The organism is Cohnella suwonensis (genome assembly GCF_042655365.1).
GTDB lineage: Bacteria > Bacillota > Bacilli > Paenibacillales > Paenibacillaceae > Cohnella > Cohnella suwonensis.
Genome location: NZ_JBHSMH010000066.1, coordinates 1 through 57,671 on the forward strand (window position 1 = coordinate 1; position 57,671 = coordinate 57,671).

At 55.6% G+C, this 57,671-nt stretch carries 51 protein-coding genes and 3 pseudogenes (1 of these 54 running past the window's edge); 40 read left to right on the forward strand and 14 right to left on the reverse strand.

Annotated features, from left to right (window positions below; all coding sequences use genetic code 11):
* Positions 1–378: 378 nt before the first annotated feature.
* The 6 genes from ACFPPD_RS17385 to ACFPPD_RS17410 form a co-directional block, all read right to left on the reverse strand.
* On the reverse strand, positions 379–2,595 hold the full coding sequence (locus ACFPPD_RS17385) for an MMPL family transporter (RefSeq protein ID WP_209749749.1): 2,217 nt from the start codon (positions 2,593–2,595) through the stop codon (positions 379–381).
* 156 nt (positions 2,596–2,751) lie between these two features.
* Complete coding sequence (locus tag ACFPPD_RS17390) at positions 2,752–3,399, reverse strand: response regulator transcription factor (protein WP_209749748.1); 648 nt, start codon at positions 3,397–3,399, stop codon at positions 2,752–2,754.
* Positions 3,389–4,603: a sensor histidine kinase gene (locus ACFPPD_RS17395; RefSeq protein WP_209749747.1), complete on the reverse strand. Its 1,215-nt coding sequence runs from the start codon at positions 4,601–4,603 to the stop codon at positions 3,389–3,391. Before ACFPPD_RS17395 ends, ACFPPD_RS17390 begins: the two co-directional genes overlap by 11 nt.
* Before the next feature lie 205 nt (positions 4,604–4,808).
* On the reverse strand, positions 4,809–6,092 hold the full coding sequence (locus ACFPPD_RS17400; protein WP_378082711.1) for a glycoside hydrolase family 27 protein: 1,284 nt from the start codon (positions 6,090–6,092) through the stop codon (positions 4,809–4,811).
* 117 nt (positions 6,093–6,209) lie between these two features.
* Complete coding sequence (locus tag ACFPPD_RS17405) at positions 6,210–6,944, reverse strand: helix-turn-helix transcriptional regulator (RefSeq protein WP_378082713.1); 735 nt, start codon at positions 6,942–6,944, stop codon at positions 6,210–6,212.
* Positions 6,945–7,083: 139 nt separating this feature from the next.
* Positions 7,084–7,665 (reverse strand): TetR/AcrR family transcriptional regulator, encoded by a 582-nt coding sequence (locus ACFPPD_RS17410; protein WP_209749745.1) that lies wholly within the window; start codon positions 7,663–7,665, stop codon positions 7,084–7,086.
* 129 nt (positions 7,666–7,794) lie between these two features.
* On the opposite strand from ACFPPD_RS17410, the gene ACFPPD_RS17415 reads away from it, so the two are divergent.
* Both ACFPPD_RS17415 and ACFPPD_RS17420 read left to right on the forward strand, forming a co-directional pair.
* Positions 7,795–8,613 carry an SDR family oxidoreductase gene (locus tag ACFPPD_RS17415; protein ID WP_209749744.1) on the forward strand — a complete coding sequence of 273 codons (819 nt, stop codon included), beginning with the start codon at positions 7,795–7,797 and terminating at the stop codon, positions 8,611–8,613.
* 147 nt (positions 8,614–8,760) lie between these two features.
* Positions 8,761–9,094 (forward strand): annotated as a pseudogene (locus ACFPPD_RS17420) (ATP-binding cassette domain-containing protein); the annotation flags it as partial.
* 89 nt (positions 9,095–9,183) lie between these two features.
* Here ACFPPD_RS17420 and ACFPPD_RS17425 read toward each other — a convergent pair.
* Positions 9,184–9,504: a winged helix-turn-helix transcriptional regulator gene (locus ACFPPD_RS17425; protein ID WP_209749743.1), complete on the reverse strand. Its 321-nt coding sequence runs from the start codon at positions 9,502–9,504 to the stop codon at positions 9,184–9,186.
* Positions 9,505–9,712: 208 nt separating this feature from the next.
* Here ACFPPD_RS17425 and ACFPPD_RS17430 point away from each other — a divergent pair, with 208 nt between their 5' ends.
* The 5 genes from ACFPPD_RS17430 to ACFPPD_RS17450 are packed head-to-tail and all read left to right on the forward strand — an operon-like array spanning position 9,713 to position 13,478.
* A complete protein-coding gene (locus ACFPPD_RS17430; RefSeq protein WP_209749742.1) occupies positions 9,713–10,078 on the forward strand; it encodes a DoxX family protein in 366 nt (121 codons plus the stop codon).
* A 23-nt stretch (positions 10,079–10,101) separates the two neighbouring features.
* Positions 10,102–10,869 (forward strand): DODA-type extradiol aromatic ring-opening family dioxygenase, encoded by a 768-nt coding sequence (locus ACFPPD_RS17435; RefSeq protein ID WP_209749741.1) that lies wholly within the window; start codon positions 10,102–10,104, stop codon positions 10,867–10,869.
* A 17-nt stretch (positions 10,870–10,886) separates the two neighbouring features.
* Complete coding sequence (locus ACFPPD_RS17440) at positions 10,887–11,639, forward strand: GTP cyclohydrolase II (RefSeq protein ID WP_209749740.1); 753 nt, start codon at positions 10,887–10,889, stop codon at positions 11,637–11,639.
* A 40-nt stretch (positions 11,640–11,679) separates the two neighbouring features.
* Positions 11,680–12,816: an NADH-dependent flavin oxidoreductase gene (locus ACFPPD_RS17445; protein WP_209749739.1), complete on the forward strand. Its 1,137-nt coding sequence runs from the start codon at positions 11,680–11,682 to the stop codon at positions 12,814–12,816.
* Between the two features lie 23 nt (positions 12,817–12,839).
* Positions 12,840–13,478 carry a nitroreductase family protein gene (locus tag ACFPPD_RS17450; protein ID WP_378082715.1) on the forward strand — a complete coding sequence of 213 codons (639 nt, stop codon included), beginning with the start codon at positions 12,840–12,842 and terminating at the stop codon, positions 13,476–13,478.
* Between the two features lie 98 nt (positions 13,479–13,576).
* Here the strand turns inward: ACFPPD_RS17450 and ACFPPD_RS17455 are convergent, their stop codons facing one another.
* Positions 13,577–15,043 (reverse strand): alpha-L-fucosidase, encoded by a 1,467-nt coding sequence (locus ACFPPD_RS17455; protein ID WP_378082716.1) that lies wholly within the window; start codon positions 15,041–15,043, stop codon positions 13,577–13,579.
* 101 nt (positions 15,044–15,144) lie between these two features.
* Complete coding sequence (locus tag ACFPPD_RS17460; RefSeq protein WP_209749738.1) at positions 15,145–15,993, reverse strand: AraC family transcriptional regulator; 849 nt, start codon at positions 15,991–15,993, stop codon at positions 15,145–15,147.
* A gap of 387 nt (positions 15,994–16,380) precedes the next feature.
* Between ACFPPD_RS17460 and ACFPPD_RS17465 the strand changes: the two genes are divergently transcribed.
* The 9 genes from ACFPPD_RS17465 (at position 16,381) to ACFPPD_RS17505 (ending at position 29,420) form a co-directional block, all read left to right on the forward strand.
* Positions 16,381–18,030 carry a cellulase family glycosylhydrolase gene (locus ACFPPD_RS17465; protein ID WP_209749754.1) on the forward strand — a complete coding sequence of 550 codons (1,650 nt, stop codon included), beginning with the start codon at positions 16,381–16,383 and terminating at the stop codon, positions 18,028–18,030.
* A 281-nt stretch (positions 18,031–18,311) separates the two neighbouring features.
* The gene (locus ACFPPD_RS17470) at positions 18,312–21,497 is read left to right on the forward strand and encodes an S-layer homology domain-containing protein (RefSeq protein WP_209749737.1); all 3,186 of its coding nucleotides are present in this window, start codon (positions 18,312–18,314) and stop codon (positions 21,495–21,497) included.
* A 529-nt stretch (positions 21,498–22,026) separates the two neighbouring features.
* The gene (locus ACFPPD_RS17475; protein WP_209749736.1) at positions 22,027–22,227 is read left to right on the forward strand and encodes a hypothetical protein; all 201 of its coding nucleotides are present in this window, start codon (positions 22,027–22,029) and stop codon (positions 22,225–22,227) included.
* Between the two features lie 596 nt (positions 22,228–22,823).
* The gene (locus ACFPPD_RS17480) at positions 22,824–23,423 is read left to right on the forward strand and encodes a TetR/AcrR family transcriptional regulator (protein WP_209749735.1); all 600 of its coding nucleotides are present in this window, start codon (positions 22,824–22,826) and stop codon (positions 23,421–23,423) included.
* Positions 23,424–23,636: 213 nt separating this feature from the next.
* The gene (locus tag ACFPPD_RS17485; protein WP_378082728.1) at positions 23,637–24,476 is read left to right on the forward strand and encodes an amidohydrolase family protein; all 840 of its coding nucleotides are present in this window, start codon (positions 23,637–23,639) and stop codon (positions 24,474–24,476) included.
* Complete coding sequence (locus ACFPPD_RS17490) at positions 24,473–25,966, forward strand: tagaturonate reductase (protein WP_209749734.1); 1,494 nt, start codon at positions 24,473–24,475, stop codon at positions 25,964–25,966. Before ACFPPD_RS17485 ends, ACFPPD_RS17490 begins: the two co-directional genes overlap by 4 nt.
* A complete protein-coding gene (locus ACFPPD_RS17495) occupies positions 25,959–27,452 on the forward strand; it encodes a UxaA family hydrolase (protein WP_209749733.1) in 1,494 nt (497 codons plus the stop codon). Before ACFPPD_RS17490 ends, ACFPPD_RS17495 begins: the two co-directional genes overlap by 8 nt.
* Before the next feature lies 1 nt (position 27,453).
* Complete coding sequence (locus ACFPPD_RS17500; protein ID WP_209749732.1) at positions 27,454–28,407, forward strand: aldo/keto reductase; 954 nt, start codon at positions 27,454–27,456, stop codon at positions 28,405–28,407.
* Positions 28,404–29,420 (forward strand): zinc-binding alcohol dehydrogenase family protein, encoded by a 1,017-nt coding sequence (locus tag ACFPPD_RS17505; protein WP_209749731.1) that lies wholly within the window; start codon positions 28,404–28,406, stop codon positions 29,418–29,420. Before ACFPPD_RS17500 ends, ACFPPD_RS17505 begins: the two co-directional genes overlap by 4 nt.
* A 52-nt stretch (positions 29,421–29,472) precedes the next feature.
* Here the strand turns inward: ACFPPD_RS17505 and ACFPPD_RS17510 are convergent, their stop codons facing one another.
* The gene (locus ACFPPD_RS17510) at positions 29,473–30,336 is read right to left on the reverse strand and encodes an AraC family transcriptional regulator (RefSeq protein WP_209749730.1); all 864 of its coding nucleotides are present in this window, start codon (positions 30,334–30,336) and stop codon (positions 29,473–29,475) included.
* Between the two features lie 142 nt (positions 30,337–30,478).
* Between ACFPPD_RS17510 and ACFPPD_RS17515 the strand changes: the two genes are divergently transcribed.
* The 10 genes and pseudogenes from ACFPPD_RS17515 to kduD all read left to right on the forward strand — a co-directional run bounded on the left by ACFPPD_RS17515 (position 30,479) and on the right by kduD (position 39,722).
* Positions 30,479–31,135, forward strand: coding sequence for an SGNH/GDSL hydrolase family protein (locus tag ACFPPD_RS17515; protein ID WP_209749729.1), 657 nt, complete (start codon positions 30,479–30,481; stop codon positions 31,133–31,135).
* Positions 31,136–31,248: 113 nt separating this feature from the next.
* Positions 31,249–32,964: a methyl-accepting chemotaxis protein gene (locus ACFPPD_RS17520; RefSeq protein WP_209749728.1), complete on the forward strand. Its 1,716-nt coding sequence runs from the start codon at positions 31,249–31,251 to the stop codon at positions 32,962–32,964.
* Positions 32,965–33,126: 162 nt separating this feature from the next.
* Complete coding sequence (locus ACFPPD_RS17525; RefSeq protein WP_209749727.1) at positions 33,127–35,016, forward strand: 3-oxoacyl-[acyl-carrier-protein] synthase III C-terminal domain-containing protein; 1,890 nt, start codon at positions 33,127–33,129, stop codon at positions 35,014–35,016.
* Positions 35,017–35,052: 36 nt separating this feature from the next.
* Positions 35,053–35,943 (forward strand): DUF6999 family protein, encoded by an 891-nt coding sequence (locus ACFPPD_RS17530; RefSeq protein ID WP_209749726.1) that lies wholly within the window; start codon positions 35,053–35,055, stop codon positions 35,941–35,943.
* A 192-nt stretch (positions 35,944–36,135) separates the two neighbouring features.
* Positions 36,136–36,360 (forward strand): annotated as a pseudogene (locus ACFPPD_RS17535) (YiaA/YiaB family inner membrane protein); the annotation flags it as partial.
* Between the two features lie 63 nt (positions 36,361–36,423).
* Positions 36,424–36,603, forward strand: a pseudogene (locus tag ACFPPD_RS17540) (YiaA/YiaB family inner membrane protein); the annotation flags it as partial.
* Positions 36,596–37,039, forward strand: coding sequence for a hypothetical protein (locus tag ACFPPD_RS17545; RefSeq protein ID WP_209749725.1), 444 nt, complete (start codon positions 36,596–36,598; stop codon positions 37,037–37,039). The pseudogene ACFPPD_RS17540 and the gene ACFPPD_RS17545, both read left to right, overlap by 8 nt.
* 292 nt (positions 37,040–37,331) lie before the next feature.
* Positions 37,332–38,165 (forward strand): 5-dehydro-4-deoxy-D-glucuronate isomerase, encoded by an 834-nt coding sequence (kduI, locus tag ACFPPD_RS17550; protein ID WP_209749724.1) that lies wholly within the window; start codon positions 37,332–37,334, stop codon positions 38,163–38,165.
* Positions 38,166–38,203: 38 nt separating this feature from the next.
* Positions 38,204–38,971, forward strand: coding sequence for a DeoR/GlpR family DNA-binding transcription regulator (locus tag ACFPPD_RS17555; protein WP_209749723.1), 768 nt, complete (start codon positions 38,204–38,206; stop codon positions 38,969–38,971).
* A gap of 1 nt (position 38,972) precedes the next feature.
* On the forward strand, positions 38,973–39,722 hold the full coding sequence (kduD, locus tag ACFPPD_RS17560; RefSeq protein WP_209749722.1) for a 2-dehydro-3-deoxy-D-gluconate 5-dehydrogenase KduD: 750 nt from the start codon (positions 38,973–38,975) through the stop codon (positions 39,720–39,722).
* Positions 39,723–39,795: 73 nt separating this feature from the next.
* Here the strand turns inward: kduD and ACFPPD_RS17565 are convergent, their stop codons facing one another.
* From ACFPPD_RS17565 to ACFPPD_RS17580, 4 genes are all read right to left on the reverse strand, one after another.
* Complete coding sequence (locus tag ACFPPD_RS17565) at positions 39,796–41,190, reverse strand: ADP-ribosylglycohydrolase family protein (protein ID WP_209749721.1); 1,395 nt, start codon at positions 41,188–41,190, stop codon at positions 39,796–39,798.
* Between the two features lie 69 nt (positions 41,191–41,259).
* Entirely contained in the window at positions 41,260–42,129 is an 870-nt protein-coding gene (locus ACFPPD_RS17570; protein ID WP_209749720.1) for a helix-turn-helix domain-containing protein, read from the reverse strand.
* A complete protein-coding gene (locus ACFPPD_RS17575) occupies positions 42,126–42,908 on the reverse strand; it encodes a response regulator transcription factor (RefSeq protein WP_209749719.1) in 783 nt (260 codons plus the stop codon). The genes ACFPPD_RS17570 and ACFPPD_RS17575 overlap by 4 nt, the downstream gene beginning before the upstream one ends.
* On the reverse strand, positions 42,905–44,722 hold the full coding sequence (locus ACFPPD_RS17580) for a sensor histidine kinase (RefSeq protein ID WP_209749718.1): 1,818 nt from the start codon (positions 44,720–44,722) through the stop codon (positions 42,905–42,907). Before ACFPPD_RS17580 ends, ACFPPD_RS17575 begins: the two co-directional genes overlap by 4 nt.
* A 195-nt stretch (positions 44,723–44,917) precedes the next feature.
* On the opposite strand from ACFPPD_RS17580, the gene ACFPPD_RS17585 reads away from it, so the two are divergent.
* The 14 genes from ACFPPD_RS17585 to ACFPPD_RS17650 form a co-directional block, all read left to right on the forward strand.
* A complete protein-coding gene (locus ACFPPD_RS17585; RefSeq protein WP_209749717.1) occupies positions 44,918–45,793 on the forward strand; it encodes a carbohydrate ABC transporter permease in 876 nt (291 codons plus the stop codon).
* Positions 45,790–46,611, forward strand: coding sequence for a carbohydrate ABC transporter permease (locus tag ACFPPD_RS17590; protein ID WP_209749716.1), 822 nt, complete (start codon positions 45,790–45,792; stop codon positions 46,609–46,611). Before ACFPPD_RS17585 ends, ACFPPD_RS17590 begins: the two co-directional genes overlap by 4 nt.
* A 62-nt stretch (positions 46,612–46,673) precedes the next feature.
* The gene (locus tag ACFPPD_RS17595; protein WP_209749715.1) at positions 46,674–47,447 is read left to right on the forward strand and encodes an SDR family NAD(P)-dependent oxidoreductase; all 774 of its coding nucleotides are present in this window, start codon (positions 46,674–46,676) and stop codon (positions 47,445–47,447) included.
* Positions 47,448–48,116: 669 nt separating this feature from the next.
* Positions 48,117–48,980, forward strand: a complete 864-nt coding sequence (locus tag ACFPPD_RS17600; protein ID WP_209749714.1) for a fumarylacetoacetate hydrolase family protein — start codon at positions 48,117–48,119, stop codon at positions 48,978–48,980.
* Between the two features lie 105 nt (positions 48,981–49,085).
* On the forward strand, positions 49,086–50,444 hold the full coding sequence (locus tag ACFPPD_RS17605) for an ABC transporter substrate-binding protein (protein ID WP_209749713.1): 1,359 nt from the start codon (positions 49,086–49,088) through the stop codon (positions 50,442–50,444).
* A gap of 101 nt (positions 50,445–50,545) precedes the next feature.
* Positions 50,546–50,899: an L-rhamnose mutarotase gene (locus tag ACFPPD_RS17610; protein ID WP_209749712.1), complete on the forward strand. Its 354-nt coding sequence runs from the start codon at positions 50,546–50,548 to the stop codon at positions 50,897–50,899.
* Complete coding sequence (locus tag ACFPPD_RS17615) at positions 50,889–51,653, forward strand: SDR family NAD(P)-dependent oxidoreductase (RefSeq protein WP_209749711.1); 765 nt, start codon at positions 50,889–50,891, stop codon at positions 51,651–51,653. Before ACFPPD_RS17610 ends, ACFPPD_RS17615 begins: the two co-directional genes overlap by 11 nt.
* Before the next feature lie 19 nt (positions 51,654–51,672).
* A complete protein-coding gene (locus ACFPPD_RS17620; RefSeq protein WP_209749710.1) occupies positions 51,673–52,749 on the forward strand; it encodes an enolase C-terminal domain-like protein in 1,077 nt (358 codons plus the stop codon).
* A 45-nt stretch (positions 52,750–52,794) separates the two neighbouring features.
* Positions 52,795–53,814: a zinc-dependent alcohol dehydrogenase gene (locus ACFPPD_RS17625; RefSeq protein WP_209749709.1), complete on the forward strand. Its 1,020-nt coding sequence runs from the start codon at positions 52,795–52,797 to the stop codon at positions 53,812–53,814.
* Between the two features lie 21 nt (positions 53,815–53,835).
* A complete protein-coding gene (locus tag ACFPPD_RS17630) occupies positions 53,836–54,699 on the forward strand; it encodes an amidohydrolase family protein (RefSeq protein WP_209749708.1) in 864 nt (287 codons plus the stop codon).
* Positions 54,700–54,718: 19 nt separating this feature from the next.
* Positions 54,719–55,702 (forward strand): aldose 1-epimerase, encoded by a 984-nt coding sequence (locus ACFPPD_RS17635; protein WP_209749707.1) that lies wholly within the window; start codon positions 54,719–54,721, stop codon positions 55,700–55,702.
* Positions 55,703–55,743: 41 nt separating this feature from the next.
* A complete protein-coding gene (locus tag ACFPPD_RS17640; protein WP_209749706.1) occupies positions 55,744–56,856 on the forward strand; it encodes a fatty acid desaturase family protein in 1,113 nt (370 codons plus the stop codon).
* Between the two features lie 13 nt (positions 56,857–56,869).
* Positions 56,870–57,187 (forward strand): MocE family 2Fe-2S type ferredoxin, encoded by a 318-nt coding sequence (locus ACFPPD_RS17645; RefSeq protein ID WP_209749705.1) that lies wholly within the window; start codon positions 56,870–56,872, stop codon positions 57,185–57,187.
* A gap of 25 nt (positions 57,188–57,212) precedes the next feature.
* Positions 57,213–57,671, forward strand: the 5' end (the start) of a protein-coding gene (locus tag ACFPPD_RS17650; RefSeq protein ID WP_209749704.1) for an NAD(P)/FAD-dependent oxidoreductase. The gene runs 780 nt beyond the window's last position; only the first 459 of its 1,239 coding nucleotides appear in the window; its start codon is at positions 57,213–57,215; its stop codon lies beyond the right edge, outside the window.

A 57,671-nucleotide genomic window follows, 5' to 3' on the forward strand; every position in this document is an offset into this window, starting at 1 on the left:
GTTTTGCTGTTTTCGTGCAAAAAAAAGAGCGGGCTATCTTTTCGATAACCTGCTCTTGTTCTTGATTTTGGCCCTGCTCCTTAACTTAATGACATTGGAGGTAAAGCCTCCGGTTTTTCTTAATGTCTTTATTGTTTAATACGACACAGCGTTATCTATTAAGGCGAGAAGACTCCCTCTTTCTTTTCCTTTTTTTCAAGAAAATCATAACGCCGAGAACATGTACTGCCAACCAGAGCAGTACAGCGGGCCACCATGTGTATAATGTTTCTGCATTCATTTTTCATTTCCCCTTATCGTTAAATGGATTAAAAAGAGCCGCCTTAATCGTCTAAACGGTGCGCGACTTAAACCGGAGCATTCTTTAGATTGCGACTTTCATTCTACATGCACTCCTTTTGGTTTCTTCAGAATATATTCCTCTTTCAGAACGCTCGTCTTCTGGAACGATTCCCCTTCCACATCGATCTTAGGCAGCATCCGATCCAACCACTTTGGGAAGTACCAGGCCGACTTGCCGAGAAGGGACATGGCGGCAGGCACAAGAGTTAGCCGCACGACGAAGGCGTCGAAAACAATGCCGAAGGTAAGGGCGAGCCCCATGGATTTTACGATCGTATCGTCGGCGAAGATGAAGCTGGCGAATACGGCGATCATAATGAAGCCTGCCGCCAATACGATTTTTCCGCTGCTTTTCAACCCGTACAGGATGGCTTTCTTCGGATGCCCGTCATGGACGAACTTCTCGCGCATCCCGCTGACCAGAAACACCTCATAGTCCATAGCGAGCCCGAACAGTATGCCTGCCACCAAGACCGGCAGGAAGTTCAAGACCGGAGCGGGTTCCGGGATTCCGAATAGGCTAGCCATATGCCCGTCTTGGACGACGAACACGATAAACCCGAGCGTTGCCGTAAGCGTTAGAAGATAACCGAGAACCGCTTTGATCGGGATCAGAATGGAGCGCAACACGATGGCCAGAAGACTAAATGCCAGCAGTAAGATCAATCCCGCGAACTTGGGCAAGGCTTGATTAAGCGTGTCCGAAATATCGATATTGATGGCCGTAGCGCCCGTAACCATAAGTTCCACATGATATTGATCTTTTAGGCTCTCCGCTTGCTCGCGAATGAGCTTGACCAGATCGCTCGTCTTCGCGTCTTGCGGTCCCGTCTTCGGCAACAAGGTCAAGATAGCCGTATCGCCGTACTTATTCATATACGGCGGAGTGACGCTAGAGACGTTCGGCAAGCCGCTTATCCCTTTCGTCGCTTCGGCAATGGCCGTTGCGGGATCGCTCGCTGCAGAGTCTGCTTGGGCCACGACAATGAGAGGTCCGTTAAATCCGGGGCCGAAGCCTTCGGCCAGCAAGTCATAGGCCCTACGCTCCGTCATGTCCGCGGATTTGGAACCGTTGTCGGGCAGCCCGGTATGCATATGCAAGACAGGCAGACTGATCAATCCTAATAACAGGACGGATACGACGAGAACGGGCAGAGGATATTTGGTCACGAATCGTCCCCAAAGGTTGGATTCCGGAACCAGCTTCACGGGCTGCTTGGTTGGATGGACGTTCTTCGTTGTTTTTGGCTTGAACAAGTTTTTCGAGCAACCTAGAAGAGCCGGGATGCAGAACAGAGATACCAGCACGGCTACGAACACGGTAACGGCGGCGGCAAGCCCCATCGCGCCCAGGAAGGGGATTCCGGTGACGGTTAATCCAACCAACGCAATGATTACCGTAAGGCCCGCGAACACGACCGCGCTTCCCGCCGTCGCATTGGCCAACGCCGCAGCTTCCTCGCGTTCTTTGCCGTCTTTCAAATTTTGCTTGTAACGCGAAATGATGAACAACCCGTAGTCGATGCCGACGGCCAGACCCAGCATAGCCGCAAGAGACAAGGAGAATGAGGGGATTTCCGTATAATGCGACCCGACGAAGATCAACATTATTCCGATTCCGAGCGCGATTACCGCAGTCAGAATGGGAAGCCCTGCCGCCAGGAAAGAGCCCAACGTGAGAACCAATATCAGAAAAGCGACCGCAATCCCGACGATCTCGGAGCTTCCGCCGGCTTCGACCTCGGACAAGGCGACCGTTCCGCCGAGCTCGGTCTGCAAGCCCTGGCTATTGGCTCCTTCAATGGACTTTAACGCATGATCGATCGATTCCTTCGAAACATCGTCCGCCGCGGCTTTATAGGTAACGGTGGAAAAACCGATCCGTTTGTCCGGACTGAGAGTGTTGGCGTCGTATAGCGTGGTTATCGATGCAATCCCGGTATCCGTCGCGATTTCCTTTTCCGTCGATTGAATGAGTTGCTTGACGGAGTCGGTCTCCAACGTCTCGTTCTCGGGGGCCTTATAAATCAACCGGATCGTTCCTCCCCCTCCCGACGTTGTGCCGAAAGCCTGGGACAATACTTGCTGCGCTTTCTCCGACTTGGTACCGGGAATGGTCATTCCCCCGCTAAAGGCGGATCCCATGCCTACTCCTAGCGCAATGGCCAGGATAAGCAGGGCAACCGTTCCGAATAGTACCGTCTTTCGTTTGCGAAATGCCCATTTTCCAATTCCGTACAAGTAGTTAGCCATCCGAATGTGTTCCCTCCACTATGAATCTGTTTGTATGACTCTCATCATACCTGCGATTCGCGGAGCGGATATCGAACGAAAGGGCATGCCCTTTCGGGCAATTATGGGCAAAAAAAAGACGTACCTTAGAGCCGTGGCTCCTCCGTACGTCTTCGTTCAGATTTTGACGATGCCGCGCTCCAACGCTACGGCAACCGCTTGGGAACGCGTATCCACTCCCAATTTATTGTAGAGACTCGTGAGATGCGCTTTGACCGTCCGCTCCGATATTCCCATCTCCGCGGCGATTTCTTTGTTCCGATACCCTTGCGCGATGGCTTGCAGGACATAACGTTCCTTCTCGGAGAGCTGCGTTGATTCCTTGGCTTTGCTTGTTGTCTCCTGCTTTTGTTTGGCTTGGAACACTCTTGTTATAATTTCGGGTTGGAGAAGAGTCTCCCCTCTTAAAGCGGACTCGAGCGTGCGGAATAAGGTCTCTCTCCCCGTATCCTTCAGGAGATACCCTTTGGCGCCCAGTTCAAGACCGCGGAGCATCAACTCGTCCTCATTGTAAGTGGTGAGAATGATGACGGGAATCTCCCAATGCCTCGCCTTCATTTCTTGCATCGCCTCAAGCCCGCTCATTCGGGGCATATTCAAGTCGATCAGAATGACATCGGGCTTCTCCGATTCCAGCAGCGTCAATGCCGCGGCGCCGTCTTCCGCTTCGGCCACGACTTCATACGAATGACTGGTCTCCAGGATGAGCTTCAAGCCTTCACGGATGTAGAAGTGGTCGTCCACGATCATCACTTTATGCTTCATTTGCTTCTCCTTTCCCAAGCGGGACTTGAATCCGAATCATCGTTCCCTTCGAATCGCTCTGAACCTCGAAGGAGCCACCGATGATACGGACTCGCTCCTGGATGCCGAGAAGGCCGTAATGGCCTGGTTGTTTGCCGATTTGCGCGGGGTCAAAACCTTGCCCGTCGTCCCGAATCTCGAGGCGGATCGCAGAACCGGCTCGCTTCATCAGAATCCATACCTGATCCGCCTGCGTATGCTTGGATACGTTGGCGAGACATTCCCTGACGATGTGAAGACAATGCTCCGTTAAGAGCTTGGACAGAGGGTTTGGCGGATCCAATTCGATATGGACCCGGATGCCCGACTCTTGTCGGTAGCGTTCGATCTCCTCGTTCAAGATCTGGACGAAGTCGGCATGCGAGGCCGAGATGGCGCGCAGGTTGTCTATAACCTGCCTGGCCTCCGCCATCGTTCTTCGGGCTCGTTCCATCGATTGATGGACGATCTCTTGGGCTCTTCGGGGATTGTCGGCGGACAGGTGGGCATCTACGGCTTCGAGCTGCATGATGAGTCCGGCTAAGCCCTGGGCCAACGTATCGTGCAGGTCCCGGGCCATCCGCTGGCGCTCGTTCGAGATCGTCAGCTCTTCCACTCTCAGGTGCGCGATCTCGAGCTCAGCCAAGAAGGACTGGGTGCGGCGCTGGGCTTGAAGCTGGCGAATGGCGAGCTGAGTAGTCGCCATCACGACCAACGTCATGAGCAGATACAAAGGGAGAAGCAAAGCTAATAAATGGGCGTCGCCGATATAAGCGGCCGTACAGCTGAACATAAGGTAATAAACGACAAAGGTGACGATGATATATCGCTTCTTCCGATAAACGGCCACGCTTTGCCCGATCATCACCGGATTCAACGCCACCAGGAAGACTGGGGAACCGTCCGGCACAAGGTATGCGGCCCCGTTGATCAGAAGGGCCTGGACAAGGAAATACAACCACGGCCGCTTATTCGTCAATGTCTCGGAGTGCCAGAGCAGAGAGGCGTGCAGGAGCATCAAACCTCCGAAGAACAGGAGCGGTATGAACTGCAGGTCTTTTACCGACAGTAAGATGAGCGTTCCGATGCAAACCAGAGCAATCCAACCCATAAGAGGCCAACGGGTCATCCGTACTGCGGCGGGCATTCGTAATGGCGACCCCTGTAGATCCTTCATTCCGGTCATTCCCATCGCTCCTTCCCCGTAAGGCTTGTACGCCTTTATTGAAATCTTAATAACTATACAATAGCATCCGTTGAGAATAAAGAATCCTTAACCACTCCGGACTTCGGCATTCCGACATGATCGAGTTGGTTCCTATCAAAAAAGAAAAGGAATCCGGTCAATCGACCGGGTTCCTTTTCTTCCAGTACCAGAAAGTATATCGATGTTATCTTGATAATCGATAAAGCGCCGCGCCATGCGGAGGGATGGAGACAACCAATCGATCCGTAAGCGTACCGATTTCCGTTCCCGTCCATAATTCCTTTGCCGTAACCGGTTCCGCGAGCTCAAGATCGGCAAGGTTTAACGTCAGTTCCAAATCTTTGTCCCCTGTATTGAACAAGGCGACGTAACGAACTTCGTTAGGACCGTCCGCCGTCCAGGCGACGCGGTCATCTTCACGGTAGACAAGTTTCGCTCCGGAGCTGCGTTGATGCATTTCGAGAACATCCGAATTCGTAAGCAATCGGTTCGTCCAATCGTCGTTATCCCTTAGCTCGCCTCCAAAGAACAAAGGAGAACGGAAAATCGTCCATAAGGTCATCATCGTTACCTGTTCATGCCGGGTAAATCGCGTCCATCGATCGGCGCCGCCCCCGTCTACGGAACGGATGCCGATATGGCCGAGCGGAAGCATATCGCAATCGGGCCATACGCCGTCGCCGGTTTTTCCCTGCCATTGCTCGCAACGATCGAACATATCCAAGAGCAAGTCCCACAAGTCCCAGAAGTCGTCCGTCATCCGCCACATATTCGCATTGCTCGCCAATTCGTCATTGTAGCGCACGGGAGCAGGACCGGGGGAAAGACTGAGTACCATAGGCCGTCCGCAACGATCGATCGCTTTTCGAATCATCTCGATTTCGGGCAGATGGGAGTCATATAACCTGGAAGCCGCGATATCGTCCACTTTCACGAAGTCGACTCCCCACTCCGCATACAATTCGAAGAGAGAATCGTAATAAGCTTGAGCCCCGTCTTGGGAGGCATCGACACCGTACATATCCGTATTCCAAGGACAAATCGAGTTGGCGTGGGCGATGTCGCGAGCCGTCGCCGTTCCATGTTTAATCGGCGTATTCGCATGAGCGGCTTGCCGCGGAATTCCTCGCATGATATGGATGCCGAATTTCAACCCGAGACTATGGACATAATCCGAAAGAGGACGAAATCCTTTTCCCCCCGCAGCCGAAGGGAAGCGGTTCACGGCCGGTACGAGACGGGAATATTCGTCCATTTCAAGCGGAGCGAACTTCCGGTATATCGATGAGGTTGCCCCCGGTTCGTACCATTGGATATCGACGACGACATATTCCCATCCGTATGCTTTCAGATGTTCGGCCATATACTCCGCGTTCCCGCGAATTTCCGCTTCCGTAACCGCCGCTCCGTAGCAATCCCAGCTATTCCAGCCCATCGGCGGCGTAGGCGCATGTTTGCGATGAATCAAGCTCGTCACTCCTCTATGAGACAATATTGCTTACACAACATCATGATAGTCGGAGATTATTCCTTAATCTACAATAATTTATTACTTCGATAGCACAAAATTGCTCTTGTAATTTCATTAGTCGAAGAAAAGCCGGTTATAATGCAAGCTTTTATTGCCGGAACGGAACGAACCGGGGGTTTGTCCGGTTAATTTGCGAAAAACTTTAATGAAATAACTGCCGGTGGAATAACCGACTTCGGTGCCGATTCGGTCGATGCTCCAATCCGTCGTTCGGAGCAGCTCGATTGCCCGTTCAATCCGCACGCGGTTTAAATAATCGTTCGGAGTGATGCCGACGAAGCGGGAAAACGATCTCAATAAATGAAATTTGGAAAGAAGAAGGCTCTCCGCAAGCTGCTCCAACCCAACCGTTCGGCTGTAATTTCGGTCCAAGTAGCGAACGGCCTCTTTAATCGAATCCGGCCATCCTTCCTTGTTTTTTGCGTGGGTAGCCGACAATCTTTTGAGCTCTATGATGAACTGGTACACGTAAGACGATGCAAGATAAGGATCCGTTATTCTCCCGGCTTGCGCCTCGGCGAATATATCCCGAAGCATGCGAATCGGGATGCTCCCGGGTTCCAAGACGGGAGTCGAGCCGATTGTCGCTTTAATCTGTTCCCAAATCGGAAAAATCAGCTGCGGGCGAAATAAGATGAAAAAAAACTCCCAAGGGTCCGAGCCCTCCGGATAATAGTATCGGTGGTCGTCCGGAATTTCCGCGAGAAACGCCCTTCCTTGAGGGATCCGATAGCTTTCCTTGCCTTTTTCGAAGATTCCTTCGCCGCTGACCGTATATTGAAAAAGCAAAAGAGGCCCATCCGTTCGGATTAATCCGTCCCAATGGTAAGAGGGCGAATGGACGCGATCATGCCCTACCGCGAAAAGATTGCATAACAGCAAATCCGCGATATCGTTAAAACGAAAACCAAACGTACCAAATCCAAGGTCAGCTGTCATTCGGCACCTCGTCTTCGTTCCGATACGCGGGCAGCGTCGACATGGCCACGCCCGTCAACCGCAGCGCGACTTCCGCGCAAGTGCCTTTGAGCCCTTCGTCCAACCAGCGATCGAAGAAGCCGACCGTACCGTAAGCCGCGAACGTCGCGTGCGTCTCGTCGCGATAAATCGGTTGCAAGCGGGAGCGAAGAATAGCGGCTAATTTGGTCGCGAATGCGTTGTCTTTCAGTCTGCTCTTGTAAAAGTGGCGATATGCCCGAATATGCTCACATATGGCAATCGCGGCGGGATATGTGTGTTGCTGCGAATCGAGCGACATTCGAATTAAGCGCTCTTCGTCCAGTTCGCCGCCATAGAGCCCTTCCAGCTCGCCGGTGATTCGATCGGTCAGACGGTCCATCAAGTCGTATTTATCAAGGAAATGCAAATAAAAGGTCGAGCGGCTGACGCCCGCCTTGCGGACGATGGCGTGCACGGTTATTTTCTCGAAGGGGCCGATCGCAAGCAGCTCCAAGAAAGCCTGAATGATGTATCCTCGCGCGTTCATGCCGTTGTTGTCATAATCGTTCATGGTTGCCGGCCTCCCGTAAAAATGGACATTTGCAAGCCGATTGTCGTTTGAACGAATACCGGGACAAGCCTATGCTTAAGATGAGGTATACGACTATGTTACCTAATCATCGCGCAGGAGGCAAAGCGTATGAAAAAAGTGTATGTCATCACGGGCGGATCCGGCGGTATGGGGAAAGCGATCGCGCGCCGTCTCGGCAAGTCGGGGACGGTATTGCTGGCCGACGTAAACGAAGAACGATTGAAGCTAGCCGCGGCCGAACTGGCGGAAGGCGGATTGACGGACGTGGCGTACCGGACCGTGGACATCACGAACGAGAACCAGGTGAGCAAGCTAGCGGAAGCCGCCGCGAAACTGGGCGAGCTCGGCGCCATCGTACACACCGCGGGCCTGTCGCCGACGATGGCGGACGGCCGCAGAATCATGGAAGTGAATTCGGTCGGCACCGGCCTTATCCTGAAAGCGTTCTTGCCTCTCGCGGGGCCGGGCACCGTCGCCGTATGCATCTCGTCGATGTCGGCGTATATGCTCCCGCGCAACGATGCCTATAACGGTATGCTGGCGAATCCGCTCGCACCGGAATTTCTGGATCGGATCGCGGCTTTCACGAATAACGCTTCCGAAGCGGCATACGTTTTCTCCAAACTCGGCGTCATCCTGATGGTCGAGGATCAAGCATGGGAATGGGGACGGAAGGGCGCGCGCATCGTATCCGTCTCGCCGGGCACGATCAATACGCCGATGGCCAGACAGGAAGCATCCCAGTCGGAGCAAATGAAGACGCTTCTGGACAATACGCCGCTAGGCAGGGAAGGGGAAGCCGACGAGATCGCTTCGGCGGTCGCCTTCTTATGCGGCGACGACGCCTCCTACATTACCGGCACGGACATTCGCGTCGACGGCGGCACGATCGCCAACGTGCAGCGACTTGCTCGGTTGAAGCTATAACAGTTCAAAACGCCGACTAATTTCAATCGCAGTAATATTCGTAATATCGGGACGACGCGCGTACCTCATCGAGGTCCGCGCTTTTTTATTGTTCGTCAAAAAGTCGTCAAAGTGCTAATGAATGGGTCGGAAAAACGTTAGTCGGCCGAGGCGGAGAAGGAGGCACAGGTGGATCATTTCGTTCGCACGTTCCCTGAAGGTTATCGGACGGAATTGAACGAGGAGACGAGTAACGTATCGCAAGGGCAGAAGCAATTGCTGACGATTGCGAGGGCGATTCTAGCAAATCCGAGGGTGCTCATTCTTGACGAGGCGACCAGCTCCGTAGAAACCCGGACGGGACGCGGATCTGATTCTCTGTATGAACGAAGGCGATATCGTCGAGCAAGGCACGCATGAGGAGTTGATGCGTAAGGGCGGGTTCTACGCGAGCTTATATCAAAGCCAGTTCGAGCATGCGGAATTGGTCGCGGGTTATTAGTCGTCAATTCGGGCGCAAGAAGGCGATCCCTCTCCGATAGAAGCTCGGAAGGGGATCGCCTTGTTTTGTGCACGGATCTTATCGCTTCGTCATTGTTTCAATCCGTCATTCATCCATTTTGACGCCCAAGCGTAGATATCCGAAATAATCGGCCCCACGTCTTTTCCCTTTTCCGTTAATTGGTATTCAACTCTTGGCGGAACTTCGGGATAAATCGTTCGGGTGACCATGCCGGCGGCTTCGAGCTCTTTTAACCGCTCCGAGAGTAGGCGGCCGCTGACTTCCGTATCTCCTTCAAGATGGCAGAAACGTTTCGGTCCGGAAAGCAGCTGAAGCAAAATGGTGATCGCCCATTTTTTTCCCAATATATCCATCGCTTGGGTAACGAGACATGTCCTCGGTTTTTGCATATCGGATCATCCCTCTAATTCTGATTAAGGTATTATTATTATAACACAATAAAATTACTTGCAATAACTAAATTACTGTTGTACAGTTAAGTTACACAAAGTAAGTATTGGGACCGGGAAGATTAATCAAGTTTATTTTTTTAACCCAATACTTACTTTTAGTAATAAAATTACGATTTATTACAATGAATGAGAGGACAGTATGACTATGAACAAAGGTTTAGTTATTGCAGGCAGGGCGGTACTTGTGGTCGTGGGATTGTTCTTTATGATGAACGGTTTTTTCAAGGTATCGGGAGCCGAACAGGCGGTTACCGCGTTTCAGGGATACGGGTATTCCGACGGGTTCCGCGTTTTAATCGGCATCATTGAACTTGCTGGGGGACTCGCTTTGATCTTCCGGAAAACCTTCTTCTATGCCGCTGCTTTGCTCACGGCAGTACTGATCGGCGCGGTAGGAACACATATTACAAACGACGAAATGGCCATGCTTCCGATGCCCATCGCGCTGATCGTAATCCTGGTCGTCGCATTTATAAGAAGAAGGTCGCTGCAACAGGCTTACGCCCGTTAATCGAACAGGAGGTGTTCACTCGCATGGTTCCGGCTTTATTTATCGGTCACGGTTCGCCTATGATGGCCGTGCAAACAAACGACTATTCGCGGTTCCTTGGGGAATTGGGCCAACGCTACAAGCCAAAGGCGATTGTGATTTTCAGCGCCCACTGGGAGAGCGAGACGCTCGAGTTGACGTACACGGATGGGGTTCTCGATACGGTTTATGACTATTACGGGTTTCCGGACGAGATGTACCAGGTGAAATATCCGGCAAAGGGCTCTGTCGATATTGCGGAAATCCTCGAGGATCGCTTCAAGCGCAATGGCGTTCAAACGAAAAGAGAACTAAAGAGAGGCCTGGATCATGGTTCATGGGTTGCCTTGAAGCACATGTATCCGAACGCCGATATCCCTGTCGTTCAATTGTCCGTGCACCCTTATTTATCGCCCAAGGAACAATATCGTATTGGCCGGGCGCTGCAAGGGATCGGAGCGGATAATATTTTGGTCGTTGGCAGCGGGACCACCGTACACAATCTACGCTGGTTCTTTCCGAATGCATCGGAGCCGAAAGCCGAAGCGGTGCAATTCGACGATTGGATCATTGACAAAGTGCAAAAGCGGGATCTCGAGTCGCTGGATCGCTATACGGAGCTCGCCCCTCACGCGCGGCTGGCGGTTCCCAGGCCGGAGCACTTTGTGCCGCTCTTCTTGGCCATGGGCAGCGGAGACGAGAACATCGCTCCGATCGTCCTTCATCGATCGTATGATTTTGGCACCTTGAGCAATTTGTGCTTCGAATTTTGATAGGAGATGGATATATTATGATGACAAAAATGCTCGACCCTAATGTCGTTTCTCTTCTGAAAGAAAAAGTAAAGAAGATCGAGAACGGCGAAGAGGTCATCTATCTTGTCGGACCCATTAAATTGCCGATTAATCTGATGGGGAAAACCGTTCACTTCAACTGGTATTGCTGGCTAAATTCCCGCGAGGCGACGGACGAGATAGAGCAAATGATCGCCAAGCTGTCGGAAGGCAATTTAGCGGAATTCCAACAATCGAGCGTATTGGTTCACGGGGATTTTCAAAATGCCGACCGCGCCTTGATTCGGTTTCACTCCATCTGCCATACCGGCGATATATTCGGCAGCAAGCGCTGCGATTGCGGCTACCAGCTGAAGCAATCGTTGAAGCATATTGCCGAACACGGCCACGGCGCGCTATTTTATTTGGCCAATCATGAAGGCAGAGGCATAGGCTTGTTTAGCAAGGCGCTTGCTTATGTTTTGCAGGAGAACGGGTATGATACCGTAGATGCTAACCTTCAGCTTGGTTTTGCGGATGATGCGCGCGATTACGGCGCAGCAATCGAGGTGCTGAAATCGCTCCGAACCAAGCCGGTCACTCTTATTACGAACAATCCGCGAAAATTGGCGGCTTTGCAAGCGGCAGGCATGGATGTCGAGGGTCGGGTTCCGCTTTGGGGAGATGTCTCCGAATATAACGATAAATATTTGAAGACGAAAATTAAACGTTCCGGACACTTGAATGAAAGACGACGGGCGCTACCATAATGACTGATTACTGTTGATTACGAAAGGGGAATGAACGAATATGAAACCTGATTATGAGCCGTTATTCGAGGATTTGACTTTAAGAAGCGGTGTCAGGCTAAAAAACCGTCTGGCGATGGCGCCGATGACGACGATGTCCGCGAATCCGGACGACAGCGTCTCGGATGCGGAAATCCGTTACTATTCCCGAAGGTCCGGGGGAGTCGGCATGGTCATTACCGCATGCGCGTATGTCTCTTCGAACGGCAAAGGGTTTCCCGGTGAAATATCCGTGCATGACGATACATACATTCCAGGCTTGAAACGTCTTGCGGCGGCCATTAAGGAAAAAGGCGCGAAGGCCGTTCTGCAAATTTTTCACGGCGGCCGGATGAGCCCGGCGGAATTCGTGCCTGACGGCGATGTCGTAAGCGCGAGCGAGGTTCCTCCCGCTCAAGGCGTGGGTCTCGGGACGATGAAATCGCCGCGGCCGCTTGCGAATGAAGAGATCGAGGGGGTCATCCGCGAATTTGGCGAGGCGACGAGAAGAGCCGTCGAGGCCGGCTTCGACGGGGTCGAAATTCACGGTGCCAACGGCTACCTGCTTCAACAATTTTTCTCGCCGTATACGAACCGCCGCGAAGACCGCTGGGGAGGGAGCGTGGAGAATCGACTGCGTTTTCCGCTGGCGATCGTGGACGAGGTCAAGCGGACAGTTCAAGCGCATGCCGGGGCGCCGTTCCTTGTCGGATACCGCTTTTCCCCGGAAGAGCCGGAGACGCCGGGCATTACGATGGCGGAAACGTTCGTGTTAATAGATGCGCTGGCGGATAAAGGCCTGGATTACCTTCATGTTTCCCTGAACGATTTCTGGGCGGCTCCGAGGCGCGGGACGGAGGATACCCGTTCTCGAATGGAAATCATACAGGATCGAGTTGTTGCTAAAGTCCCCGTCATGGGTGTCGGCGCCATTCGAACCCCTGACGAAGCCGCCAAGGCGTTGCGAACGGGTGTATCGCTTATTGCGATTGGCCGCGAGCTTGTCGTCGATCCGGACTGGGCGGAAAAAACGATGGAAGGACGGGAAGCCGAAATCGCAACGACGCTAACGAAAGACGATCAACAGAAGTTGGTCGTACCGGATCCGTTGTGGCAAACGATTCTGCATGTTCCCGGCTGGTTTCCCCTGGCTGAATAAAATTGAATAAGGGAGACATTCATATGGTTCAAGTAATGAATTCAAGTTCGGTTGAAGAAATCGTTAGGACCAGAAGATCCGCCAATAACTTCGACAGCAGCGTGAAGATAACGCGCCGGGAAGCCGAAGAAATGTTTGAATTGGCCAAATTCGCTCCATCCGCTTATAATCTGCAACACGCACATTATGTTGTGGTCGATGATCCTGAACTCAAGCTAAAGATGAAGGAAGCCGCCTATCGTCAACATAAAGTCGAGACCGCTTCTGCCGCTCTTATTATTCTTGGGGACTTAGAAGCCTATAAGGATGCCGAACGCATATATGAAGGCATGCTTCATTTAGGAATACTGGATGAGCTGACTTATAAACAAACCATTGATTCCATTCATGCAGCATATCAACACGAAGAATTTCGAAAAGAAGAAGCCATTCGTAATGCATCGTTATCGGCTATGCAATTTATGCTTATTGCCAAATCAAAAGGATGGGATACTTGTCCGATGATTGGCTTTGATCCTGAGCAAATGAGAAGCCTCTTTAATATTCCCGATCGATATCATATCGTCATGATGATGACGATAGGCAAAGAAAAAACGAATCATCCTAGACCCAGAGGCTACCGTAAGCCGGTCGGTGAATTTGTTCAGTTTGGACCCTATTAAACCGGAAAAGTCTAGTCCTGATAAGAAGGCTTGAACCCTTTACACGGTTCAAGCCTTCTCGTTTTGTGGAATGAAGATCTTTTGGACGGTTCCATTTCCTATTCTAACTCGATTCGGAAGACAACCGGCACAGAGCTCTTAACTGTTGCCGTCCGAATCGTTAAAGCTTCATCGTTTCGGTCCCATGACGGCTTGTCATCGAATCCGAGCACGCGGATATCCCGGATGAATCCATGATAGTGGGGAGAATGCTCTTTCAACGAGCGAATGCGCACGATGCCATCTTCCGGATAAGCCAGAACCGTGGCATACAGATAACTTCCTTTTACCGTGAAACGGATGTCCGCGCTTGTGAAGGCAGTGGCCGCGCCGTCCGTAAATTGGCCTTCTTTGATTACCGTCGGACCTTCGCCGGAAGTTTTCCAATACGTCGTGCCGTAAATCGCTTCTCCGTTGATCCGCAGCCATTCGCCGATGGCAAGCAGGATATCACGGTCCTCGTCCGGGATCGTTCCGTCCGCTTTGGGTCCGACGTTGAGCAACAAACTGCCGTTTTTGCTGACGATATCGACTAGGTTCTGAATGATCTCCACCGGCGATTTATATTCATTATCGGGAGTATAGCACCAGGAGTTTCTCGCAACTGCCGTACAGGTTTGCCAGAAGCGCGGCTTCAGATCCGCGAATTGGCCTCTTTCCACATCGAGTACGGCGGTGCCGAACATGAAAGCGTCGTGTTTGTAATTGATGGCAACGGGGTATCCCCATTCTTCGCCTCTATTATAATAATAAGCCGCGAATTTCTTCAGGTACGGTTTGAAAGCGGCGTTTTGAATCCACCAATCGAAATAAAACACTTTGGGGCGGTAACGGTCCGCGAGCTCGCAGCAGCGAAGCAGCCAGTCCTCCAGAAACTCCCGATTCGGAGGAGAGCCTTCCAGATCCTGATGATCGGGCTCCGGCATCGCCGGCCAGTAGAAGTCGCCGCATGCGAGCGGTTCATGGATATCCGAATCAAATTCCTTGCCGTGGGACATGAAGAACCAGTGTTCCGCGCGGTGGGAAGAGACGCACAGCTCCAAGCCTTTGCGTTCGAACGCGGTTTTCATTTCGGCGAGAAGATCCCGGCCCGGCCCCATCTCGTAAGCGTTGAACCGGGAGAGTCCGCTTTTGTACATTTGAAAACCGTCATGGTGTTCGGCAACCGGCATCACGTATTTGGCCCCGCAGCGGCTGAACAACTCGGCCCACTCTTCCGCGTCGAACCGCTCCGCCTTGAACATCGGAATAAAATCCTTGTAACCGAATTGTTTGTGTTCTCCGTAGGTACGGATGTGATGCTCGTATTCCTTTGAATCTTTCATGTACATATTGCGCGAGTACCATTCGCTTGAGAAAGCGGGTACGGAATAAAGGCCCCAGTGAATAAAGATGCCGAATTTGGCGTCCTTGTACCATTCGGGAACCCGAAACGATGCGAGGGAGTCCCAATCGTCTTTGAATCGGCCTCTTGCAATCGTATCTTCAATCGCTTGCATTTCCTTTTTCTTATCCATTATGCGCATGACAGCCCTTTCCGGTTATATGTCTCTCATGATAGCGACAAGACATGCCGGAAAGAATGGAGATTCCTCATATCATTTTGTAGATTACTAACCTGTTACGGCTACCGATCGTTTTCCGAAATCGGACCGTGGGTTTGCCGGTATGCGGATGGAGAGAAGCCGGTCATCGATCTGAATAATTTGGACAGGTAGGAGATGTCGGGGATGCCGACCGAGCCGCCGATCTCGGAAAGCGGGAGATTCGTTGCGGTCAGCAGCCACTTCGCTTCCTCTATCCTTTTTTTGTTGACGTATTGAATCGGAGAGGCGCCGAAGTGGCGTTTGAATACGCGAATGAAATAATTCGGATGCAGGTGTACCCTTTCGGCCAGTTCCCTGATCGTCAGATTGTCGCGGTAATGGGCGTGAATGTACGCAACGACTGCCTGAAGCGGCTCGGATATCGCTGCCGGCCGAATGCCGTCTTCGCTTTCGCCCGCATGCTCCAAGTAATAAGCGATCAATTTGTACAAGGCGGCTTTAAGCAGCAAAGGTGAAGTTACGGAATCGGATGTCTCGCCGGAGAGCAGATCGCGAAAGAGTCGCGCGGGCTCCCCATCGTCTCCGGTAACGATGAAGAAGGGCGTCTTCAGCAGATCGAACAGGTTGTTTTCCCCGATTCTGGCCGTAAAGTGGCACCAGTATTTCGTAAACCGCGGACCGTCCGTGCAGGAGTAGGATTGCTTCACTCCTTGCGGCATCATGAACCATTGGCCCGGTTTGGGGGCGTATTCCGTATCGCCGATCTTCAGCCAGCCTTCTCCGTCGCAGATCAAATAAAATTTGTTGTAGCCCGGCGTGTAATCCAGGTCCCGCCAATCGGGCCAAACCTGGTTGTATCCCATGGCGGTGACGTTGACTTGAAGGTTAGCGAGATAAAGCCGAATCAGTTGATGCCGGGAAATGTTCATGGCTCTCTCCGATTATGGGAAGATAAGATTCTATATTTCAGAATACCACAATGTTGCGAGGATGAATTTTTAGATGATTTTTAGATGATTTTTTATGGTATTATCAGGAACTTCATGCAGTTAAAATAAAAATAGAACCGCTTACATCAATCGTCCAATGAGGAGGTGCATGAAAACAACATCTAAGAGCAGTCACGAGTGCCGCTGTGAATCGATTTGCTCGAAAGGCAGGAGTGTCGCATTTTAACACGCATAGGAGGATATTCATACGTAAGATCACTGGCATACCCAAGTAACGTCTGGCTAGCAATTCGTATAGCTCTGATCCCATTATAAAACCAAAGGAGAATTTCATTGCGTACAAAAAGATCATATCTATCCGTATTCATGGCCGTTTCCTTGCTGTTGGCGCTTTTTTCTTCCGTGGGCACCGCCGCGGCGTCCAAAAAAGAATCCAAAATCCAGTCCTATGTTAGCGCGATGCAGCCCGGATGGAACCTGGGCAATACGTTCGAGGCGATCGGAGCCGACGAGACGGCATGGGGCAACCCGCGGGTAACCAAAGAATTCATTAAGGAAATTGCCAAACAGGGTTACAAAAGCATCCGGATTCCGGTTGCATGGAAGCAGCATATGGGCGACGCTCCGGACTATACGATCGATCCTGCATTCTTGAACCGGCTTCAGGAAGTGATCGATTGGTCGCTGGACGAGAATCTGTATGTCCTGATCAATATCCACGACGCATGGTTGTGGATGAGATCGATGGGTACGGATCATGATGAGGTTCTGGCCCGCTATCAAGCGATATGGACGCAAGTGTCCGAGCGCTACAAGGATCATTCCGACAAGCTGATGTTCGAAAGCGCCAACGAACCGGCTTTCGATAACGTCGATACGGCGACGCAGCACGCGCTGCTCGATGAGCTCAACACTTCCTTCGTCCATATTGTAAGAGCGTCGGGAAGCGTAAATGCCGTTCGACCGCTCGTGCTACCGTCGTTATTTACCAATGCCGGGCAAGACCATCTGGATTCGCTCGCAAGCACGATGGCCAATCTGAACGACCCGAATTTGATCGCCACCGTTCATTTTTACGGCTTCTGGCCGTTCAGCGTCAACGTTGCGGGCTTCACGAAGTTTGACGCCGTGTCGATTAACGATATCGTTACAACGGTTGACAATGTCTATAATTCGTTTGTATCCAAAGGCATTCCCGTTATCGTAGGCGAATACGGACTGCTCGGCTTCGATGCCAGCGTCGGCGCGATCGAGCATGGCGAGATGCTGAAGTTTTTCGAGTACTTTACCCAATACGCCCAAGCGAAAAACGTGACCCACATGCTATGGGACAACGGCCAGCATTTTAACCGCATAACGTTCCAGTGGAGGGATGCGGAGCTTTACAATATCATTAAGGCAAGCTTGAAAAGCCGTTCTTCCACCGCCGAATCCGATCTGATCTACGTCAGGCAAGACGCTCCGGCCCAGGACGCCGTAATCCCCCTGAATTTGAACGGCAATGTTCTGACCGGCATCCGGGCCGGCGACTATAAATTGATCGAAGGCTCGGACTATGAGTTGAACGGCGAAGTCTTGACCGTCAAAGCAAGTCTTCTCGCCAATCTTACCGCATCGGGCCAACTCGGCGAAAGTGCCGTGTTGAAAGCCCGATTCAACAAGGGCGCCGATTGGAGCTTCCATGTCCTCTATTACGACACGCCGGTGCTGCAAAACGCGGAAGGCACGACCGGAAGCTTTGCGATTCCGACCGCCTTTAACGGTGACCGCCTTGCAACGATGGAGGCCGTGTACGCCGCGGGGGGCAACGCCGGTCCGCATGGCTGGACTTCGTTCAAAGAGTTCTCCCGGACATTCAGTCCTTCTTATGCAACGAATCAAATCGTTCTAACGCAGAACTTCTTCAATGAAGTCAATGACGGAGAGGTCATTCTGAAGTTCCACTTCTGGAGCGGCGAAATCATCAATTATACGATTACGAAGAACGGTACGAGCATCACGGGCACAGCCTCGTAAGGAATCGATTCGGAGAAAAGGGGAGTCCTGCCTTGCGCCCGTGCGCTGCGGCAGGGCTCCTTTTCTTGCGAAAAAAATTTACCACAAACCGCGAAGGCTTATGCTGCGCGGTTTCTTTCTATTTATCCGTAGAATCTTTCATTATTCTTTTATTGGGTTGAACTACACTTATATTTATAGTAACCAAGAAATGAATGTGTTTTGACTTGGAATGACGTACACTAGATTTGAAATGTAAAAGTTCGGTAATAATCTGTCTCGAAATTGAAAGGAGATTCTTTATGTCGCGCCCATCACTCCATACGAAATGGCTTTCCGGGATACTGGCAGCAGTTGTGCTCTTGCTCGCCTTCCATGCTCCGGTAAGTAAAGCAGCAGAATTACAACAAGCTCAGGTAAACGAAGCGGATTCAACTGTGTCGAACCCGGCTCCTGGCACGATTAGCATGCAGCGCTACTCGGATGTGCCGGATCACGCGTGGTACGCAGAGGCGGTAAACGATTGGATAGCGCGGGGCATTCTGGCCCCGAATGAAGGAGATACGTTTCAGCCCCGGTTCGTTACGACGCGCGGCGATTTTGCTTATTTACTCGCGTACTCGCTCGGGTTGGCTCCTTCCGCGACATCCGGAGTGTTTACGGATGTGTCGGGAAACGAGCTGGCCGGATACTTTGCCGCTCTCAAGGAAGCGGGGCTGGCTAATGGTTACCAGGATGGCACGTTCCGTCCGAACCAGCCGGTTACAAGGGCCGAAGCGGCAAGCTGGATCGCTGCAGCCCTTAAGCTGACGCTGAAACCGCAAACCGGCAGCCCCTTTCGCGATGTTCCGACAACAAGCTGGTATTCCGGTGCAGTCGGCGAACTGACGAGCATGGGCATCCTTTCCGGAAAAACAAAGGATCGATTCGCTCCGGGAGACGTCATCGCGCGAGCAGAAACGTTCAACTTGCTTTACCGCTCTTTTTATAAATCATATCTTATTCAGGACATTAAAGAAGACGGCACGATTATCATCGACGGCCATGCCTATCGCGCGGGCGATTCGGTAAAAGGTATTTTTCAACGGTCGAACTTGACGGCATTGCGCAATGCGGCGATTCAGTTTACCCGCCACGGGGATACGATCGTTTCGGTCGAAAACTTGCATATTGGATATAAAGACGCATTGGCCGGGCAGCATGAATCTCTCGTCTTTAATGCGCAAGGAAATACGATTAACGGCGTTCTGATCGTGAACGCGGATCAGCTCTCGTTGGCGAATGTGGAAGTGAAGGGCGATTTGCTTCTGACTTCGGCTATCAAAACGAATTTTTTCGGTTACGATGTACTCGTCTTAGGGCAGGCGGTTTACCTCGAAGATACCGGCACGCCGAAGTCGCAGATCGCGAATCTAGAGTTCCAGCAGAGCGATCTGGGCAAGTTGGTTCTAGCAAATAGCGCCAATGTAAAACAGGTCAATCTCGTTCCTGACACCTTATCCAAATCCAGCCGCAATCCCAAGAATGAAGTTCATATTTCGGCGAATCTTGGAGCATTGTTTTGTATGAATGACTGCAGTGTCGTAAAGACGCCCGGACTTCAAAGCACTCCAAAGGGACCTAGCAGCAATAAAGCACTTATAGCCAAAGCAGCCGCAGATGCCGCAGCCAAAGCAGCCGCAGATGCCGCAGCCAAAGCGGCCGCAGATGCCGCAGCGAAAGCAGCCGCCAATGCCGCAGCCAAAGCAGCGGCCGATGCCGCAGCCAAAGCAGCCGCGGATGCCGCTGCAGCCAAAGCAGCGGCCGATGCCGCAGCCAAAGCAGCCGCAGATGCCGCAGCCAAAGCAGCCGCAGATCCTGCAGCCAAAGCAGCCGCAGATGCTGCAGCCAAAGCTGCGGCCGATGCCGCAGCCAAAGCGGCCGCAGATGCCGCAGCCAAAGCAGCGGCCGATGCCGCAGCCAAAGCAGCCGCAGATGCCGCAGCGAAAGCGGCCGCCGATGCCGCAGCTAAAGCGGCCGCAGATGCTGCAGCCAAAGCAGCCGCAGATGGCGCAGCCAAAGCAGCCGCCGAAGCAGCAATCAAAGCGCCGGGGACAGCAAACAGCCCAAGCCTTTTGCCTGGTCTTTACGTTCAAGTGATTGATGGCTTAATCAATTTATCGAATCCAGGGGGCAGTCAAAATTTCTCGGCAGGCCAATTTGGCTTTACGCCGAGCTTCACACTACCGCCTATCACAGTGCCTAAAAGCCCCGGCTTCCCGTTCGCCCTCCCGGCGCCGTTTAACACGCCAACGCCGCCAGGGTCTAAACCCAAGGCAAACAAAGACATTGATGTTACGAAGCTCAATTGCGGCAACGTGAGGTGTAACGTCGAAACGTTCACGGAATCGCAAGTCGACACCAGCTCGACCGGTTCAATCGGGACGGCTATCGTCCACTCCGGGGCTAACTTGCAATATCTTGGAATTGGCCCGATTGACAAGCTGATCATAGGTGATTCGGATTCGACCACGGACGCGACCTTCACCGGATCTGCCAACATCAATCATGTTACCGTAAAAGGAAAAGACGGCGCTAAAACTGTTCTGAACTTGCAGGGAACGATCGGAACGCTCGAATCAACGGGCTCTCCCCTCGTTAAATTGGCAGATTCTTTAAAAATCAGCAATCTCATCGTTCCGACAGGCGTTAATCCCAATAGTCTGTTCGTGAATGGTAATGACTTGTTCAGAGTTGCGGCGATAAACGGTCAATTGACCGCACCGGTCACGGCACCGCCAGTCATCGTGACACCGCCGTCGGATACGACGCCGCCAAACGGAATGAGCGCGCAAACGACGGTGGTTCAGAAGATAGACAGCACGACCGAAGGGACCGTAACGATTAACGACGAGGATGCGGCAGCGCAAGGCGTTCATCACTACCGCGTGTTCGCCGCGATAGGCAGGAATGCCACGACTTCGGATCCTTATCAGCAAGTGAGCGTAACAGGCGCGGTATACCTCGACTTGGACGCATTAACAAGCGGAACTATCGCTCCATCCGATGGACAGGATGTTTATTTCACGGTCGTCGCCTACGATACTGCGGGTAACGCCTCTGTGCCAACGGATTATGACATGGCAAGCGTGACGTGGAATATGTTCGGGCATCCAAACGGGGTGAACACATTAACTGTTGAACAGAGCGGCTCAACTCAAGCATCCCTGACATTTACGGATCTAGATAGAGTAGCTCAGGGAGTCGCGTACTATAAGGTGTATGTGGCCATTGGCTCTGGCATAGCTTCTAATTTCCAAGAAGTCAGTAGGGCAAGTGAGGGAAATGTAATCACTATCGAATTACATTCTTTAGGTTTGCCAGATATAGCTAACGGGGACGTGGTTCATTTCACCGTCGTAGCTGTAAAAAGCGGCGGTGTTGATTCGATCCCAACGCATACTGACAAAGCCACAGTGATATGGCAAACGCTGGCTTCAGAGGGATAGCCAAGAATGCAGGATAATAAAGAATAACAATAAACAGGTTGCTTTAGCTTAAGAGCTATAGCCAACCTGTTTTTTGTCATGGTATTGACCAAGGCTTTGCCGCTTGCGATCAGGGCCGGCATTATTGAGTATCAAGGCCTCGCTCCATCGGACATGTTGCGTACCTGAATTCTGCCGCTCGCTTAAACGCCTCCTCCCGACAACCTGCTAAAATGCAGTTTGTTCGGGGCAATCTCGCAAAAACGGCTCTACAACCTGCAAAAATACAGTTTGTTGAGTCGAAATGGGGCGTTTCTCGCGAAAAGCAGAAAACAACCTGCATATTTGCAGGTTGTCTACGAACATTGAATAAACGAGCCAAACAACCTGCATATTTGCAGGTTGTTTGGCTGTAGGGGCGAAACGGCTAAGTATAAACGGCGGATCAGAAAAAATGCGATAGTGAGACCGTAGTTAAGGACTTTCTCAACAGTCTGAACCTAATGAAAGTTAGGTTGTTTCTATTTCAACGAAATGAGGTGGCAACATTATGGATGCGATGGAACTTGTAGCGTTTAGCGTGAACGGTACGGAATGGCGACTGCGCGACGTCCTCAAGCTTGCATGCATGGAAGACGGATTTACTGCGGTCGAGGATAGCATTCGAAGTGCCGTTACGCTGGAATTCGCGGAACGGCACAATCTATCGGTCGATGAGCAGGAGTGGAAAGCGGCGCATCGACGGGCATGATCTGAAGCAAGTGCAGGCCGCTTCGCTCCGTAAGCAAATCGGAGTCGTACAACAGGAAGCGGGGCTCTTCAGCGGATTGATTCGTGAAAATATCGCCTATCAAATTCCCGATGCGTCGAGAATGTTAGGAGCGGGTTCATCGTTGCTTGTTCGATCTTCATAGGCCAATTGCCGTAACGTTGATTGCAGAATAATTCCACGTCTTCGTCAAAGTCTGCGGGCCAAAGTCCCAACCGTCTCTCAAAATTGTGATTAACGCTAATTGCAGCGTGCCAGAAGTTTCGGGATGCCGACCTGATTCTCGTCATGGCGCAAACGTGATCGAACAAGGGACGCACGAGGAATTGATACAGCGGAAAGGATACTACTCGGAGTTGTACTACAGTCAATTCGAATCGGCAACGACGGCATGATCCAATGAAGGACGCTAGTCGGCTAAGACTGGCGTCTTTTCGTTACCGATCAAGAGATAACCGGCTATTCGTCTGGGTAGACTAATTTTACAACTTGCAATATAATTAACATATTGTAAATTATAATGGCGAATAAAGCCGCGCTTCGCAGCTCACTCTATTCGAACCAAGGGGGAAGACAGGTTGGATCATGTAACGACCCGCACGGATCCCCGCATCCTTCGCACGCGCCGGTTGTTGAAAGACGCCTTCGTCGAGCTGCTCGAGGAAATGGATATCGAGAAAATCTCGGTCAATCGCATCGCGGAGCGCGCCACCATCAACCGCGTGACCTTCTATCTGCATTACCGCGACATTCCGGACATGCTGGAGAAAATGGCCGACGATATGGTCGAGGACGTGAAGTCCATCTTGGAGGAGGACATGTCCGACCATCGCAATTCCGCGGAAGACTTAGACTGGCAAATGAAGAAAATGGTGAAGTTGCTCGAGCATATCGCCGAACAATCGAAATTTTATAAAGTCGTGCTCGCGACGAAACGCACTTCGATTTTCACGGAACGGCTGTTAAAGCTGCTGACGGAAAGGATTACGGAGAGGGTGGAGCAACTGGGGGGCAAATCCCTTAATCGGAGGGGCATTCAATTGGACATCGCCATCTGGTACGGTTCATCCGCGTTGATCGGTACGATCGTATCCTGGCTTCGGAACGACATGCCGTATACGCCGGATTTCCTGGCGAAGCAATTTATCTTATTACGCGAGCGCAGATGCGAAGATTAACGATACGCGCTTCAATGTTCCGCGGAGAATCTCCCATAGAAGCAACGAATAGGTCGCGCCCTTGATCGAGTCGAGGGTTGCGGCCTTTTCTTGTCTCATTTCGTGTCTCATATCAAAATAAGGTATAGATTTGCCCTGATGGGTTCTTTTATGTATCAAAGATGATGGTATCTTTATGTTATACAGCGTTTACAATTCGCGAGGGAAGAAGGAATCGAATTGTCGAGGATCGATGCGCATCAGCACTTCTGGAAAATCGAGCGGGGAGATTACGGCTGGATAACGCCGGAGCTTCCGGTCTTGCATCGCGATTATTTACCCGGGGATTTGCGTCCGCATCTGGAGAAGCACCGGCTCGACGGCTCGATCGCCGTGCAAGCGGCCCCGACTTTGGAAGAGACGGCGTATTTGCTATCGTTGGCCGAAAGCGATGATTCCGTCCTTGGCGTCGTCGGTTGGTTGGACTTGCAGGATCCTCGCCACATGGAATATTACGAGAGCTTCGCCTCCCATCCGAAATACGTCGGGTTCCGGATCATGATCCAGGAGATGCCCGACGCCGGCGCCGTTCTCGAGCCGGCGTTCGTCGAAGGGCTGAGAGCCTACGCGTCGCGCGGCGTACCCGTTGATCTGCTCGTAACCGCCGGCCAGTTGGAACCCGTCATCGAGCTCGTCCGGCAAGTGCCGGGGTTGCGCGGCGTCATCGATCATATCGCCAAGCCCCGGATCAAGGAAGGCGTCGAGGAGCCGTGGCGCGGCCAGATCGAACGGCTTGCCTCCTTCCCGAATCTATACTGCAAGCTGTCCGGCATGACGACGGAAGCGGACCGCGAGGCATGGCGGCCGGAGCAGTTCGCGCCGTACGTCCGCCACGTACTGGAGTGCTTCGGTCCGGACCGGGTCATGTACGGGAGCGATTGGCCGGTATGCCTGCTCGCGGCCACGTACGACGAAGTCGTCGGCGTATTGGAAAGCGCGCTGCCCGACTCTTGGGGCGAGACGGAAAAAAAGAAACTTTACGGACTTAACGCAAAGGAGTTTTACCGCCTATGACTTCATCTATAAGCTCGCTGAATCGAGCCGTACTGAACGAAAGGGATCATCATGCGAATCGCGATGGCGCGCATGAAAGTCCCGTGACCGTCCTGCAAATCGGAGAAGGCAACTTCCTTCGGGGCTTCTTCGACTGGATGATTCACGAGTGCCGCGAACAAGGCTTGTACGCGGGCGGCATCGCCGTCACGCAGCCGCGCCCTTCGGGCAAGGCGAAGATCGAGGCGCTGGCCGCCCAAGACGGCTTGTACACGCTCGTGACGCGGGGCATCGAGAACGGCGAACGCATCGAACGCGCGCAAATCGTCACGTCGATCGCCGAGGCGTTCGATCCTTATGGCGATTGGAAGCGGTTCGTCGCTCTGGCGGAAAGCCCTTCGCTTCGGTTCGTCGTGTCGAACACGACGGAAGCGGGGCTCGCCTATCGGCCGGAACCGCTCGAGGAAGGAAAGCCGATCCAATCGTTCCCGGGCAAAATCGCCTATCTTCTCTACCGCAGGTTCGTTGCGCTCGGAGGCGGGAAAGCGAAAGGGCTTATCTTCTTGCCCTGCGAGCTGCTCGAGCGCAACGGCGACGAATTGAAACGCTGCGTGCTGCGGTACGCGGAAGACTGGGGCTATCCGGAATCGTTCCGGGAATGGGTGCTTACGGGCAACCGATTCCTCAATTCCTTGGTCGACCGCATCGTCACCGGGCATCCCGGAGAGCAAGCGCGGTCTTGGTTCGAGGAATGGGGGTACGAGGACGCCATGCTCGACACGGCGGAGCCCTACCATTTCTGGGCGATCGAGGCGGAGCCGGAGCTGGACGATGAGTTTCCGCTGCGCGCGGCGGGGCTGAACGTTCATTGGGTGGCGGACCTGAAGCCGTATCAGCTTCGCAAAGTGCGCATCCTGAACGGCGCCCACACGCTGATGACGCCGCTCGCGCTGCTTCACGGGGTGAGCATCGTCAGGGACGTCATGCAGCATCCCCGGTTCGGCGCTTTCGTGAAGGAAGCGGTCGAACGGGAGATCGTTCCGGCGATACCGTTGCCGCAAGACGAGCTGACGGCCTACGCCGCCACCGTCTACGAACGGTTCCTCAACCCGTTCATCGATCACCGGCTCGCCGACATCGCGATGAACGGTCTGAGCAAGTTCAAGGTCCGCCTGTTGCCGACTTTGCTTCACTATGCGGACCGGGGCGAATCGTTGCCCGCGAATATCGTGCTGGCGTTCTCCGCGCTGCTGCGGTATTGCCAAGCGGAGAAGAAGGACGGCGCGTACGTCGGCTGGACGCTGGACGGGACGGCATACGAGATCAGGGACGACGGCGAAGCGCTCGCGGCCATCGCGGCGATCTGGTCGGCCGAGCAGCCGATTGCGGTAACGGTCGAACGATTGCTCGGATTATCGGACGTATGGGGGATCGACTTGTCTTCCGTGAAGAATCTAGCGGAATGGGTCGTACGCGACTTGGAAAAGATGGAGGCGGGTTTCGATGAATAAATGGATCAGGCTTCACGCGGACGATCACGTCGTCATCGCGTTGCAGCCTTTAAACGCCGGGGAAAACCTCGCGCTGGAAGACGGTTCGGAGCTGCGGCTTCTGGAAGACGTGCCTAAAGGGCACAAAGCGTTGACGCGCGAAGTCGTCGCCGGCGAGCACGTCTTGAAGTTCGGCTATTCCATCGGCCGCGCGAAGGCGCCGCTTCAACCCGGGACGTGGGTGCATACGCATAATCTCGGAACGGGATTGCACGGTTTCGTAGACTATGCGTACGCTCCCGAATTCAAACCGGCGAACGACTTGAAGGGACAAGGCAGAACGTTCCAAGGTTATGTCCGGGATAACGGGGAAGCCGGCATACGCAACGAAATCTGGATTATCAATACGGTCGGCTGCATCAACAAGACGTGCGAGACGATCGCGCGCCGGGCGGACGCGATGTACGGCGGGCGAGTGGACGGCGTTCACCACTTCGCGCATCCGTTCGGCTGCTCCCAGCTCGGGGACGATCTGCGCCACACGCAGAAGCTGCTCGCCTCCCTCGTGCGCCATCCGAACGCGGCGGGCGTGCTCGTCGTCGGCCTCGGCTGCGAGAACAATCAGATCGACAGCTTTAAGCAGGCGATCGGAGCCTACGATCCGGACCGGGTCAAGTTCTTGAAGTCGCAGGACGCGGAAGACGAGCTGGAGGAAGGGCTCGAACTCGTCGGGGAACTCGTCGCTTACGCCGAACGCTTCAAGAGAGAGCCTGTTCCGGTAGCGAAGCTGAAGCTCGGGCTCAAATGCGGGGGCTCCGACGGCTTGTCCGGCATTACGGCCAATCCGCTCGTCGGCCGGGTGTCCGACCGGCTCATCGCGGCGGGCGGCACGGCGATTCTGACCGAAGTGCCGGAGATGTTCGGCGCGGAGACGATTCTGATGAACCGCGCTTCGGACGAGAACGTATTCGGACGGATCGTCGATCTCGTCAACGATTTCAAGCAGTATTTTATCCGGCACGGCCAAGAGATTTACGAGAATCCTTCTCCGGGCAACAAGGACGGCGGCATCACGACGCTGGAAGAGAAGTCGCTCGGTTGCACGCAGAAGGGCGGACAGGCGACCGTGACCGACGTCGTGCCGTACGGCGAACAGGCGACGGCGCCGGGGCTCACGCTGCTCGAAGCGCCGGGCAACGATCTCGTGTCGGTGACGGCGTTGTCGGCGGGAGGCGCCCATATCGTCTTGTTCACGACGGGCAGAGGCACGCCGTTCGGCGGTCCCGTCCCGACCGTGAAGATCGCGACGAACGGCGAGCTGGCGGAACGGAAGAAAAATTGGATCGATTTCAACGCGGGAGCGCTGCTCGAGAACAAAAGCATGGACGAATTGTCCGATGAGCTATGGGAGAGCATTATCCGTATCGCCTCGGGCGAAGAACGGACGAACAACGAACGCAACGGATTTCGCGAGATCGCTATCTTCAAGGACGGGGTGATTCTGTAGGATGAAATACCGCCGATTGGGCCGTACCGGACTGGAAGTTTCCGTATTGAGTTTTGGCGCGTCTTCACTCGGTTCCGTGTTCCGAGACACGAACGAGGCCGAAGGCATTCGCGCCGTTCACGAAGCGATCGACGCGGGCATCAACTACATCGACGTCTCTCCCTATTACGGGTTGACGAAGGCGGAGACGGTGCTCGGCAAGGCAATCAAGGACATTCCGCGGGATAAATTTCTGCTGTCCACGAAGGCGGGACGTTACGGCGCCGATCTATTCGATTTCTCCGGCAAGCGGATTATCGCCAGCATCGACGAGAGCTTGAAGCGGCTGCATACCGATTACGTAGACATTCTGTACTTGCACGATATCGAATTCGTCACTGCCGACGTCGTCATGGAAGAAGCGATTCCCGCCCTTCGCGCCCTGAAGCAAGCAGGCAAAATCCGGTTCGACGGCATCTGCGGACTGCCGAAGCGGCTGTTCGAGAAATTCGTCCCCGAGGCCGATCCGGACGCGATCATCTCTTATTGCCATTATTCGATGAACGATACGACGCTGTTGGACCTGTTGCCGCTACTCGAATCGAAGGGAACCGGTCTCGTGAACGCTTCCCCGTTATCGATGGGGCTGCTGAGCACGCGGGGGACGCCGGATTGGCATCCGGCGAGCGCGGAATTGAAGGCGATATGCCTGAAGGCGGCGAGGCATTGCGAGAGCAAGGGCGCGGACATCGCGAAGCTCGCCGTCCAGTTCTCGACGTCGAACGAGCGAATTCCGACGACGCTCGTCAGCACGGCTAATCCGGCCAACATCCGGAACAACGCGGCCTGGACGGACGAGCCGATCGACGAGGCATTGCTGGCGGAAGTGCTCGAAATAATGAAGCCCGTCCTTAACGAGACGTGGACGAGCGGGCGACCGGAATACAACGATGAGACGGGAGGGGAAGCGAAATGAGAGGCATCGTATGCGCGGAAGTCGATCGCTTCGAATGGGTCGACGATCTGCCGGAGCCCGTGCTCGAGCCCGGACATGCCATCGTCAGCATCAAGAGGATCGGCATTTGCGGCACGGATTTGCACGCGTTCAAGGGCAACCAGCCGTTTTTCTCGTATCCGCGCGTTCTTGGCCACGAGCTCGCGGGTTTCGTCGCGGAGATCGGTCCGAACGAAGCCGGATTGGCCGAAGGCGACCAAGTTAGCGTCATCCCGTACATGCACTGCGGACATTGCATCGCTTGCCGGGGCGGCAAAACGAATTGCTGCACCGACATGAAGGTGCTCGGCGTTCATATCGACGGCGGCATGAGGGAACGAATCGCCGTACCCGTTACGCATCTGATCCGAACGAACGGGCTGACGCTCGACCAGACGGCCGTGCTCGAGCCGTTCGCGATCGGCGCGCACGCCGTACGCAGATCCGGATTGAAGCGCGGCGACACCGCGCTCGTCATCGGCGGCGGACCGATCGGACTCGGCGTCATGGCATTCGCGAAGCATCTGGGCGCCAAGGTCTTTACCATGGACGTGAACGACGAGCGGCTCGCGTTCTGCGAAAGCTGGGCGAAAGCGGACGCGACGGTGAACGCGCTTCTCGAACCGAGGGAGCGGATCGCGGCATTGACCGGCGGAGACATGCCGACGGTCGTGTTCGACGCGACGGGCAGCGTCCGCTCGATGACGGATTCTTTCCATTATGCTTCTCACGGCGGAACGCTCGTGTTCGTCGGTCTCGTCAAGGCCGATATCGCCTTCAACGATCCGGAGTTCCACAAGCGGGAGCTGACGCTGATGGGCAGTCGCAACGCGACGAAGGAAGATTTCGATCGCGTGCTGGAAGCGATCGGGGCGGGGGGCATCGACGTCGGGCGATACGTGACGCATCGGTGTTCGTTCGACGAAATGATCGGCCGATTCGAAAGCTGGCTGAATCCGGAGACGAAAGTGATCAAGGCGATGTTGGAGCTGTAAGATGACGAGGAGCCCGGCGACTGGCTCCTTGACAGGCGTCTTTCTATCGCGCTTAGGTCCTCTCCTGAGTCCGGTAAGCTCTCGGCGACAAGCCTGTCAGCTTCTTGAACGCCCGGTAGAAGTAAGGCATGCCTTGGAAGCCGCAGGAATAAGCGATCGACTCGACGTTGTCGTCCGTCGTCAAGAGCAGCTCCTTGGCGCGGACGAGACGTTTGGCGTTGACGTAGTCGGTCACGTTCATTCCCGTCAGCTGCTTGAACGTACGGGAGAAATGGTGGGGGCTGACGCAGGCCGTGGCGGCCAGTCCCGCGAGACCGCCCGATTGCGCGGGATCCTCGTCGATCGACATCAGCGCGTCCAACAGCCATTTCGGACCGACGCGGATATCCCCGCCGTCGTTCTCCCGCGCGATGCCGAGACGATTTATTTCGAGCAGCAGACGCTGCAGATGAATTCTCGCCGCTTGACGGTAACCGGCGTCCTTGTTCGCCAGCTCGTCCGCGATTTCGTCGAGCGTCTCCCGGCACTTCCGTTCGAGCGCTTCGGGAAGCTCGATTCGGTATTGCTTCTTCTTGCGGGCGGTGTCGAAGCAGCGGAGCGGAGCGTAGCCGTCGTCCAGGGTGCCGGATTGAACGAACGCGGGGGCGAAGAAGACGGCCGTCGAGACGATCGGCGACTCGGCGTCCGGGAAAGCCCGGTGGATCGTATTGCCGGGAATGAGAAACAGATCTCCCTTGCGCTTCTCGTAGAAGGAATTGTCGATGAAGAAGGTGCCGTTGCCTTCGTGCACGTACACCAATTCGAACAGATCGTGAAGATGATCGGGAAGCTCGCTGTTCAAGGTTTTGAGCCCTCTATGGACGATGTCGAACGGAAAAAGCGGATCCAGGAAAAACGGCTTGCGAAAGGGACTCATCCGGGCTCTCTCCTTCGTCTGTGTGGCGTTTCTCTTTCGTTGATCATATCAAGATCGGGTATAAATGCGCAAACCTTCGGCTATTAAATTACCGATATTGCGCGTAAAATAGAGCTAAATTGAATCTGGAGGAACGATAAGGATGGCATCGAATAAGCGTACGATCCTTTTCCAAGGCGACTCGATCACGGACGGCGCCCGCGGGCGCAGCGACGATCCGAATCATATTCTGGGCCATGGCTACCCGTACTTGATCGCCGCGGAATTGGGGAGCAAACTCGCCGCAAGCGAGCCGAAATTCATCAACAGAGGCATTAGCGGCAACCGGGTATCCGATCTGTACGCCCGTTGGAACGAAGACGCGATCGCGTTGAAGCCCGATCTGATCAGCATCTTGATCGGCGTCAACGACGCGTGGCGCATCATGAACCGCTTGCCCGAGGGGGCGACAGACCGATTCGAAAGAGCTTACCGCCACTTGCTGACAGAGACGAAAGAAGTTCTTCCGAACGCCGGTCTCGTGCTGATGGAGCCGTTCGTCCTGAACGTCGGCGCGCCAGCCGAGGATTGGCCTCGCTGGATGGCCCAGGTCGCGGAATATCAGCGGATCGCCCGGCAACTGGCGGAGGAGTACGGCGCCGTATTCGTTCCGCTGCAGCAGCCGTTCGACGATGCCTGCCGAAGCGTGAATGCCGCCTATTGGCTATGGGACGGCGTCCATCCGACGGCGGCCGGCCATCGCATCATCGCGGACGCTTGGCTGGAAGCCGTGCAAGGCAGCGCGCTGGCGATTCGATAGAGTTGCAAACCCCGCGTTTTGTCCCCCGTTTCCGAATGCTGTCTCCTATGGATGGGTCGATTCTGCCCATATTCTGAGAGAAACGCGATTCGCGAACGAGAGGGTGCAGGGAGATGCGGTTGAAGTTTCGGAGCGTAGCGGGCAAGCTGGTTACCGCGTTCGCGCTGTTGTCGATCGTCTGGGCGGCATTATGCGCGGCGTCGTTCAGGAGCGCGTGGACGACGCAAACGACTTATTCGTCGCTCTTGCACGAACAGGCGGCAAGCTTGGCGAAAGCCAAGGAAATCCAGTACGACGTAGAAGTCCAGAATAACGCTCTTGTCGCCTACATGAATTCCGTCAGGGGAGGCGCAATCGGGGATATCGTGTCGTCGAAGAGGCTGAACGATGCCAATGCGTCTATCGAACGATTGTTAATCGAAGCGGGAGAACTAACGGCGGATGCAACCGATCAAGCGTTGTTGCCGCAAATTTCGGAGCTGAATAAGAGATTCAAAGAAAAGGCTTTAGAGACGATTAAGGCCATGGAAACGAACTTAAGCAAAGCGACCGTCATGATGAAAATGGAAATCGCCCCGATCTCCAATCAAATCATCGCGAAGACGAACGAGATCGTTAGCCGGCAGCAAGCGACGATGTCGGCTCGAGAGAAGAAGACGGAAGAACAGGTCGATCGAACATTGCTGTCGATCGGTATCTCCGGCGCGTTCGTCCTACTCGCGGCGATCATCGGCAGTTATGCGTATGCGCGAAGATTATCGAGGCCGATCGCCGCCATGGCGCGAATCACGGAGCAGATCGCGGCGGGGAACTTGACGACGGAGGGAGCGGTGCACCGTTCCGAAGACGAGATCGGCAGGTTATCCGTCCATTTTCGGACGATGTCGGATAACTTGCGGGAGCTGATCGCGCAGATCGCCGGCACGTCCGCCGACATCGGGATGTCGGTTCGGCAATGGCGGACGCACGCGGAGGAAACGAAGCTTGCCAGCCAGCAGATCGCGTATGCGATGGAGGAAGTGCAAGACGCGGTATCCTCGCAGACGAATCAAGTGCAAATGGCTGAACAATCCGCGCGGACGGTCGCGGGAGGCGTCGAGGGGATTACCGGTTATACTCGAGAGGCGTCTAATCAAGCGGAGGCTCTTCGACTGACGGCGATCGAAGGCTCGCGGGAAATGGACGCGACGATCGAGCAGATGAGAATCATCGGAAACTCGATTAAGTCGCTGCAGTCGACCGTCCGCCGATCGGGAGGGCACTCGGAGCGGATCGGAGAGATGGTCGACGTCATTGCGGCCGTGGCGAAGCAGACGCAGATCTTGGCTTTGAACGCTTCCATCGAGGCGTCGAGAGCAGGCATTCAAGGCAAAGGCTTTGCCGTCATCGCCGACGAAGTCCGTTCGTTGTCGCAGAGGACGACCGAATCCGCGGCCGACATCCGCACGTTCGCGGAGAGCATCGTCGGCGACGCAAGGGAAGCGTCCGGCGCCGCGGAGCTATGCCATCGCGAAGCGGAAAGAGGCATCGAAGCGGTCGGCAATGCCAAGACGACCTTCGAAGGCATTCGTCACTCGTTCGACGAATTGTCCGAACAGCTTCTTCGGATCTCTTCCGCGGCGGAACAGATCGATCGGATGACCGATCGGGTCATGGAGGCGATCGCTTCGATTCTGGGGATGGCGCAAACGACCGCGCTCAGGACGCAGGAAGTATCCGCCGCCACGGAACAGCAATTCGCGTCGATGGAGGAAATGGCGTATTCGACGAACGCGATGAACGAGCTCTCCGAGCGGTTGCAAGGGACGACGAACCGTTTTCGTTGGTAACCTGAATATTCGGCATTAACTTGACCCGTCGGTACTCGCATTGTTGCGGCCGGCGGGTTATTCGTCGTCCCCGGTACTATAAATAGTTGGTACTATTCCCCGTTCCCGGTCGGCTCTATGATTGCACTATAGACAAGGAAGAACGCGAGGGGATGAGACGATATGGCGGAAGTGAACGGCAAATCCGTGTATATCACGGCGGCGGGAGCGTTCCTGCCGGGCGACCCGGTCGGAAACGACGAGATGGAGGAATATTTGGGTTACGTCGGCGGCAAGCCGTCCCGGACGAAGACGAGAATCTTGAGAGAGAACGGCATTAAGTTCCGCCATTACGCGATCGATCGAGAGCAGAGGACGATGTATTCCAATACGCGGATGGCCGCGCTGGCCGTTCGCGAAACGATCAAGAACTCCGCGGTTAACGAGAGCGAGATTGACTACTTGGCATCGGCGACGACGCACGGAGACGTCATCATTCCCGGGTTCTCCAGCATGGTGCAGGCGGAAGCGAAGCTGCCGGGAATGGAGATCGCCAGCTTGCACGGCGTATGCGGCAGCGGCGTTGCGGCGATTCAAACGGCGTTCCTGCAAGTGAAGGCCGGGGGCAAGCGGAACGCGATCGCCTGCGCGAGCGAGTTCCCGAGCCGAATATTCAAGAGCAGCCGCTTTGAGAGCCAACGTGCATGGAAAGAAAGAGGCTCGCTGCCTTTCGATACCGATTTTCTGCGATTCATGTTATCGGACGGTGCCGGCGCTTTCCTCCTTCAAGATAAGCCCGCGCAGAACGGCCTGTCGCTTCGCATCGAGTGGATCGAGATCAAATCCTACGCGAACGCGTACGATACGTGCATGTACGCCGGAGCGAACAAGGAGGAAGGCGAGCCGATCGCGAAGACGTGGCTCGATTACGCGACCTTCCAAGACGCCGCGGACGACGGGGCGATCAACATGAAGCAGGACATCCGGCTCGTGAAGGAAATGCCGAAGCTCAGCGTGAACGACTTCTTCAAGCTGGTAGACGAAGGCAAAGTGAAGGCGTCGGACATCGATTGGATGGCTTGCCATTATTCGTCGCATTTTTTCCGGGAGGAAGTGTTCCGGTTGCTGGAGCTTGGGGGTGCGTCCATCCCTGAAGAGAAATGGTTCACGAACCTGTACGACAAAGGAAACACGGGTTCGGCCTCGATCTTTATTTTGCTCGAAGAGCTGCTTAACGGCGGGAAGCTGAGGGAAGATGAGAAAATCCTCTGCATGGTGCCGGAAAGCGGAAGGTTCTTGACGACTTTCATGTATTTGACGGTCGTACGAGGAGGCGCGTCAGAGAAAGCGCAAAAGCCAGCGGTCATTAGACAGCCCGAAGCGCCGGCGTTGGCGTTCGACGAATCCCATTCGGTGCAGGCGTCTCTCGTCCGCCAGCTCGTGGCCGTGTGGCTCGACTTCGAGAGACGCTTAAATCAAGTGCCGATCATCGACAAGCTCAATCGCGGCCGGTTCACGTTGGACGATTACCGCTCGCTTTTGTACAACGTGCGCCAGCAGGTCGTGGACGGTTCTCGGTGGATCGCGCGGGCGGCTTCGAATATCTCGATCGACCGGATCGACTTGAGATCGGCTTTCCTCTCGCACGCAAGCGACGAACATCGGGATTACGAAATTCTGGAGAGGGATTACTTCGCGATCGGCGGAACGAAGGAAGAAATACATGCCGGTTCCAAAAATATCGGCAGCGAGGCTTTATCCGCGTATATGTTCCAACGGGCAAGCCGGGACAATCCGTTCGACTTGCTCGGGGCGATGTGGATTATCGAGGGGCTCGGCTGCCGGATGGCACGGCATTGGGGAGAAATGATCCGCGATCAATTGAGGCTCCCCGACGAGCAAGTATCGTTCTTGCTCTACCATAGCGAAAGCGACGTGAACCATTTCGAGAGGCTCGAAAAAGGGATCCGCTCGGAGATGCTAATGGAGGAAGTCGCCCGCGACATCGTGAAAGCGGCGAAAGTGACCGCTCGGCTGTACGTGCTTCAATTGGAGGAATTAAACCATGCGTGAACCCGCGCAACGCCGCAAAGGAGGCCGAACGAACGGATGATCACGCCCGAATACTTTTACGGCATGAAGCACGATCCGAACGATCCGAATCCGTTCTTGGCCGTCTTCCTAGATCGGAGCATCCCGTTCGACGAATCCGCCAAGGCCGCGTTCCTGAAGGATTCTTCGACGAAGTCCAGACAGTTCCTGCTGCCGTTGTTAAGGCCGTTCGCGCGATTGTCGATCATCCTGATCAAGCTGCTGCGCACCGTGCTTCCGAACGCGTTCGCTTCGTCGAGGGCGTTGCATCGCATACTCTACCGTTCTCTGAGAACGTTCGTGACGCCCGAAGCGAACACGATGATTCTTCGGCACTTCACTCTCGGCTCCGAGATTCTCCAATTCATCCGCGACAACGTCCCCGGCGTCGACGTGAAGCTGAATCCGCTCCGGCCGTACAAACTCGAAGCGGTGAAGGACGATTTGTTCCTGATTCACGATATAAATATCTACAACTTCATCATTAACTTGAATAAGGAGCTGCAAGCGAAAGGGCTGAACATCGCTTATCGGGACGAACCGAATATGGACGCGATCACGGTCGGGCCGCAACCGATCGAGGCGATGCCGAATCGCTGGACGAACAAGATCGACCTCTTGACGGCGATCGAATGCTTCACGCCGGTGTATCAGCTCTTCTTGACGGACAACGATTTCTGGCGGGCGTCGAATTCGCTGCAGCTGGACGAGATCATCGGCATCTATGCATCGACGATCGTGAACGAACCTCAACGGCTCGCTCTCGTTAACAACAAACATCCGATGGTCCCCATGCATACGTTGCAAGCCGGTTATCGGCTCGTCTTGCACGGATTGGCGACGGAGCAGCTTCACGCGATGCTCGTCCAGAAGAAGCTCGCGATGGGTAAACGGGCGGCTTCCACATAAATTAATGCTAAAATAAAACAAAATATGATGGTTTTCGTCATAACCCCACTTCACGGAATTTCGAATATCGATGATAATTAATAGGAAGATTCTGAGAGTCTACGATCCCTAGGAGGAACCGACATGGAAGACGGCACGCCCGTTCAAGCCCAACCGCAAGCGCACAACAACCAAAACCAAACGCAAATCCCGATGCAACACGTAAAAAGAACGAACGATTTCTATCGCCGCAGGAATACGCCGACGTTTACGTTCATGGCATGGGCGGCGTTCGTGCTCGCGTTCGGCTTCGAATTCGGGGGGATCTACTCCCTGAAGCAGCCGCTTTCGGTCAAAGGGTATTACGCGGCCGTCGGCGTTCTTCTCATTATTACCGCGTTCGTCCTGCAGAAGGTTATCCGGGACAACGACGAGGACCAATATTTGCGCCAGTCGAACCCGCAGCACCGCAAGCGCAATACGTCGGCGTTCACGTTCTTGAGCTGGGCCGGCTTCATTCTTGCGATCCTATTCGAGTTCATCGGATTGACGACGCTCGAGGAACCGTTCTACGTCGTCGGTTATTACGCGATCGGCGCGTCCTTCCTGATCGTCACGAGTCTAGTACTGCAGAAAACGGTTCGCGATAACGAGGAAGACAAAATGCTCGGCAATGAGTAAAATCGGCGCGTCAGCAAGTAGGGCGTGGCGCGGAGCGGCATTGGCGCTTGCGATCTCCTTGCTCCTCGGGTGTTCGGGAGACGGCGGTTTGCCTCTCTCGATGAAGATCCGCAAGATCGAAGTGTACGCGATCGCGGCGGGCGACAAGATAACGGCATTGCGAACGATCGACGACGCAGCCGCTATCGAGGCTATCGTCGAAGAACTCGCCCGATTGCGCAAGACGGCGTTCGAGGATCCCGAAGGTCCGGCCAATCTGTACGAGATTCGCTTCGTTAATGGGAAGAAGAGCGCCGTGTTCACGCTTGCCGATCGGTATGAATTCGTGAGCAAGATTTATTCCCGCGCATCGGCGCGAAAAGGAAAAGCGTGGAAGGCGACTGGCGGTCTCATGGAGAAGCTTCTTGGGGACAAGCGCCTGCCGAGGAAAGAGTAGCTGTCGCCGCGATGAGAATAGTGATTGCATTTAAGCCTGGACCGAAAGCGTCCGGGCTTTTTCCTGTTTCGGCAAAAGTATGCAAGGGGAGTTAGTGCGTCCATTGAAGTAATTCCATGTTCGGAGACCCTTTCGCGAGGGAGATAGTGCGTCCGGCGAAGTAAATCTGATCAGGTCGCCAATTATGCCGAAGTAATTTTGCGAACGCTCTTGTAAACGAACCCCGGATGCAGTATTTTAAACAATATAGAACTTAAATGAACATAAATGAACATAAAAGGAGCTAATTCCAATGGAAATCCGCTACGCTTCCCATCCCAAGCAAGTGAAACAGTTCGATACGACCGAGCTTCGCGAGGAATTCCTGATCGAGAGCTTGTTCGCGGCAGACAAACTGACGCTTTGCTATTCTCACGTCGACCGCTTCATCGTAGGCGGCGCGATTCCGGTTAACGGTCCGGTGAAGCTGGAAGCCGATCCGAAGACGATGGGCGCTCCGACGTTCCTGGAGCGTCGCGAGATCGGCATTATTAACGTAGGCGGCCAAGGAACGATTACGGTCGACGGTACGACGTATGAAATGGCATCGAAGGATTGCCTGTATATCGGCCGCGGCGCGAAGGAAGTATCGTTAGCGAGCGACGACGCGTCGCAACCTGCTAAATATTACTTGAACTCCGCTCCCGCCCACCAGAGCTATCCGACGACGAAAGCGGCGATCAGCGAGGCTTCTCCGACCCATCTCGGCTCCTTGACGAACTCCAACGAACGCACGATCTACCGCTACATCCATACGGGAGGCATCCAAAGCTGCCAGCTCGTCATGGGCATGACGTTGCTCAAGCCGGGCAGCATGTGGAACACGATGCCTTGCCATACGCACAATCGGCGCTCGGAAGTGTATTTCTACTTCGATATGCCGGACGACGGCGCCGTTTTCCATTTCATGGGCGAGCCTCAAGAGACGAGACACCTCGTCGTTCGTAACGAACAGGCGGTCATTTCCCCGAGCTGGTCGATCCATAGCGGCGTCGGCACGAACAGCTATACGTTCATCTGGGGCATGGCCGGCGAAAACCAAACGTTCGAAGATATGGATGCGGTACCGATGAAAGAGTTAAAATAGAACAATATAATATTGGAAAAAGATAGAAGGGCACCCGTATGAACTCTTTGAACCGATATGAACGAATGATGGAGCTGCTCCTCGCCTCGAACCAAGTGACGGTAACGGAGCTGAGCGAGAAGCTGAACGTAACCGGCAAGACGATCCGCGAAGACTTGGCCAAGCTCGAAGAGAAAGGGCTGCTGAAACGCGTCCACGGCGGGGCCGTATTGGCGCAGGCCGACCAGCTCGGCATTCTGTCGATGCAAGGATCCGCGTCCCGGACTCCCGAGAAGCTTCGGATCGCGAAGCTGGCGGTCTCTCTCATCGAGCCGAACGACATTGTCGCGCTGGACGGCGGAACGACGACGCTGGAGATTGCCAGATTGCTGATCAACCAACCGCTTACGGTCGTGACGAACGACGTGTTCATCATCAGCGAGCTCGTCCGGAAAGACGCGATCCGGCTCGTCGTGCCCGGCGGGTATCGCGTGCGCAACATGCTCGTCGGCGCGGAGACGGCGGCGTATATTCGCAAGCTCAATATCGGCAAGGCGTTCCTGAGCGCGACCGGCGTGCATCCCGAATACGGATTCACGGTATACACGGGCGAGCTGACGGAGGTCAAGCGCGCATGGATCGAAACCGCGCGGACGAGTTACGTCGTCGCGGATCATCGCAAGTTCGGGCAAGGCGCGTTGTTCACGTTTGCGTCCTGCAAGGACGTATCGGCGGTCATTACCGATGCCGGCCTTGCGCCGGACGTCGCGGAGCAATATCGGCAAGCGGGCGTTAACCTGCTGATCGACCAAGAAACGGGGGATTGACATGTTATTCGATTTAACGGGAAGAACGGCGCTCGTAACCGGCACGTCCGGAGGTCTCGGCCAAGCGATGGCGATCGGGCTTGCCGAAGCGGGCGCTGCGGTCGTGGCGGTATCCTCTTCGAACAGCGACGAGACGGTCCGGATCGTAAAAGAGGCAGGAGGCCGAATCGAGCAAGTGAAAGCGGACTTGAGCGATCTCGACGGACTCGGGAACGTTTTCGCGCAAGCGGAGGAAATCTTCGGCGGCATCGACATTCTCGTCAACAACGCGGGGACGATCCGCCGCGCGCCGGCGGCCGAACATTCGCGCGAAGACTGGCACGCCGTCATCGATATTAACCTACATTCGGCGTTTTTCCTCAGTCAGCTCGCGGGACGGCAAATGATCGGACGCGGTTACGGCAAGATCATCAATATCGCATCGATGTTATCCTATCAAGGCGGAATTAACGTCCCGGGGTATACGGCAAGCAAACACGCCATCGCCGGCGTGACGAAGGCGCTCGCCAACGAATGGGGAAGCAAGGGCATTCAAGTAAACGCGATCGCGCCGGGCTATATCGAGACGCGCAATACGGCGCCGATTATCGCGGACGGCAAGCGTTACGATTCGATTCTGGAGCGAATCCCGGCGGGCCGGTGGGGCCAACCCGAAGACTTGAAGGGACCGGTCGTGTTTCTCGCCTCCGCTGCGTCCGACTATATGAACGGTCACGTGTTATGCGTCGACGGCGGATGGATGGCGCGATAACGGACCGATCATGAGTCAACTTGACAAGGAAGAAGCCTTCGCGTCATTCGGACGCCGAAGGCTTCTTCCTTGATTAACGGATTTCCGCCATCGGATCCTCCCGCAGTTTAAGGAAAACCCGGTAGCTGCGATCGCCGCACTCGGAGATCGCGATGGGATGGAAACCCGGCAATTCGGCGTACAGCGTATCGTTCAGCGGCGCCGTCCACGTTGCCGGCAAAGCTTGCGCGCCGAGCATCGCGCCGATGATCGAACCGACCGTCGCGCCGTTGCAATCGGTGTCCCAGCCGCCGAGCACCGCCGTCGTCACCGTCTTCTCGAACTCCCCGCCGCCGAATACGAGAGAGGCCGCTACGAGAGCCGCGTTGTTGTTCGTATGCACGGGATCGTAATGCTTGAACGCTTCCCAGATCCGCTCGACGAGTTCGAGTTGCGTAGAAGTTTGTCTCGCGATATCGACCGCCTGGCGCACGTCGGCATACAGCCGGCACGTCGCCGGAATTTCGGCCAAGCCGATCTCGACGACGCGAAGCGGATCGTTCTCCGCGAAAGCGGCCGCGATCATGGCGGCGACGAACATCGCACCGTAGATGCCGTTCTTGACGTGGGAGAAAGAAGCGTCGCGCCAGGCGAGTTCCGCGGCCAGCTCCGGATTGCCGGCCGCGCCGTAAGCGTAGCCGTCCGCCCGGATTTGCGCGCCGATCCATTCGCGGTAGGGGTTCAGATGCTCCCGGACCCAGGAGCGATCCCATTCGGCCGGTTTGACCCGATCCATATGGGAGGTGATTCCGGAGAAGTTCAAATAGGCTTGCGTCTCTGCCGTGCATACTTGCGAATACGTAAGACGCGAATGCCATAGCTTGCCCACGTCCCAGCTATCCCAGTCCAGCCCTTTCTCCTCCAGCATAAGCAGACCGAGCACCGTGTACCAGATGTCGTCGTCCGATTCCATGTATCGCAAGTTCTCCAGCATGCTCTTCGAACACCACCGGGCGAGGTCTATGCCGACATCGTTTCTCGCACGGGACGAAGATGGCACGTAGGAACGAATCGGCCAAGCGTCCGCGGCTTCGAACCAGAGCTTGACGTTAAGCCAGCCAGGGTTGCCGCGGCTGCCGTTCATGAAGTCCCAGCCTTCGAGCGGCTTGCCGAGCGCGCAACCGACGCACCTGCCGAGCCACGCCCCGCGGAATTTGTCCAGAAGCGCCGCCTCGTCGGCCGTCAGCTTCGCGATCTCCGGTCCCGGCAGCCGAAGCCGGCGAATGTCCGCCAGCTCCGAAGGCTCCTCGAACGGAAAATCATCCCGAATCGACAACGCTTTCATTTGCCCGTAGACGTCCATGAGACGATCCTCGTCGTCTCCCGCGGCGACCCGCAATTCCTCGAATCCCGCCATGTCGCAGCCTTCCTCGCGCCGCTGAATCCCTTCGAGCTCCACGATTCTTTTTAACGAATCCCATCCTGCCATCGCGAGTCGTCCTCCCCGAATATTTCTTATCCCCATTATAGGAGGAGGTTTGGCGAACATCTTCTCCGTTTATCGTTCCGGATTCTCAGAAATTGCGACCGGAGCGAGCGCATATCGGTAGTCGGCGGGAGACAGGCCCTCCGAAGCGGCGAACAGGCGATAAAAGCTCGGCACGCTCTGGAACCCGCTATCGAAGATCACGTCCGTTATCGGCTTGTCGGTAACGACGAGTTGCCGTTTCGCTTCGTTCAGCCGGAGCTGGCGCACGTACTCCGCGAATCCGCGTCCCGTCGCCTCGCGAAAGGCACGGCTCGCCCTCGAAGGACTGACGCCGAGCCGTCCGGCCAAATCTTTCAAGTCGAGAGGCTCCGCGAATCGTTCCTCCACGTACGCCAGCAAAGTCCGAAGCTCGCGGAAAGCGGAGCGCTGAACGGTTAGCCGCCGTTCGGACACGAGACCGGCTTGCCGCCTGAGCACCGAAGCCCCAAGCTGGAGCAACAGCCCTTTGACCATGCTCCGGTAGCCGTCCGGCTTGTCTCTCAGTTCCGTCCATATTCTCAAGATGAGAGGCTCCAGTTCCTTGGCGAGCGGAGAATCCGCCGGCACGTGGTTAAGAAATTCGCCCGACGGATAACAGAACGGAAGAAGAAGCATCTCGTCTTCCTTCTGCCACAAACCGGGATCGAAGTTCACGAAGACGAATTCGCAGGGCGACTCAGGATCGGATTCCGCAATGTGAAGCTCGGAGTTGTTGACGATGAAGACGTCGCCCGGGGCAGCCGTAAAGCTCTTGCCGCCGAAATAGAACGTTCCGCGACCGGACAGGCAGCATCCGATTTCCAGGCTGGCATGATAATGCAAAGGTTCCTTGTAAGATTTGGGCGTCCAACGGAAAGCGTTGACGGGAATGTCGTGCTCGTAGCGGACGTTCAGCTTCATGGCCGAATCTCTTTCCGGTACTCCCTCGGCGTGACGCCCGTCACCTGCTTGAAGATCCGGCTGAAATAGTACGGATCGGGGTAGCCGACCCTTTCTCCGATTTCCTTGACGGACCATGATTTCTCGCTTTCGAGCAGCCTCTTCGCCTCGCCGATGCGTAACGTAATCAAATATTTGGACGGCGGCTCGCCGGCGTGCTTGATGAATATTTTCGTCAAATAGGACGGGTTGAAGTTGAATTGCCTGGAGATGCCTTCGAGATTCAGCTCGTTCGCGAAGTTGCTCTTCAAGAATTGCTGGACGGCGCGCACGACTTCCTCCGGCGTATAGTCGTGATTGTCCAGCGTAGCCAGTCTCGCGGCTTGCCGCTCCCCTCGTTCCTGCGATAGCTTCTGCTTGATTTTGGACAGCACGCCTTCCAGCTCGTTCGTCTTCACCGGCTTGAGCAAGTAGTCCACCACTTCGTGTTGTAACGCTTGCCGGGCGTATTCGAATTCGTTGTAGCCGCTAATGATCACTTTGAGGACGTTCGGAAACTTGATATTCGCTTGGCGAATAAGTTCCAATCCGTCCAAGCCGGGCATTTGAATATCGGTGACGAGCAGGTCGACCGGCATCGTCTCTAGCGCGCGCAACGCCGATACGCCGTCCAAGGCGGTTTCGACGACGTGGAACGCGGGATCGACGGATTTGATTTTTTTTACGAGGTTTTGCAAGATCAAAGGTTCGTCTTCGGCGACGACCGTGCGTATCGTCAACGCCTGCTCTTCGATGGTCATTTGTCGTTCCCTCCGGGAGTCTGCGCGCCTCCGATCGTGACGATCGCGCCTCCTTGCGGCGCGTTCTCGATATGGAAGCTCATGCGCGGACCGTACATGATTTTCAGGCGAATGTACACGTTCAATAAGCCCATTCCTTCTACCTTTAAGCTCGGCGTCTGCCCCGATTGCTCGATCTTTTCGATCGACTTGCGGATTTCTTCGAGCCGTCCCTCTTCGAATCCGGGGCCGTTATCCCGCACCTCGGCGAACCATAACTCCCCTTCCGAGTAGACGCGAACCCAGATATGCCATGGCGGGACGGCTTTCGTGCTGTATTTGACGGCATTCTCGACGAGCGGCTGAATGATCAATTTGGACGTTTGAATGTTGCGCGTTGCCGGATCCGAATCGATCTGGTACGTCAATCGGCTTCCGTATCTGAAACCGACGCATCGAAGGAACTTCTCGGTATGGGCGAGCTCCGTCTCCAGATTGACGTCAGACGCGTCGTCCGAAGAAATATAACGCATGAGATCGGATAAATTTTCGATCATTTCGACGATCTCCCGATTCATGTTCTCCTCGGCCATGACGCCGATCGTAGCGAGCGTGTTGTACAGGAAATGCGGGTTCATCTGCGACTGCAGCGCGAGCATCCGGGCTTGAAGCTGCTGTTTCTGTGCTTGCATGAGCTGCTCCATCGAATAACGGAGCCGTTCGCCCATTTTGCCGAAGGCGAGCTGTAGCCGATCAAGCTCGTTCAAGCCGCTGGACAGCTCGATCGGCGCGGGTGAAGCGAGACCGGACAAGTCCGTCGTCTTGATGAAGCGGTGCAAGCGGGCGATCGGCTTCGTGATCCGTTGCGCGGCCCAATAAGTCAACAAGATCGCGAGAAGCAGGATGCAGGCCGCGAACAGGACGAACAGGCTCGTGAACGTCCGAAGCGGGGCGGAGAACGTTTTTTCCGGCCGGATGACGGCCGAGTTCCAACCGGTGTATTCGGAACGGGACACCTGGAACAGCTCCGGCTCTCCCGTTTCCGGATTTTCGGTCGTTCCGCCTTCCGGGTGGGCGAGAAATTGCCGAATGGACTGACGCTCGGCGTCGAAGCCTTTGCCGGCGGGGTAGATGAGCTCCCCGGCGTCGGTATAGACGATGACCCGGTCTTGCCGCGACAAGTTCAGTCCCTTGAACAGATTTCGTAACGACTGCTTCACTTCGACGATGCCTTCCGGCGCATTGTAGCGGTCGGAGAACAGGCGAAGGAGGGAGATCGAGTACGGTTCCTCCGAAGTCGGCAACACGTTAATCAATTGCTCGTCGATCTCGGGAGTCGTCATGACTTTGCCATCGTTCTCGCCCATGACCGCGCGATACCAGCTCTTGCCGCGCAGATCGACCTTCGCCCTGCGATTATCGAAGCCGGAACCGAACATATTGCCGGCGAAGTCGTACAAATTGATCTGTTGCGCCGGCAACGCGGGACCGTTCGCCGCGACGAGTATTTCGGCTAGCTCCTTCGTCGCTTGCGTGACGTTCTCCGCCGGCGAAAGCCCTTCATCCGCCGGCGACTTGCCGGTAAAGACGAGGAACCGTTCCTTAACCAGATTCGAATAGAGGATGTTCTGGGAGACGGTGTCCATCTTCTGGATTTCGAAGTCGAGCTTTTCCTGCACCGATCGGGACGTGCCGGAGATCGAATCCAACGCCTGCTTGCGAAGCGTATCGGATGACCATAAGTAAAAGAGCAGCAAAGAAATCGATAAAATGAGCGCGATGATGACCGAATACGTCGCGAAAAGCACCGAACGGATGGATCTGCGCCGGATCATGGGACGAGTCACCTCCTGTGTCCCCATTTTGCGTCGAGCGGCGGGGTTTGTAAAGCGCGGAAATAGGCGGGCAGGTAAAATAAGTGCAAGTATGTGGTCGGTTTTCTGCATGGGAAAGGCTTGCTCGCGATTTTATAATGAAAACGCAACCAATTCATCGCAAGCGCATTCAGTCGTGCGGACAGGAGTGAGACCATGAAGATCAACCAGATGTATCCTTATTACTTTTCGTTCGGCGCGATGCTGCTCTACGTCGTGCTGCTCGTCGTCCCCGGCGTCGCGGGCATCGTCTACGCGTTCACGGATTGGAACAGCTACGATACGGCCGTTCGCTTTATCGGCTTCGACAATTTCAAGCAAGTGTTCTCCTCCGATAACGTCTACTTGTCCTTTATCCGAAACACGCTCGTTTTCACGGTGGCGACGATCGTGTTCAAGACGGCGATCGGATTCCTTTTCGCGTTGCTGCTTAACAAAGGCGTCCGTTTCATGAACTTGCACCGGGCGATCCTGTTCCTGCCGGCCGTCGTCCCGATGCTCGTCGTCGGTTTGATCTTCAAGTCGGTGCTTCATCCCGATACCGGCTTGCTTAACGAATTTCTGCGCGCGATCGGCCTCGATATGCTCGCGCGGCACTGGCTGACCGATCTCGACTGGGCGTTCAAGTCGATTATCGCGGTGGACGTCTGGAAGGGCGCGGGCTATATTATGGTCATTCTGCTCGCGGGCTTGCAAACGATTCCGAAAGACTACGACGAGGCGGCGGAAATCGACGGCGCCGGCTACTGGAGCCGAATCTGGCATATTACCATTCCGCTCATCGTCCCGGCCTTGACCGTCACGATTATCCTGAACATGCTGTACGGGCTTAAAGTATTCGACGCGGTCTACGTGCTTACGAACGGGGGACCGGGTTATGCGACGGAAGTAATGTATACCGGCGTGTTCAAGGAATTCTCGATGGGCAGATACGGCGTCGGCACGGCGCTCTCCACGGTGATGTTCGTCTTCATGACGATCGTCGGCTACTTCGTCGTCCGCTTGATGGGCAAGGAGGAACAATCCCGATGAGAAAATCGATCGCGTACGGATTTCTGAAAAACGTCTTCGCCTTGGCGATCAGCTTGGTTGCCGTGGCGCCACTCGTCCTCATCGTCATCAACTCGCTCAAAAATTCGTCGCAAGCGAGCTCGATGGGCATGGAGTTGCCGAAGTCGCTTCATTTCGATAATTTCAGCGTCGTGTTCGAGAAAGGCAAGCTGTCGATGTCGCTTTGGAATAGCATCCTATACGCCGGCGTATCGACGGTGCTCTGCGTATTGCTCGCTTCTATGGCCGCTTACGTCTACTCGAGAAGGCGCACGGTCGTTAACCGGTTCAGCTATTTGTTCGTGCTGCTCGGGTTGGCTATGCCGCTCAACTATTTTACCTTGATGAAGACGATGCAGATCCTTCATCTCGTGAATTCGCAGACCGGCATTATTATTTTGTACGCGGCGATCCAAATTCCGCTCAGCATCTTTATCCTGTACGGTTTCGTCGGCGGACTTCCGAGGGAACTCGACGAAGCGGGCACGATCGACGGCTGCGGGCCGGGCAAGCTCTTCTTCAAGATCATCTTGCCGCTGCTTAAGCCGGCGGCAGTAACTGTCTTCATCCTGGCGTTCCTGAACTCTTGGAACGAATTCTTGCTACCGCTTTATTTCCTGAATTCCGCGGATCAATGGCCGATGACGCTGTCCGTATACAACTTCTTCGGACAATTCCATATGGAGTGGAACCTGGTCAGCGCCGACATCGTACTGACGAGTCTTCCCGTCGTCATCGTCTATTTGCTTGGACAGAGGTTCATTATCGCCGGCATGACGGCCGGTTCGGTAAAGGGTTAATTTCAAGCTTCTCGGTGCTGAAAACCGAACTTTTTGAACTCTTATTTTAAGGGGGAGAACAAATGAGATTGTCCAACAAAGTCGTATTGATATCGGGCGCGGGGTCCGGCATCGGCAAATGCTCGGCGGAGCTGTTCGCGCGGGAAGGCGCGACGGTCGTCATCGGCGACGTGAACGAGGAGGCGGGAGCGGGCGTCGCGCAAGCGATCCGGGAGGCCGGGGGATCGGCGCATTTCGTCCGTCTCGACGTGACGGACGAAGCTTCGACTATGGCCGCCGTCGCCGAGGCGATCGAGAAATTCGGGCGAGTCGACGTCTTGTTCAACAACGCCGGCATCAGCGGCGTCGGCGCGCTGCACGAAGTGAAGCCGGATGATTGGGACCGCGTCGTCGGCGTGAACTTGAAGGGCGTCTATCTATTGAGCAAAGCGGTTGTTCCCCATATGATGGCGCTCAAGCGCGGCTCGATCATCAACATGTCCTCCTGCGCGGCGGAGATCGGATTGGCCCGCCGCGCGGTTTATTCCGCGACGAAGGGCGCCGTGCTGGCGCTGACGAAAGCGATGCAGGTCGACTACGCGCCATACGGCATCCGGGTCAACGCGCTGCTGCCGGGAACGATCATGACGCCGTTCGTGGAGAAGTATTTAAGCACCTCGTACGACGATCCGGAGAAAGCGATCGAATCGATCAAGAACCGGCAGCTCAGCGGCCAATTGGGTCGTCCGGAAGACGTGGCGAACGCCGCGCTGTTCCTCGCTTCCGACGAGTCGGGCTTCATGATGGGCTCTCCGATGTACGTGGACGGCGGCGTCGTATTCGGCAAGAACGCTTGACTGAGACGAGGCGAGCTTGGCGTGAATCACCGGCTCACGTCGCTTAGCGGCGCGCAACGCCGTTATTAAGGCGAAACGGGTGACTTCGAAGCTTTAGCGCTGCACGGACGTCGTTATTTCGGAGGAACGGGTGACTTCGGCGCTTTAGCGGCGCGTGACGCCGTTATTTTGGAGGAACGGTTGACTTCGGGCGCTTTAGCGGCGCGCGACGCCGTTATTTCGGAGGAACGGGTAACTTCGAGCGCTTTAGCGGCGCGCGACGCCGTTATTTGGAGACGTAAGTAGCCATTCATGCTACTGGCAAAGCACCACGGAGGATAAGAATCCGTTCACGAACGCCATTGGCGGGATATTTTCAGGGTAGTAATAACGGTATCGGCTATTTGCAAACGCTACGAGTCTTTTTTGGGGCTTTCGGAGCGATCCGGCGGAGGCGCACTTCGAAAAGCTGCAAAAATGCAGTTTTTCTCGCCTCATTTGGCTGGTTATAAGGAATTCCTGCAAAAATACAGGAATTTAGGCTATCGAGATGTTGATTGGGCCTATCGGGGTCAAATAACTGTATGATTGCAGGAATATCGAGAATCGTCGGACAGCCGTTCCGCAATTACTGCACTTTTGCAGGAATATGAGAGTCTACGACAGTATCCCGAGAAAAGAGGAAAAGACATGAAACTATTGCAATACTGGCAAGACGGAGAACTGCGCCTCGCGGCGAAAACGGAACGAGGCATCATCGATACGTTCGCTGCCGGAGAAGGAGCTCCGCGGACGATGCGGGAGGCGATCGAGGTCGGAAGCGAACGCTTAGCGGAATGGGCCCGGCGGATCGCCGAGCTCGGCGACGAAGCGAAGATTCTCGACGAAGACGGCTTGACGTTCGCACCCGTCGTGTCCGATCCGCAGAAGATCGTCTGCGTCGGCCTGAACTACCGGAAGCACGCGGAAGAGACGAACGCCGCCATTCCGGCGAGCCCGATTCTGTTCAACAAATTCGGGAACGCGCTCGCCGCCCACGGGGAAGACGTGCCGATCCCGGCCGTGACGGACAAGCTGGACTACGAGGCGGAGCTGTGTATCGTCATCGGCAAGAGAGCGAAGGACGTGTCCAAGGAAGACGCGCTCGGTTACGTGTTCGGCTACTGCAACGCGAACGATTTGTCCGCGCGCGACTTGCAGCTTCGAACCGCGCAGTGGATGCTCGGCAAGACGTGCGATAAGTTCGCGCCCGTCGGCCCGTTCGTCGCGACCGCCGACGAGGTGCCGGATCCGAACTCTCTTACGATCGGCTGCACGGTCAACGGGGAGCGGCGCCAGCTGTCGAATACGTCCGACATGATTTTCCGCTGCGACGAAGTCGTCAGCTATATTTCGCGTCATATGACGCTCGAACCGGGCGACTTGATTCTGACCGGAACGCCGGAAGGCGTCGTGCTCGGCTATCCGCCGGAAAAACAGACGTATTTGAAATCCGGCGACGTCGTGACGATCGAGATCGAAGGACTCGGCGCGCTGACGAACAGGATGGCGTAGTAAAAAAAGTGCAAGAAACAAGCAAGATAAATGCATTTATACCAATAATTATTTCAATATACAATGAAAGCGCAAACACAATAAGACTTAAAGGAGATTTCACTTATGAGAAAAGCGCTAGGTCTATTAGCGGTACTGGGGTTGTCGGTCGGATTGCTGGCGGGATGCGGCGGCAATAACAACAACGAATCCTCTTCGTCGCCTTCCGCGAGCGCGGGCAGCGCGGCTCCCTCCCCATCGGCGGAGAAGCCGAAGGAGAATGTCACGTTGACGTACATGGCGAGCCAAGATTGGATCAAAGAATCCGAAATGCAGCTCGCGAAGAAGTTCGAAGAGAAAACCGGCATTCATATCGATTTCCAGATCGTTCCCGCCGACCAATACCAGAACTTGCTCAAAGTGAAATTAAACACGAAAGAAGCTCCCGACATCTTCGGCGGCCAAGACGGCAAATTCGATCTCGGACCGTTGTACGACGTCGAGAAGAACGCCGTCGATCTGACGGCGGAAGAATGGACGAAGCGCGAGAACAAGCTGTTCCTCGAGCAAGCGACGTGGAATAGCAAAGTTTACGCGCTGACGATCTGGGATCCGACTTACGACTTCTACGTCGTTTATAACAAGCCGATTTTCGAGAAGCTCGGCCTGAAAATTCCGACGAATTACTCCGAGTTCCTAGCAGTATCCGAAGCGATCAAGCAATCCGGCGTCACGCCGATCTACGAGCCGGTATCCGACGGCTGGCACCACGTCCTCTGGTTCCCGGAAATCGGACCGAAATTCGAAGAGTCGGTACAGGGGCTGGCCGACAAGCTGAACGCCAACGAGGTGAAGCTGGCCGAAGTTCCGGCGATGGAGCAAGCGCTCGCCCAGTTCACCGAGCTCGTGAAAAAAGGATACATGGGCGAAAGCTACTTCTCCAACACGTTCGCGGACACGGAGAAAAACATGGCAAGCGGCAAGTTCGCGATGACGCTGCACAATCTCGGATTGCCGCAGACGATCGAGAAAGCGTTCCCGGAAGTCAAAGCGGATACGTTCGGCTACTTCCCGATTCCGCTCATCGACAACCAGCTCATGAACATCGCGCCGGCGGCGCCGAGCAAATTCATTTACTCGGGATCGAAGCACGTCGAGCAAGCCAAAGAATATTTCCGCTTCCTGACGGAGCAAGAAAACCTGCAATTCTTCCTGGATAACGAACCGCGGTTCCTTTCGCTGAACTTCGAGGGCATCCAAGGACGCTTCACGGCCGAACAACAGAAGTTTTTCGATACGTACGGCGCGAAGCAAGGATCCGGCTTGCAAATGACGTCGAAATACGTGAACCCGCAATGGATGGACATCGGCAAAGACATGAGCGCCATGATCAGCGGCGCGATGACGCCGAAAGCGGTTCTCGAAAGCGCCGACAAACGCAGGGCCGATCAGGCGAAAGCCGCGAAAGACGCCGCGTGGAAATAAAGCGATAACGCGGTACCCATAGACGAAACCGGCGGTGTTCAGAGTGCAAGCGAGCGCTGCCGGTTTTGTTTTTCCTATCGGAAGGAAGGAGTCGTGCCGAAATGATCGAAAAGTCGCTGTGGGTCGCGACGCTCAAGCCGGACATGGCGGAACGTTACGAGCGGCTTCACGCGAACCAGCCCGAGGAGATCGCGGCGCAGCTCGCGGACAAAGGGTTCGTTCATCTGGACATTTACCGTTCGGGAATGACGCTCTACATGACGTGGGAAGTCGATCCGGACCTGGCGATTCCGAACCGCATGACGCGGGAGGAAGCGGAACGGGAATGGGACCGTCTGACGGGCGAGTGCTTCGCCGAACCGTGGCGTCAAGTGCCCGTGATTTTCAAACAATCGGAACATGCCTTCAAGGCACGAAGCTTGAACGCGCAAGGAGAAGATGCGAATGGCGACTGAACTGAAAGGAAAAACGGCGATCGTCACCGGATCGACGAGCGGGATCGGCCGTTCCGTCGCGGAGAAGCTGGCTGCCGCAGGCGTGCGCACGGTCGTTCACGGTCGCAACCGGGAAGCCGGAGAAGAAACGGTTGCGGATATCGCGAGCCAAGGGGGCGAAGCGATCTTCGTTCAAGCGGATTTGCTGGACGCTCAAGCGCCCGGGCAGCTCGTTGCGGCGGCGACGGGGAGATGGGGCAGGCTCGATTTCGTCGTGAACAACGCCGCGCTCGTCTGCAGCAAGCCGATCGAAGAAATCTCGCACGAAGATTGGAACCGGCTGTTCCAAGTGAACCTGAAGACGCCGTTCTTCCTCGTCCAAGCTGCTCTCCCTTGGCTGGAGCGGCAAGGCGGATCGATCGTGAACGTCGGTTCGATCAACGGCGTCAAGAACGCGCCGAACAACGTCGTCTACGATTCGATCAAAGCCGGGCTGAACCATATGACCCGGGGAATCGCGAAAGATTTGCTGGGCAAGGGCGTCCGCATCAATACGCTCATGCCGGGCGGCGTCGCGACTCCGCTGATCGACCAATGGTTCCGCCAGAAGTACGATGACCCGGCGGAAGCCCAAAGACTGGCGGACGAAGAGAAAGCGAAGCCGTTCATGGGGTTGCCGGACCAGATCGCGGACGCGGTACTGATCTTATGCGGCAACGGTTCATCTTGGGTGAACGGAGCGGTCATCCCGATCGATGGCGGCTACAACATTTGAAAGACGAGGCGAAGCAGCGATGAAAATCACGGACGTGAAAGCATACGCGATCAAACAAGACGCGGATATTCCTTTTAAATGGAGAAAAGGGCTGCCCGAAGGCTCGCACTTGAACGAAATGGGCATCTTGCGAATCCTGACCGACGAAGGCATCGAGGGAGTCGCCGTCGCCCAGCGCGGATTGATGACCGTTGATTATACGAAGCGCAGGCTGAAAGACATGCTGATCGGAAGAGATCCGCTGCTGAAGGAACGGCTTTGGCACGAGATGTGGGAGATGGACCGCGCGGAAGAATTCCAAATCTACTACATGGGCATTCCGGACGTCGCCTTATGGGACATTACGGCGAAGAAAGCCGGCATGCCGCTCTATCAACTGCTCGGGGGCAACAGCAACCGCGTGCAGGCGTACGCGTCGACCGTCACGTACGACACGACGGACCAATTCCTGCGCGTCGCGGATTATTGCATCGAGAAGGGCTACAAAGCGATCAAGCTGCACGCTTGGGGCGATGCCCGCGAGGACGCCAAGCTGTGCGCCGCCGTCCGCAAGCACGTCGGGGACGACATTATGCTCATGTACGACGGCTCGGCGGGATTCGATCTTCGCGACGCGATTTATTTGGGCAAGGCATTGGAGCAAGCGGACTATTACTGGTACGAAGAGCCGATGAGAGAGTTCAGCATTTGGAATTACAAGAAGCTGTGCGACGAACTGACGATTCCCGTGCTCGCGGCGGAGACGTCGGACGGCTGCCATTACAACGCGGCGGACTTCATCGTCCAAGGCGCGTGCGATCGGATTCGCACCGGTACGGTGCTGAAGGGCGGCATTACCGGCGCGCTGCGCATCGCCCACTTGGCGGACAGCTTCGGCATGAAGGCGGAAATTCACGGCGGCGACCAGGCGAACGTGCATCTGGCTTGCGGCATTAACAACAATACGTTTTTCGAAGCTCTCGTATGGGGCACCGGACCGATCGGTTTCGGTTATCCGGTCGAAGAGGACGGCTTCATTACGGCGCCGCAAGTTCCGGGCATCGGCTATTCTTTCGATTGGGAAGAAATCGAGCGCAAGGCGTACGCGATAGTATAAGAGGTTTAATTGGAAAAAGAGATTCCGCGGAAGGAGTTGGACGCGATGAGAGCCGTTTTTTACGCGGGCAACAAGAAGCTAACGGTCGGAGAAGCGCCGCAGGTCGCGCCGGGCCCCGGAGAAGTCAGCATCCGCGTCGCCTATGCGGGCATCTGCGGCACCGACCTTCATATTTATCACGGGCATATGGATGCCCGCGTCACGTTCCCGCAAATCATGGGCCACGAGATGTCCGGCGTCGTCGAGCAAGTCGGCGAAGGGGTCGAAGTTCTACGTCCCGGGCAGAAGGCGACGGTCATGCCGCTTCATCCGTGCGGCGAATGTCCGGCTTGCGAGATCGGCCATGGACATATTTGCCATAAGCTGAAGTTTCTCGGCATCGAGACGCCGGGCGCGTTCCAGAGCGTATGGACGGTTCCGGCTTTCGCGGTACTGCCGCTACCGGACGAACTCGGGCTGGACATGGCCGCGCTCATCGAGCCGCTTGCCGTCGCCTGCCACGACGTTCGCTTGGGCGAAGTGAAAGCGGGCGAATTCGTCGTCGTCCTCGGCGGCGGACCGATCGGCGCGGTCATCGCCCTCGTCGCCCGGGAGAACGGCGCGCGCGTGCTCGTGTCCGAGATTAACCCGCATCGTCTCGCTTTGCTCGAAAGCCTCGGATTCGAGACGGTCAACCCGTTGGAGCGGGACGTGCCGGAGCTCGTGAACCGGCTGACGGACGGAACCGGAGCGGACGCCGTATTCGAGGTCACGTCTTCGCAAGCCGGCGCGGAACTGATGACGAAGCTTCCGAGAACGCGCGGCAGAATTATCGTCGTCGGCATCTTCAACAAGCCGGCGGCCGTCGATCTGCACCGCTTCTTCTTCCGCGAGCTGCGGCTGCTGGGCGCTCGCGTGTTCGAGCGCGAAGACTTCGATCGCGCGATCGGCCTTGCGGCTTCCGGCAAATTGCCGCTAAGCGCGCTCGTCACCGACGTGCTGCCGCTCGAGAAGCTGGAAGACGGATTCAGGATGATGGAAAGCGGCGGCAACGCCATGAAAATATTGGTTCGCTGCGGCGAATAGACCGGGAGGTTGGCGCTCGCCATGACGACGCGCAAAATCGATTCCCACGTTCACGTGTTCAACGTGGAGCGGGTGAGCTACGGCTGGCCTACGCCGGCCGATAAGGACTTGTACCGCGTCATCGAACCGCCGGAGCTGCAGCCTTTGCTGGACGAAGCGGGCATCGGCGGCACGGTTCTCGTGCAGGCAGCGGACCATTCCGCGGAGACGGACTACTTGCTGGAGATTGCCGAAGCTCACGAATCGGTGCTCGGCGTCGTCGGCTGGGTGCCGCTCGCCGAGCCGCTGGAAGCCGGACGCCGGTTGGAGAAACTCGCGCGACGCCGCTACTTCAAAGGGGTCCGGCATCTGATCCACGGCGAGGCGGACCCGGATTGGCTCGTGCGTGCGGACGTGCTCGAAGGCTTGAGAACGCTCGCCTCGTTCGGCTTGCCGTTCGACGTCGTGGCCGTGTATCCGAACCATCTTCGGCACATCCCGCGGGTGGCCGAAAGCGTTCCGAATCTTCGGCTCGCGCTCGACCACCTCGCGAAGCCCCCGATCTCGGGTGGCCCGTCGACGGACGCGGGCAGCATGGCGGGCTGGGAAGCGGAGCTCGCGGCAGCGGCGGCTTACCCGAACGTCTACGCCAAGCTGTCCGGGCTGAATACGGCATGCGATTGGAACCGCTGGACCCCGGAAGATTGGAAGCCGAGCGTGGATGCGGCGTTCCGTTCGTTCGGCGCCGATCGGCTCCTATTCGGCAGCGACTGGCCCGTCGCCAATCTGGCGGGCGATTACCGCCGCGTATGGGAAGCGACGCTAAGCGCGCTCGAGAGCCGTTCTCCCGAAGATAAAAGCTCGGTGCTGGGAGGCACGGCGGAACGGTTTTATCGGCTCGATTAACGAAGAGAGGTGTTCGATCATGTCCCGATACGCGGTAGAACGCGTCGAGTCGGAGGCGTACCCGGTATTCCGGCTGCGAGACGAAGCTTGCGGCGCCGTCGCGGATATCGCCCCCGGCGTCGGCAACAACCTGATCCGGTTCGAGATCGGCGGGCGCAACGTCATCAGTTCCCCGCCAAGCGTCCGGGCGCTCAAGCACGAGACGTTCGGGGCGTTCCGTTCCGGCGTCCCGATTCTGTTCCCCCCGAACCGGGTCGATCAAGGCCAATTCGACTTTAACGGGCGGACATACCGGCTGCCGATCAACGAACCGCCGAATTATCATCTGCACGGCGAAATTTGCGCGAAAGCTTGGGAAGTGCTTAACGTCTCGGCGAACGAGGAAGAGGGAGCTTCGGTCGTGTGCCGTTTCCGATTCGCGGCCGATCCGGACATTCTGGCGTACTTTCCGCACGAATTGACGTTCACCGTCGCGTGCCGCTTGCACGAGTGCGAATTGCATCTGGGCGGCGACATCCGTAACGAGGGGCGGGAAGAAGCTCCGTTCGGCTTCGGGTTGCATCCTTACTTCTCCGTTCCCTTCGGCGACGGAGAGCGAATCGAGCTGACCGTACCGGCGACGGCGGAATGGCCGGTGACGGACGAAGCGTTCGCGACGGGCGAACCGTCGGTTACCGCGTTCAGCGAACGATTGAACGAGGGGGCGGACATTTCCGATTATCCTCTTCTCGGCTGCTCGATGCTTTCCTTGGCCGAAGGGGGAGCGGAATGCCGCATTCGGATGCAGCGCGGCGGTTATACGATCCGATACCGCGTCGGGCCCGAGTTTCCTTATTTGCTGCTGTTCCGGCCGGACTGGTCGGCGGCGTTCTCGCTGGAGCCTTATACGTGCGTGACCGACGCGTTTAATCTTCCGTACGCGCCGGAGACGACGGGGGCGAAGGGCATCAAGCCCGGACAAACGATCTCGTTCGCCACGTCCATCGCGGTCGCGGCCGAATAGCGCTTATGGCAATGATTATTGAATGAAAGAAGGAATCCTTCATGGCGGCGACATCGGCGAAAAGGGACTACAGCATTACCGGTCCCGAGAGCAAGCGCGCGCAGGATAGAGGGCTGGCTTCCGCCGAATGGTACACCAGTCCGATTCCGCGTCCGATAATGAAAGAGTTAATGAAGAGGAAAAACGGCCCGGCCATTCGCGACACGATCATCTGGTTCGGCGGGCTCGCGATTCTCGGCTATTTGGCTTACTTGAGCTGGGGCACGTGGTGGGCGATTCCCGCGTTCCTCGCCTACGGGATTCTCTACGCGACGCCGGGCGATTCCCGTTGGCACGAATGCGGACACGGCACGGCGTTCAAGACGCCTTGGATGAACGAAGCGATGTACCAGATCGCATCGTTCATGGTGCTGCGTTCCGCGACGCCGTGGCGCTGGAGCCACGCCCGCCATCATACCGATACGATCATCGTCGGACGCGACCCCGAGATCATTACCGAACGGCCTCCGGTTTGGAAAATACTGCTCATGCAAATCTTCCACCTGTACGGCGGACCGATCGAGATCAAGCGGTTCGTCATGCACGCGTTCGGCAGGATGGAGAAGCACGAGAAGGAGTACATTCCCGAATCGCAGTTTAAGAAGACGTTCCGGGAAGCTCGCGTCTATATGCTGATCATCCTCGGCATAATCGCGGTTTGCTTGTATGCCGGAAGCGTTTTGCCGGCGATGTTCGTCTTCTTGCCGTCGTTCTACGGCGCGTTCGTCGTCATTACGTTCGGCGTGACGCAGCATCTCGGCTTGTACGAGGACGTGCTGGACCACCGCCTGAACTCGCGCACGATCTACATGAACCCGGTATTGCGTTTTCTGTACTGGAACATGAATTACCATACCGAGCACCACATGTTCCCGATGGTGCCTTACCACGCGCTGGCGAAGCTGCACGAAGAGATGAAAGCCGATTGTCCCCCCGCGCGTCCTAGCTTGTGGGCCGCCTTGAAGGAGGTCGTGTCGGCGCTGCGCAAGCAGAAGGACAATCCGGCCTATGTCGTCGTCAAGCCGCTCCCCGCGACGGCTAGGCCTTATATGTACGGCATTCCCAACGATCTGAATCTCGAATTCGATTCGCCAATGCGTCATAGCCAAGCATAAGGAGCTGATCATCATGAGCGCGACGGAATGGATAGAAGCTTGCGAAGTGGACGACATCGAAGAGGAGGACGTCATCCGCTTCGACCGCGGCGATCGCACGTTCGCGATATACCGTACGGACAAAGGGGACTTCCATGCCTCCGACGGATTCTGCACGCACGAGAAGTTCCATCTGTCGAACGGCCTCGTCATAGGCGGCGTCATCGAATGCCCGAAGCATAACGGGCGTTTCGACATCGCGACGGGCGCGGCCAAGCGCGCGCCGGTGTGCGTGGACTTGAAGACGTACCCGGTCAAAGTCGAGAACGGCAAAGTATTCATCCAGATCTAACATGGATTCAAGAAGGAGCAACGCCATGAATACGAACGCAATGGTGATCGTCGGAGCGGGAGAAGCCGGCGCGCGCGCTGCATCCGAGCTTCGCGCGAGAGGGTGGACCGGCGATGTGACGATGATCGGCGAAGAACGCCGTGCGCCTTACGAACGTCCGCCGCTCTCCAAGAGCCAGCTCGCCGACGCGAAGCGTCCGGCGCCCACGACGATATTGAGCGCGGAGAAACTCGAAGAGCTGAACATTACGCTCTTGAGCGGAGATGCCGCTGTCCGGATCGACCGGATCGGGCATAAAGTCGTGCTGGAGAGCGGACGCGAAGTGCCGTACGGCAAGCTGCTGCTCGCGACGGGCGCGCGGCCGCGCAAGCTGCCGGCCAAAGGCGACGCCGCCGAAGAAATACTCATCTTGCGCACGTTCGACGACGCGCTGCGGCTTCGCGAACGGCTGCGGCCGGGGGCGCGCGTCGCCATTATCGGGGGC

What these genes read in the sequence shown, in the direction of transcription:
- ACFPPD_RS17385 (WP_209749749.1), bottom strand. Translation starts at nt 2,595, where the DNA reads ATGGCTAACTACTTGTACGGAATTGGAAAATGGGCATTTCGCAAACGA.
- ACFPPD_RS17390 (WP_209749748.1), bottom strand. Translation starts at nt 3,399, where the DNA reads ATGAAGCATAAAGTGATGATCGTGGACGACCACTTCTACATCCGTGAA.
- ACFPPD_RS17395 (WP_209749747.1), bottom strand. Translation starts at nt 4,603, where the DNA reads ATGACCGGAATGAAGGATCTACAGGGGTCGCCATTACGAATGCCCGCC.
- ACFPPD_RS17410 (WP_209749745.1), bottom strand. Translation starts at nt 7,665, where the DNA reads ATGAACGATTATGACAACAACGGCATGAACGCGCGAGGATACATCATT.
- ACFPPD_RS17415 (WP_209749744.1), top strand. Translation starts at nt 7,795, where the DNA reads ATGAAAAAAGTGTATGTCATCACGGGCGGATCCGGCGGTATGGGGAAA.
- ACFPPD_RS17425 (WP_209749743.1), bottom strand. Translation starts at nt 9,504, where the DNA reads ATGCAAAAACCGAGGACATGTCTCGTTACCCAAGCGATGGATATATTG.
- ACFPPD_RS17430 (WP_209749742.1), top strand. Translation starts at nt 9,713, where the DNA reads ATGAACAAAGGTTTAGTTATTGCAGGCAGGGCGGTACTTGTGGTCGTG.
- ACFPPD_RS17435 (WP_209749741.1), top strand. Translation starts at nt 10,102, where the DNA reads ATGGTTCCGGCTTTATTTATCGGTCACGGTTCGCCTATGATGGCCGTG.
- ACFPPD_RS17440 (WP_209749740.1), top strand. Translation starts at nt 10,887, where the DNA reads ATGATGACAAAAATGCTCGACCCTAATGTCGTTTCTCTTCTGAAAGAA.
- ACFPPD_RS17445 (WP_209749739.1), top strand. Translation starts at nt 11,680, where the DNA reads ATGAAACCTGATTATGAGCCGTTATTCGAGGATTTGACTTTAAGAAGC.
- ACFPPD_RS17450 (WP_378082715.1), top strand. Translation starts at nt 12,840, where the DNA reads ATGGTTCAAGTAATGAATTCAAGTTCGGTTGAAGAAATCGTTAGGACC.
- ACFPPD_RS17455 (WP_378082716.1), bottom strand. Translation starts at nt 15,043, where the DNA reads ATGCGCATAATGGATAAGAAAAAGGAAATGCAAGCGATTGAAGATACG.
- ACFPPD_RS17460 (WP_209749738.1), bottom strand. Translation starts at nt 15,993, where the DNA reads ATGAACATTTCCCGGCATCAACTGATTCGGCTTTATCTCGCTAACCTT.
- ACFPPD_RS17465 (WP_209749754.1), top strand. Translation starts at nt 16,381, where the DNA reads ATGGCCGTTTCCTTGCTGTTGGCGCTTTTTTCTTCCGTGGGCACCGCC.
- ACFPPD_RS17470 (WP_209749737.1), top strand. Translation starts at nt 18,312, where the DNA reads ATGTCGCGCCCATCACTCCATACGAAATGGCTTTCCGGGATACTGGCA.
- ACFPPD_RS17475 (WP_209749736.1), top strand. Translation starts at nt 22,027, where the DNA reads ATGGATGCGATGGAACTTGTAGCGTTTAGCGTGAACGGTACGGAATGG.
- ACFPPD_RS17490 (WP_209749734.1), top strand. Translation starts at nt 24,473, where the DNA reads ATGACTTCATCTATAAGCTCGCTGAATCGAGCCGTACTGAACGAAAGG.
- ACFPPD_RS17495 (WP_209749733.1), top strand. Translation starts at nt 25,959, where the DNA reads ATGAATAAATGGATCAGGCTTCACGCGGACGATCACGTCGTCATCGCG.
- ACFPPD_RS17500 (WP_209749732.1), top strand. Translation starts at nt 27,454, where the DNA reads ATGAAATACCGCCGATTGGGCCGTACCGGACTGGAAGTTTCCGTATTG.
- ACFPPD_RS17505 (WP_209749731.1), top strand. Translation starts at nt 28,404, where the DNA reads ATGAGAGGCATCGTATGCGCGGAAGTCGATCGCTTCGAATGGGTCGAC.
- ACFPPD_RS17510 (WP_209749730.1), bottom strand. Translation starts at nt 30,336, where the DNA reads ATGAGTCCCTTTCGCAAGCCGTTTTTCCTGGATCCGCTTTTTCCGTTC.
- ACFPPD_RS17515 (WP_209749729.1), top strand. Translation starts at nt 30,479, where the DNA reads ATGGCATCGAATAAGCGTACGATCCTTTTCCAAGGCGACTCGATCACG.
- ACFPPD_RS17520 (WP_209749728.1), top strand. Translation starts at nt 31,249, where the DNA reads ATGCGGTTGAAGTTTCGGAGCGTAGCGGGCAAGCTGGTTACCGCGTTC.
- ACFPPD_RS17525 (WP_209749727.1), top strand. Translation starts at nt 33,127, where the DNA reads ATGGCGGAAGTGAACGGCAAATCCGTGTATATCACGGCGGCGGGAGCG.
- ACFPPD_RS17530 (WP_209749726.1), top strand. Translation starts at nt 35,053, where the DNA reads ATGATCACGCCCGAATACTTTTACGGCATGAAGCACGATCCGAACGAT.
- ACFPPD_RS17545 (WP_209749725.1), top strand. Translation starts at nt 36,596, where the DNA reads ATGAGTAAAATCGGCGCGTCAGCAAGTAGGGCGTGGCGCGGAGCGGCA.
- kduI (WP_209749724.1), top strand. Translation starts at nt 37,332, where the DNA reads ATGGAAATCCGCTACGCTTCCCATCCCAAGCAAGTGAAACAGTTCGAT.
- ACFPPD_RS17555 (WP_209749723.1), top strand. Translation starts at nt 38,204, where the DNA reads ATGAACTCTTTGAACCGATATGAACGAATGATGGAGCTGCTCCTCGCC.
- kduD (WP_209749722.1), top strand. Translation starts at nt 38,973, where the DNA reads ATGTTATTCGATTTAACGGGAAGAACGGCGCTCGTAACCGGCACGTCC.
- ACFPPD_RS17565 (WP_209749721.1), bottom strand. Translation starts at nt 41,190, where the DNA reads ATGGCAGGATGGGATTCGTTAAAAAGAATCGTGGAGCTCGAAGGGATT.
- ACFPPD_RS17570 (WP_209749720.1), bottom strand. Translation starts at nt 42,129, where the DNA reads ATGAAGCTGAACGTCCGCTACGAGCACGACATTCCCGTCAACGCTTTC.
- ACFPPD_RS17575 (WP_209749719.1), bottom strand. Translation starts at nt 42,908, where the DNA reads ATGACCATCGAAGAGCAGGCGTTGACGATACGCACGGTCGTCGCCGAA.
- ACFPPD_RS17580 (WP_209749718.1), bottom strand. Translation starts at nt 44,722, where the DNA reads ATGATCCGGCGCAGATCCATCCGTTCGGTGCTTTTCGCGACGTATTCG.
- ACFPPD_RS17585 (WP_209749717.1), top strand. Translation starts at nt 44,918, where the DNA reads ATGAAGATCAACCAGATGTATCCTTATTACTTTTCGTTCGGCGCGATG.
- ACFPPD_RS17590 (WP_209749716.1), top strand. Translation starts at nt 45,790, where the DNA reads ATGAGAAAATCGATCGCGTACGGATTTCTGAAAAACGTCTTCGCCTTG.
- ACFPPD_RS17595 (WP_209749715.1), top strand. Translation starts at nt 46,674, where the DNA reads ATGAGATTGTCCAACAAAGTCGTATTGATATCGGGCGCGGGGTCCGGC.
- ACFPPD_RS17600 (WP_209749714.1), top strand. Translation starts at nt 48,117, where the DNA reads ATGAAACTATTGCAATACTGGCAAGACGGAGAACTGCGCCTCGCGGCG.
- ACFPPD_RS17605 (WP_209749713.1), top strand. Translation starts at nt 49,086, where the DNA reads ATGAGAAAAGCGCTAGGTCTATTAGCGGTACTGGGGTTGTCGGTCGGA.
- ACFPPD_RS17610 (WP_209749712.1), top strand. Translation starts at nt 50,546, where the DNA reads ATGATCGAAAAGTCGCTGTGGGTCGCGACGCTCAAGCCGGACATGGCG.
- ACFPPD_RS17615 (WP_209749711.1), top strand. Translation starts at nt 50,889, where the DNA reads ATGGCGACTGAACTGAAAGGAAAAACGGCGATCGTCACCGGATCGACG.
- ACFPPD_RS17620 (WP_209749710.1), top strand. Translation starts at nt 51,673, where the DNA reads ATGAAAATCACGGACGTGAAAGCATACGCGATCAAACAAGACGCGGAT.
- ACFPPD_RS17625 (WP_209749709.1), top strand. Translation starts at nt 52,795, where the DNA reads ATGAGAGCCGTTTTTTACGCGGGCAACAAGAAGCTAACGGTCGGAGAA.
- ACFPPD_RS17630 (WP_209749708.1), top strand. Translation starts at nt 53,836, where the DNA reads ATGACGACGCGCAAAATCGATTCCCACGTTCACGTGTTCAACGTGGAG.
- ACFPPD_RS17635 (WP_209749707.1), top strand. Translation starts at nt 54,719, where the DNA reads ATGTCCCGATACGCGGTAGAACGCGTCGAGTCGGAGGCGTACCCGGTA.
- ACFPPD_RS17640 (WP_209749706.1), top strand. Translation starts at nt 55,744, where the DNA reads ATGGCGGCGACATCGGCGAAAAGGGACTACAGCATTACCGGTCCCGAG.
- ACFPPD_RS17645 (WP_209749705.1), top strand. Translation starts at nt 56,870, where the DNA reads ATGAGCGCGACGGAATGGATAGAAGCTTGCGAAGTGGACGACATCGAA.